Below are 57,671 nucleotides of genomic sequence, written 5' to 3' on the forward strand. Positions count from 1 at the left end.
CAAATACTGTCATTGAAAATTACACCATAGAACTTTTTTAAATGGAATCCTCCATGAAAACTGCTATCATTCAATTACCTGGATTAAATCGCGATCGGGACATGGTTGCGGCATTACAGCACATCACGGGAGTTGAGCCACTGAAAATTTGGCAAACAGAATCAACAATTCCAGATGTAGATGTCATTGTTATTCCTGGTGGTTTTTCTTATGGAGATTATTTAAGATGTGGTGCTATTGCCGCAAGAACCCCCGTTTTTCGAGCTATTCGTGAAAAAGCACAAAAAGGTGTTACGATAATAGGCATATGTAATGGATTCCAAATTTTATTGGAAGCAGGATTACTACCTGGTGCCTTAATGCGTAATGCTTCATTAAAGTTTGTTTGTCGTGAAATAAAACTTGAAATAGTGAACGCCAACACGAAATTTTCTCGATATTATTCCAAAGGACAAATCATTCGTTGTCCTGTTGCTCATCACGATGGAAACTATTTTGTTGATAATGAAACATTAAAACAAATGGAAGATAATGAACAAATTATTTTCCGCTATGCAGAAAATACAAATCCTAATGGTTCGATCAGTGATATTGCTGGTATTATCAATAAAACTGGTAATGTTCTTGGTATGATGCCTCATCCTGAGAACTTTATTGAAACCGCACATGGTGGTACTGATGGTCGTTTACTTTTCCAAAGTGCTTTAGAATTGGCAAATTAATGATCATAAACAAAAGCTATTCTGGTATCCTTAGCGACTTTTATATTAACTGCCGATTCTAAATGGTTTAGAATATATGTAATGAATAATTTTATTAAGAAAATTTCTTTAGCTAAAAAACACATTACTCTAAAGACCGAAAACAAATTTTTTTCTTCAAGCTTAAAGGACAAGCGAATAGAGTTGGGGCTTATAATTCATTAATGGTCTCATCATGAAACAAAAAAATAACTGAACTTAAAAACTGCATCAGAAGCAACAAAAAGCTAAATTTTGATTACTTTAATGGAATGAAAAACGCATGAGTCTCTGCAATAACGTTGCCATAACACCAGAATTAGTTGCGCGTCATGGTCTAAAAGCTGACGAGTATCAACATATTTTGAAGCTGATTGGTAGAACACCAACATTTACCGAACTTGGAATTTTCTCTGCAATGTGGAATGAACATTGTTCTTATAAATCATCTAAAAAATGGCTAAAAACTCTCCCAACACAAAGCAAATATGTCATTCAAGGTCCTGGTGAAAACGCTGGTGTTGTTGATATCGGTGGAGGTCAATGCGTAGTTTTCAAAATGGAAAGCCATAACCACCCCTCTTACATTGAGCCTTATCAAGGTGCAGCAACAGGTGTTGGTGGCATTTTGCGGGATGTTTTTACAATGGGCGCTCGTCCCGTGGCAGCCATGAATGCATTGCGATTTGGTTCTCCTGATCATCCTCGAACACGCCATCTTGTTTCTGGTGTCGTTGCCGGAATTGGTGGCTATGGAAATTCTTTTGGTGTCCCCACTGTTGGAGGAGAAATCAATTTTGATAAGCGTTATAATGGCAATATCCTTGTCAACGCTTTTGCCGCAGGGATAGCAAAAACAGACTCTCTTTTTTACTCTAAAGCACAAGGAGTAGGACTTCCTGTTGTCTATTTAGGAGCAAAAACAGGGCGTGATGGCGTTGGTGGAGCAACAATGGCTTCTGCTGAATTTGATGATTCAATCAATGAAAAACGTCCAACCGTTCAAGTGGGTGATCCTTTTACTGAAAAGTGTCTTCTTGAAGCTTGTTTGGAACTCATGGAACTAGGAGCTGTCATTGCTATTCAAGATATGGGAGCTGCGGGGTTAACATCCTCTGCGGTTGAAATGGGGGCAAAAGGAAATCTAGGTATAGAACTTAATCTCGATAAAGTTCCTGTTCGTGAAGAAAATATGACAGCTTACGAAATGATGCTCTCTGAAAGCCAAGAGCGTATGCTGATGATTCTTAAACCAGAAATGGAACAACAAGCAGCTGAAATTTTTTACAAATGGGGACTTCATTTTTCTATTATTGGAAAAACAACAGATGATTTACGTTTCCGTGTATTGCATCAAGGAGAAGAAGTCGTCAACCTTCCCATCAAAGAGCTTGGTGATGAAGCACCGGTTTATGATCGCCCGTGGAGTGAGCCTACCCTAAAACCTATTCTTAAAGTAGAAGAAGTAAAAAAAGTTGAAAATCTTTCTGATGCACTCCTGACATTATTGAGCTCTGCTAATCAAAGCTCACGGCGATGGATTTATGAGCAATATGACACACTTATTCAAGGAAATACGCTTGTTCGCCCAGGAGGGGACGCAGGAGTTATTCGTGTAAGTAATAACGATAAACGTGCCCTTGCTTTTTCTTCTGATGTGACACCTCGCTATTGTGAAGCTGACCCTTACGAGGGAGGAAAACAGGCCGTTGCAGAATGCTGGCGCAACATTAGCACGACAGGTGCAATACCACTGGCAGCTACAGATAATCTCAATTTTGGTAATCCTGAAAAACCTGAAATTATGGGGCAATTGGTGTTCGCCATTAAAGGCATAGGTGAAGCTTGTAGAGCCCTCGACTTCCCTATCGTTTCAGGCAATGTTTCCCTTTATAATGAAACCAATGGAGAAGCAATCCCTCCTACCCCCACGATTGCTGGGGTTGGTCTTCTTGACGATTGGTCTAAAATGATAACAATCAGTGGTATGCAAAATGGGGACAGTATTGTTTTGGTTGGACCTTGCGGCTCACATTTAGGACAATCGATCTATGTACGGGATATTTTAAATATTGATGCCGGTAGCCCACCTCATATAGACTTACAGCTTGAAAAAAAGCATGGGCAATTTGTTCGAGATGTTATACACTGCGGCTTTGTTCACGCTGCCCATGACCTTTCTGATGGAGGATTAGCCATTGCACTTGCAGAAATGGTTATTAAAGCAGGTAAAGGGGTCAAAGTAAAATTAAGCAACAAATCACCAGAGCATGCAGAACTTTTTGGAGAAGACCAAGGGCGTTATCTTTTAGCAGTCAAACCTGAAGCACTCAATAACCTTAAAGAACGCGCACAAACGAATGCAGTTTCTTTAACAGAGCTTGGTATAGTTACAGGCACTTCACTTGATATAGATGGCATATTAAAGCTTTCCATAGATGAACTCACACAAGCCTATGAAAATTGGTTTCCAAAATTTATGGGCGAAGAATGAAGATTTTTTCGTTTTTCTTGACTATATGCTACTCTTATAAAAAATTAACAAACAGAGGAGAATAATCATGGCAATGAGTGCCCGTGCAATTGAAACACTTATTCGCGAAGGTATTCCCGATGCAACTGTGATAATCCGTGATCTCGCTGGCGATGGAGAACACTACGCTGCAGAAGTTATTTCTGAAAGCTTTCGCGGTAAAAGCCGTGTTCAGCAGCACAAAATGGTTTATGATGCTCTCAAAGGCAATATGGGAAACGATCTGCATGCTTTAGCATTACAAACAAGTACTCCCAAATAATTTTAAAATTTCTTCTTGCATTCATTCACTCAATACGATTAGAAAATAATACGAGCACAAATGCACACTTCCAAAAATTTGCACTATGAAGGATTATCAATGACTACTGTTCATGATTTTATTGACAACGAAATTAAAACAAATGATGTCGTTTTATTCATGAAAGGAACGCCTGACGCTCCACAATGTGGCTTTTCTGGGCAGGTCGTTCAAATTCTTGACTATTTAGGGTTAAATTATAAAGGAATTAATATCTTAACTTCTAACGAATTGCGCCAAGGGATCAAAGACTATTCAAATTGGCCAACAATTCCGCAGCTCTATATCAAAGGTGAATTTGTAGGCGGCTGTGATATTGTTAAAGAAATGTTTCAAAATAATGAATTGCAAGAGCTGCTAAAGGAAAAAGACGTTCCTTGCAATAAATCGTAGATATCTCTCATTTTATTCGCTTCTTATAGAACCGTGTTCAGTCGAAACTTTTATTTAAAGGATGCATATGTCATATTCAGTCGACGAACAAAAGCATAGTGATGCGATTAGAAAAAAAATTGGCTATAAAGAATTTGTTATCCTCATTGCCTCACTCATGGCTGTTAATTCTATAGCTGTTGATATTATGCTGCCAGCCATGCCTAACATTTTAAACAGTTTAAATGTTACCAATGAAAATGATCAACATTATATCATTTCTAGTTATCTTATCAGCTATGGCGTCACACAGATATTTTTTGGTCCTATAAGCGATCGTTATGGGCGACGTAAACTTATTCTTATTGGTCTTGCTTTTTATTCATTTACAGCGATTGGCTGTGCATTTGTATCTAATTTTTCTCTTTTGCTTATTTTGCGTATCTTGCAAGGTATGGGAGGAGCTGCTATGCGCGTGCTCACAGTTTCCGTTGTACGTGATCTCTATAGTGGTCGGAAAATGGCAGAAGTGATGTCTATCGTGATGATGGTTTTCCTTATTGCACCAATGATTGGACCAGCAACAGGACAGATCATTTTACTGTTTGGAAACTGGCAATTTATTTTTATATTCATGGCAATTATTGGTTTAGGACTGATGATTTGGATTCAACTGCGCTTACCTGAAACTCTTTATGCACAACGCTCTCTTTCCTTTTCTTCGGTCAAACATAATTTATGGATTGTGATAACCAATCGTACAACACTTTGCTATACACTAGCAACTTCCATTATTTTAGGCTGTATCTTTACCGCCGTTAATACATCGCAACAAACATATGAAGGCATCTATAATCTAGGACTTTGGTTCCCTATTGCCTTTGCAGTCGGTGCTGCATTTCAAGCTCTATCATCATTCTTTAACTCTCAACTTGTTGGACACCTTGGAATGCGGCGTATTGCTCACGCGATGCTTTTACTCTTTTGTATCACTTCATGTGTATGGTTTGTTGGCTCCATCTTAACAGATGGTATTCTTCCTTTTCCTTTTTACATGCTGTTATTCTGTATACTGATGTTTGCCTGCGGTGGTATTATGGCAAACTTCAATACACTCGCTCTTGAACCGGTAGGAGAAATAGCTGGAACGGCGTCATCTATATCTGGTTTTCTACAAACATCTATTGGTACAGGTCTTAGTTTTTTTATTGCTCAACAGTTTAATGAAACGACCATCCCTAATTCAGCAGGATTTTTCTTTCTTAGTCTCATTGCCATACTCCTCGTCTTATGGGCTGAACGTGGACATCTTTTTAAGCAATACAATAATCCTGAATAAACGCCGTTATTAAAAAGGTTGAAATATCCTCAATAGGGGCTATAGCAAAACCAAATCATATAGCGTTCTTTTTTACGCCTTTATAAATTTAAGCTTTGTATAGCACGCTTCCTAATCTAGAAGGCCACTAAAGCATAGACCAGCAATCCCATAAAAGTAGAAGCTTTGTATTCAACCGCTAGAAGCCATATCTGAAATGGTTTGTTATTAAAGAACCCTTCGATAAGATAGCATTCTTTGTAAAGGTATTCAGTATCATTCTACGATGTTTTCTTGTCTAAGTGAAAAAGGAGAACCGAAATATAATTTTGCGTCCACTCACCTTTTCTTCGTACATCTAAAAATAATTATTATCAGAAAAACTTGTGTATTCTAATCGCCTTTAACACACTGAAATACTTGAGTTATCTCACCCCAAGCTCCCTAAAGCGAAAACAAAACGTAAAGATCCGCCCCTAAGGAATCCACCACAGCATGCCTCTTGGTGGTAAATTTTCTTTGTTTCTCCCCAAAACTTCCTTTTTATGCTGGTTTTATCTCTAAGCTTGGTCAAAGGATGAACCCAGATAAATGAGTATCAATCTTCACCAATGTCTCCATCATAATCCATAGTCCTTGGTAAGTGCTTGCGAAAACGGAGGAGAAATCCTTTTTTGATACTAGGATATAAGCTTTAGGAATTAAGTGTCATTTACCTTTGGATAAGGAGAAGTTCTCACGACATCACCACCTTCTACAAAATAACAGAGAAAGTTTTTAGTCCTCACACACATCCCAAAAACTCATCTTCAATGAAGATCAAATATTTTGCCAATTGCTAACGCTTGATGTCATATTTTTTGTTGGATAACATGCCTATTCTTTAACAAATGGAACATTCTCACTCCTCCACCTTTGATCTCAAATCTCGTGAAGCATAGAACTTAAGAGTTAAATATATTACATAATTTAATTTTAATTGGTAAATTTTCCTGATTTCGGAAATCCTTTCGGAACAACACGTCCACCTCCAGCACGTGTTCCCATCCACTCAATGAGATCACTAGCTTGACGATTAAAACACCGTTCAGCTGTATCTTGCCAGGTTAATCCCTCTGATAAATTAAAGGTTTTGGCATCAACAACACCACCCTCTTTGTAACGTTGTAAACGAACACCTTTACCGCGACTCATTTCTGGTATTTGTTCAATAGCAAAAACAAGCATTTTGCGATTTTCACCAACCACTGCAACATGATCACCGTTTACCGGAACGCAAAGCTTTACTTTATCAGGAAACTTTACATTCATAACCTGCTTCCCTTTTCGTGTATTGGCAATCACTTGCGCCGCAGGAACAATAAAACCATTTCCATAGGATGAAACTAAAAGCAGTTTTTCCTGCGCATTATGCACGAAAGCTGTAAGAATATCATGCTCATCATCCATATCGACCAAAATACGAATTGGTTCACCATGCCCCCGTCCTCCAGGCAAACTATTTGCACTAATAGAAAAAAACTTTCCACCCGTACTTATCACTGTAATCTTATCTGTAGTGAAGGCTGGAAATGCTAGCTTTAAGCAATCGCCTTCTTTGAAAGAAAGTGCTTTGTAATCACTCAAATGTCCCTTCAAAGCGCGCATCCATCCCTTTTCAGAAATAACAATAGTGACCGGTTCTTTTTCAATCATTGCCTGATAAATATCGTCAATATCATGTCTTGGCGCTTCTTCAAATGTTGTACGCCTTTTCCCTAAGAGGGTTTCAGGACTAAAAATTTTACGAACTTTTATTATTTCTTCGGAAATCATTTTCCATTGCTTTGTGCTAGAATCTAATAAATTTTGCAGTTTTTCCTTTTCCAACTTCAGAGCTTCAAATTCTTTGCGAATTTCAAATTCTTCAAGCTTACGAAGAGAACGCAACCGCATATTAAGAATAGCTTCAGCTTGATTTTCTGTTAATTTAAAACGGTCAATTAATTCCTTTTTCGGTTCATCCTCTTCACGAATAATCCGAATGACCTCATCAAGATTCAAATATGCGATAAGATATCCATGGAGAATTTCTAACCGACGATCAATTTCATCAAGACGGTAATGAGAGCGACGAACAAGCACTTCTTGACGATGTTCAAGCCACTGTTGCAAGCTTTGGCGCAAAGAAAGAACATTTGGCACTTTTCCCAAAGACAAAACGTTCAAATTTAGAGGAAATCTTACTTCAAAATCCGTTAATTTAAAAAGGGACTCCATAAGGAGTTCAGGATCAACGGTACGATTTTTAGGAACCAGCACAATGCGGATATCTTCTGCTGATTCATCGCGAATATCCTCAAGCATTGGTAATCGCCGTGCAAGCAGTAATTCTGCTGTTTTCTCAATAAGACGTGACTTTTGAACTTGATAGGGAATTTCAGTAACGATAATTACATAAGAACCACGGCTACCAGTTTCTTGATGCCAACGCGAACGCAACCGAAAGAATCCACGCCCTGTACGATAAGATTCCTCAATACTCTTTTTAGGCTCAACCAAAATACCACCTGTGGGGAAATCAGGCCCAAGCACGAACTGATTTAATTCCTCATCATTCGCATCAGGATGAGCAATCAAATGCAACGCAGCATCACATAATTCAGCAGCATTATGCGGTGGAATAGACGTTGCCATACCAACAGCAATACCGGATGAACCATTCGCTAAAAGATTAGGAAAAGCTCCCGGTAAAACAACAGGCTCTTCATCTTCTTCATTATAGGTTAAACGAAAATCAATGGCGTTTTCATTAATCCCCTCAAGCAGCAACGCCGCCACTTCAGTCATGCGTGCTTCCGTATAACGCATAGCAGCAGCATTATCACCATCAATATTACCAAAATTACCTTGTCCATCAACCAATGGATAACGAACCGCAAAATTTTGAGCCAAGCGCACTAATGCATCATAAATAGAGGCATCACCATGAGGATGAAACTTTCCCATTACATCACCCACAATCCGTGCGCACTTAGCATAGGATTGTTCGGGATTAAGTTTAAGCAAACGCATCGCATGAACAATACGCCGATGCACTGGTTTCAACCCATCACGCACATCAGGTAATGCACGGTGCGTAATAGTAGAAAGAGCATACGCCAAATAGCGCTCTTGCAAAGCAGAACGTAATTCTATTGACTCAATGTGTTCTTTATCAAAAGGTAAAATCATTTTATCAGACATAATATTAGGATAAACATTCCCCAAATAACGAGCAATTATTCTATAAGATTTATTAAATGCAATATTTTATAAGTCGAATATTTTTATTAAAAATAGACCATATAAAAACAAACATTACGATTTAAACATGAATGAAAAATTATAGCAATTTGAAAAGTTTATGTGCGTGCTTTACACTCTATCTTAGCAAAATATAGGAATCTATGCGTTAAAAGAAAAGACTTTTTTAAAGAACAATAAAACACCATTTTTAAGAAAATAATATAAAAGACATCTCTATCCTTAAAGCTATCAATTAGTAATTTTAGGACATAAATAATATTTTTCTAATTTAAAATTGATAAATATATAATATAATTAAAAGTATTATGCGATTCATCTAAAAAAATATAAGTAAAATAATAGTTTACACTCTATTAAATTACAAACTATAATTAATATTATAAAATCAGATATATATTAATAACAAAATATATCCATAACTTCTTTTACAGTGTTAAAGGGATTTAAAAAACATATATCTGAGTTTATTATACATAATATAGACATCATGTCATTTAAAAGCATGAAATTTTAATACACGCAGAAAAAATGCCCCCCCATCCACAATCAATATTTATTAACTATCTTTAGGCAAATTTACGAATTGTTTTTGGTGGCAGGAGAAACTCGGATCCCTAAATCACGCAATTGCGCAGCAGAAACATCAGATGGAGCACTCATCAAAAGATCAAGCGCTTGCTGATTCATAGGAAATAAAGCAACCTCACGTAAATTTTTTACGCCTTGCAAAAGCATAATAATACGGTCAACACCAGCCGCCATACCGCCATGCGGTGGAGCCCCATAATGAAACGCACGATAAAGGCCACCGAAACGATCTTCGACCACTTCTTTAGAAAGACCAGCAAGCTCAAAGACCTTAAGCATCATTTCTGGAGAGTGATTACGGATTCCACCTGATGCAATTTCATAACCATTGCAAACAAGATCATACTGAAAAGCTTTAAGAGTAAGAGGCTCTTGGCAATCGAAGGCACTTTTTCCACCCTGAGGCATTGAAAAAGGATTATGTGCGAAATCCAGCTTTTTTTCATCTTCATTCCATTCAAAAAATGGAAAATCAACAATCCATGCTAAAGAAAAGCAATCCCGATCGACAAGGTCTAATGCTTCCCCTACACTTGTACGCGCAGCTCCGGCAAAAGATGAAAACTTTTTTGGGTCTCCTGCAACAAAAAAACAGGCATCACCACTTTCAAGTCCAAGCTGAGTACGGATCGCTTCAGTCCTCTGTTCACCAATGTTTTTAGCGATAGGTCCTGCTCCTTCAAGCTTTCCTTTCTCTTCACGCCAGAAAATATAACCAAGCCCTGGTTGTCCCTCACCTTGTGCCCATACATTCATACGATCACAAAAAGCACGGCTTCCACCCGTTTTAGCCGGAATAGCCCACACCTGTGCATTTTTATCATTCGCTAAAATCTGAGAAAAAACTTTAAAACCAGAATCACAAAAATGTTGAGAAACATCTTCCATAATGATTGGATTGCGTAAATCAGGTTTATCAGAGCCATATTTTCGCACTGCTTCATCGTATGAAATACGAGGGAAGCTTTGTGTCACAGGCTTTCCATTGGCAAATTCTTCAAACAGAGAACGCATAATGGGTTCCATCGTTGCCAAAACATCTTCCTGCTCAACGAAACTCATTTCAACATCTAATTGATAAAATTCACCTGGAAGACGATCTGCCCGCGGATCTTCATCTCTAAAACAGGGAGCAATTTGAAAATAACGATCAAAACCTGACATCATCAACAACTGTTTGTACTGTTGAGGTGCTTGCGGCAATGCGTAAAATTTTCCCTGATGAATACGACTTGGAACCAAAAAATCACGTGCACCTTCAGGGGATGATGCAGTTAAAAGTGGCGTTGTAAATTCTGTGAAACCATTATCCTGCATGTACCTCCTGATAGCAGCAATAATTTCGGTGCGCCGCATGATATTTTTGTGCATAGTTTCGCGACGTAAATCAAGAAAACGATACTTCAATCGAATATCTTCTGGATAATCAGGTTCACCAAAAACAGGGAGAGGAAGTTCATCAGACTTCGAAAGAATTTCTACCTCTTTTGCAAAAATTTCAATTTCGCCCGTTGGAAGGTTTGTATTAATCACCTCATCAGAACGTGCACATACTTCTCCATCCACACGAATGACCCATTCAGACCGTACATTTTCGATCATTTCAAAAGCTGGCGAATCAGGATCAGCAACAATTTGTGTGATTCCAAAATGATCACGTAAATCTACAAAAAGGATTCCGCCATGATCACGAACACGATGAACCCATCCCGAAAGACGAACTTGTGTTCCTACATCACATTTACGAAGAGCCGCGCAATGATGACTGCGATAACGGTGCATAGTTTTTGCCTTTGATTATAACATTTAACATGCGCTACAAACCCTTTTTAGCAACCATTTGTCAAGATATGAGGATTAAAGACTCGAAAAAAAAGTCAATAAAAGACAAATTTAATTTATCTGGTTATAATAAAACGATGAATCTTATTACACAAACAAAAGATCTTGAAATTACACTTGCCGCTTTACGCGCATCTGATTTTGTAACAGTAGACACTGAATTTATCCGTGAAACAACTTTTTGGCCTCAGCTATGTTTGATCCAGATTGCATCACCAGATCTTACAGTGCTCATTGATCCAATGGCACCCAATATTGATCTACAACCATTTTTTGACCTCATGGCAGATAGAAATATTGTTAAAGTTTTTCACGCCGCACGCCAAGATATCGAAACGATTTATCATCTTGGAGGTATCATTCCTTATCCCCTCTTCGACACCCAAATAGCAGGATCAATCTGCGGATTTGGTGATTCTATTTCCTATGATCAAATTGTAGAACGCTGCACAGGTCATCACATTGATAAATCATCTCGTTTTACAGACTGGAGCTACCGTCCTCTTTCCGAAAAACAACTACTCTATGCTCTTGCCGATGTAACCTATCTAAGGGACGTTTATCTCCTATTGAAAAAACAGCTAGAAAAAAACAAACGCACACACTGGATGGACGACGAAATAGCTATCCTGTTAACACCCAAAACCTACGATATGCCCGAAAATGAGGCATGGAAAAAGGTGAAAGGAAAAGTTAAAAAGAAACGTGAGCTTGCCGTATTACAAAAAATAGCAGCTTGGCGTGAACGTGAAGCACGAAGATATAATGTTCCGCGTCGTCATATTATGAAAGATGAATCCCTAATCGAAATCGCAATCCAACAACCAAAAGATGAATCTGCATTGAAACGTTTGCGCAGTCTTAACAAAAACTGGGATAAACTCTCAATCACGCAGACTTTAATCGCAGCTATCCATGAAGGCTTCGAGGTAGATCTTTCTACTTTACCTGCCCTTCCTAAACATAATCCACACAATGATACAACAACTGCTGTAATCGATCTTCTTAAAGTACTCTTAAAACTCGTTGCAAACGAAAACGGCATTGCACCGAAAATTATTGCGTCTTCCAATGATTTAGAAAAAATCGCCAATGGGTGTATGAAGAAAAATATCCCTGCTATGAATGGTTGGCGCTATGAAATATTTGGTCAAAAAGCCGAAGAAATGCTAAAGGGTGAAATAGGATTTTATTTTAGCAAGGGAAGAATAAATACCAAAAAGCTTTAATTTATAAAAAAATTTAAACTATTTGTATTCTGAGATTAAGACAACAAAATATTATAAAGAATATTCCCTATCTTTGTTTAGTATAAAATTGCGCAAAATTCAAAACAAGCAAAATTTTGTAACTTCATCTGCAAACTAAAGCGATTTTATTTAAAAGAATGTAGAAGAGTTTTAGAAAATTTTGAGCACTCTCTTCGCAGAAAAATTGTTAAACTACTCGTTTTTATATTAATATTTTTATATTAATAACTTTGAGAAAATGCGCTCCATAGCCAATATAAATATGGTAAAGAAAACCTGCTGAAATTTTAAAACTTAATATTTGATCAATATTTGTTGGAGAACAGTTACTGAATTTTAGTTAAAGCCAATCAGATACCAATCCGAGTATAGAAAAAAATCTAGAAAAACAGAAAGCTTTCAATTCCCAAATATGGTTTTCATAACAATAGCTTTCAAAAATAGCAGCTTGCTTTGCATGCAAGCGAGGAAGGTGTAAACCTCACATTGTCATATCATGAAAGATGCATACCTGATCAAAATCGCAACTCCATAAAAAAATGAATTTGCATAGCAACAAAATAGGCAAAGAAGCATACCATAAGCTAGGAATGAACTCCTACAACTTAATAGGAAAAAAATCAGAAAGTCTCAAAAGCAAGAGGTAGCTTTATTATTTTTGACAATTTCTTCAAACGCCCGAGGGGGCGTTCCCCTAATAAATCAGCATAACGTCTTGGGATGTGTAATACAATATGATCTGTTTTTTTATGCCACGATAAGTGAGGTAGAATTCCTGCGGTCGAAGCGCTAAAAAGATTAGCAATACGCATAGTTTCACCGAGAATGCGTGCTTTTTCAATGATATTTTTGGTTGCTAATTGAAAAATGGAGGGAGATTCTTCTTCAATAAGCGAACCCGTATTGCGAAAAAAAACAGCGAGTGCAGCATAAAGGCGCCCCTCATGAGAAATTCCCGAATAAGATCCGAGTGCTATCTGATTAGCGGCTTCATTACCTCGATAATCTGGATGTATACGCCAACCAATATCTGCCAGAAGACAGGCAGCTTTACGGTAACGGCATTCATTTTCCGTTTCTGAAATTCCAAAAACTTCAAAGGCATTAGACGTGAAATCAATGAGTTCTTCTGCCTGCTTTGGTGAACGCGCCCGTAGAATAGCTATTTCCGTACATGCCGCAATGAGAGGATCTGAACTACGAATCTCCTGCGGCAATCGTGAATAAAGAAATCCCTCACGGACTCCAGCACCAGAAAAGATTATCTTTTCAACCCCCATACACTGAATAAGTTCAATAAGAACGATCGCCCCATAAGACAAAAGTTGACGACGATTCTGTGAAACAGCTGAAATTCCTTTCATATTATCAATACTGCCACTTGCTACAAGACGCAAGAAATCCTCCATCTCAACTGCATCAATTTCATAGCCATGCATAACAGGAAGCCGATAATGTTTGGTTGCCATATGAAGTTTTGCCAAATTACGCCACGTCCCTCCTACTGCGTAAAAATAGCGTGCCATACCTTTATAAACGTCAGCAGATTTACAAAACTGCTCACGTGCAATTTTTGCAGCCTCAGCAATATCATTATTTGACATATGCTGTAACCGTAAACCACCTAACGGCAGAGTTATTCCTTTACCTACATCAGAATTATCAATATCAATAAGTTCAAGACTTCCGCCCCCAAGATCACCAGAAAGACCCTTTGGCTGATAAAAAGTAGAAATAACCCCATAGGCTGAATAAACAGCCTCTTCACTCCCTGAAAGGAGGTATATTTTATTTTGTAAGATATTTTCAGCATTTTGAATAAATGCTAACCCATTTTTTGCTTCACGCGCTGCTGCTGTTGCTAAAGTGTAGACCTCATCTGCACCAATCTGTTGACAAAGCGCACGAAACCGTTTCAGTGTTCGCAATGCCATTTCTATCGATTTTTCTTCTAAAAATCCATTTTTTGCAACACCTTGACCAAGACCACAGAGAATCTTTTCATTAAATAAAACTGTTGGTGAACGAACAAGACCTTCATAAACAACAAGTCGAACAGAATTTGAGCCAATATCAATAACGGCGATAGGTTTACGCCCTTTTAGCCGACCCTGAGCATTGATATATGTCATAAGATTTCAGTCTTTACGCATTTCAGCCCGCTGCCGATGCAACGCAATCAAATGTGAAGCGGAAGACCCAAAAGATTTTTTACAGCCCAAAAGACCTGCATTGCTCATAAAATACTCCTGCGCATTAAATGGACTCTCACCTTTTTGCGGTGTTATATGTCTCGATGTTCCGTTATTTAGTATATCAAAGCTTTGTTGATTATCAATAATATTAGCCAACATAATTTGTAAAAGAATCTGCTGACGAACAATTTTATTAAAAACTGGAACCAATATTTCAACACGATGGTCAAGGTTACGAGGCATCATATCAGCGGATCCCAAATAAACAAGCGCATCTTCACTAGGTAAATCTCTACCATTACCAAAACAAAAAATCCGGCTATGTTCAAGAAAACGCCCTACGATTGATTTTACACGAATATTATCCGAAATTCCTAAAATACCAGGGCGTAAACAACATATGCCACGCACGACCAGATCAATCTGCACTCCTGCTTGACTGGCACGATACAAAGCATCAATAATTTCAGGATCAACTAATGCATTGACTTTCATCCAAATAGCAGCAGATCGCCCTTGTTGCGCATTGGTAATTTCTTCCTCAATATGCTTCAAAATACGACTGCGTAATGTTAAAGGCGAAAAAGCAATCTTCATTGCTTCATTTGGACGCACATATTGAGCGATATAATTGAACAGTAATGCAACATCATGGCCAATATCATCGTCAGTAGTAAAGAACGAAAGATCAGTGTAAATTTTAGCATTAATTGGATGATAATTGCCAGTTCCAAGATGAACATAAGAACGATGACGTTTTCCTTCACGCCTCACAACGAGTGACATCTTAGCGTGTGTTTTTAATTCAATAAAACCAAAAACAACTTGAACACCCGCACGTTCAAGATCACGTGCCCAACGAATATTCGCTTCCTCATCAAAACGCGCTTTAAGTTCTACCAAAGCGGTCACCGATTTTCCCTGTTTGGCAGCATCAATCAAAGCGCTAACAATTGGGCTATCATTCGACGTGCGATAAAGTGTTTGTTTGATTTCAATAACATCAGGGTCATGAGCTGCCTGACGTAAAAATTGTACAACAACATCAAATGATTCATAAGGATGATGAACCACGATATCATTTTCACGAATAGCCGCAAAACAATCACCATTATGCTCACGAATACATTCAGGGAAACGAGGAGTATAAGGTGCAAATTTTAGGTCATCGCGTGAAATAGAAACAATCTCTGATACCATATTAAGCGCTAAGAACCCATCGAGAACATTTATACAATCATCAGGAACTGCAAGACTATTCGTTATAAACTGACGTAGGTTCTCTGGCATTTTTTCATCAAATTCAATTCGAATAACCTGTCCGCGACGACGCCTTTTAAGCGCAGTTTCAAAAAAATGAACAAGATCTTCAGCCTCTTCTTCTACTTCAATATCACTATCACGAATCACCCTAAATGTACCAATTCCATCGACTTGATATTCAGGAAACACATGGCTCATAAAAAGGCTCATAACATCTTCAGACGCAATAAAACGAAAACTCTTGCCCTCTCGAGGAAGGGAGATAAAACGTCTCAAAACAGTTGGAAGAGGCAACAACACTATGAGTGCGTGTTGACCAGCACATTGAGACAATTGCAGAGCAAATGAAAGCCCTAAATTAGGAATAAATGGAAAAGGACCAGCAGGATCAACCGGAAAAGGTTTTAAAACAGGAAAAATCGTATCAAGAAAATATTTTTCAAGCCATGACTTTTCAAGTTCTGAAAGCCCAGTAGGACAAATAATTTCAATATTATTCTGTTTTAATTCATGACGTAACACACTCAATTCTCGCAACTGATTAGCCTGCAAATGCGAAGCATCAGCTAAAACAACATCAAGTTGCTCTTGCGGTGTGTGCCCATCTGCACTGCACGCTGTAACTTTAGCACGAATTTGAGCAACAAGACCAGCAACACGAACCATAAAAAACTCATCAAGATTTGTTGCTGAAATTGAAAGAAATCGCACCCGTTCTAATAAAGGATACTTCGGATTAGCGGCTTGCATCAACACGCGATTATTAAATTGTAGCCATGAAAATTCTCGGTTAATAAATCGCGCCGGATTTTTCATTGTTATATCCGACATAAAAATCTGATCTGTCACCTTTTGTTCCATATATTCTAGCTAATCTTCCTTTATATTCTCCAAAATCCTTATGGTTAAATATCCCACATAACGCTTTACGATAGGTTACCGTCATCACAACCTATCCATGAAAAGTATTTCTCACAAAATTTACATTTTAATATCTTAAAACACTTGGAAATATTCCCACTCGTAAATTATCTTTAAAATCATCTTGCATTATAATAATCTTTATTACAAACTGATGAATATAGGTCAAAATCATGCCTTATCAGGCAATTTATCCGGAGTTTTTACACCATGGCTGATCACAACATTCCCCATTTTCAAAATGACCTAGGATATAAAACAATCGAAATTGGTGCAAAAGAATTCATGTGTGTAGGTGCCACACAACCCTTTGATCACCCCCATATTTTTATCGATATGGGATCAATGGATGAAAAAATTTGTCCTTATTGTTCAACGCTTTATCGCTATAATCCTTCACTGCAATACAATCAAACAAACCCACCAGGCTGTCTCTATCACCCAAGCAATCCACTATAATGCATTCTCTGCTTTTTCCATATGAAATAACCAATGAACCAATCACCAATCATCGTCGGAGCAGGGATTGCGGGATTAAGCTCTGCTTTAGCACTCGCCCATAAAGGAATAGCAAGCACCATTGTCGAAAAATGTCCACAGCTTGAGAGTGTGGGCGCTGGTATTCAACTCACTCCAAATGCGACATGTATTCTTGATCGCTGGGGAATTCTCAGCAAACTCATCGAAGTAAGTATAACACCACATTTTCTTCAGTTAAGAGATGGGATATCTTTAAAAACGCGTCTGCACGTTGATCTGATTAATTTATCAGAAAAAAATTGGAAGGCCCCTTATATTACAATTCACCGAGCTAACTTACAAAAAGTTTTACAAAATGCTGTTACTGAAAATCCTCTTATCAAATACAAAACAGGTGAGGATGTTGTTTCGTTTACCCAAACAAAAACCAGCAGCATTAACATAAAAACAATAAAGACTGATGTAGCAACTGAAACACAACAACACCAGCTTTATTCAACATCTCTCCTTATCGGATGCGATGGAGTTTGGTCGACATTACGGAAATTAGCTCCTTTTCATGAAGAAGCAGATTTTAGCGGATTTATTGCTTGGCGCGCAACAACAGAACTCAAAAATCTTCCTAAAAGTTTTTGTTTTTTATTACAAAATATAAAAACAATTACTGCTTGGATGGGGCCTAAAAATCATCTTGTTGTCTATCCCATTCACTCATCAGAAAACGTTTTGAATTTTGTAGCTATTACGCACGGAAAAAATTCAGAAAAAGGATGGGCTCAAAAAGGCAACAAAGAAAAGCTTAAATCTCTTTTTAGAGATTGGAATCTGCAAATCTTGCAGATCTTTGACCATATTGATGAATGGACCTATTGGCCGCTTTTTGAAATGAAACACGATCGTTTTTTAGGCTTAGAGCGGCAAGTGCTTGTGGGTGATTGTGCTCACGCAGCCTTACCTTTTGCAGCACAAGGTGCTGCCATGGCAATAGAAGATGCTGCCACATTAGCTGAAACGCTTTCTGCTAAAGATCTTTCATTGACAAAAGCTCTTTCGCTTTACGAAACAATACGAAAACCCCGCATTGCAGCGGTGAAAAAACGTGGAAACCTCAACAGAGTTGCCTATCATGCAACTGGTCCCATTGCAATTGCACGGAATCTTATCATGAAAATTCGTACTCCAGAAAGTATTATGTCTAGCCTTAACTGGCTTTATACGTATGACGCTGTGAACGTAACAAAAAACGAAATAAAAAATGTACGGTAAAAACTTATAAAATTTAAAAACTTCAGATTATTTTGATTCTCATAGATAAAGTGAGCTGAAATTTCTTGAATCTCTACATCAGGAAACTATCGTAACGCATCTAAAACAAAAGCAATTTTTAAGTCTAAAACCTTATTTAACACCCAAACTTTTAAGTTGCCAATAAAAAACGATGTAGCTCAAAACAAGCAGAAATCTCACAATTGTTGGTTTAAATCAATTCCACATCGACAATACCCTGTATCGATTTCATAGCACTCACCACACGTGAATTTATTTTATATCGCTTTGGAAGCGTAATTTCCACTTCCCGCAATCCCTCCTCTTGGATCAGAATCAGCCCTACCTCTCCGTTACCATTAGGGTTTAAATTCTGTTCAATTTGTGGAAGCGTATCAACAGTTTTTATAAAGAGACGCATCATTTTATGATTTTGTAAGGCTTCCTTTTCTAAAGATTGGAGCGTCTCAAGTCGCAAACTAACTCCTTCAGAACGATTTTCTGCACTCACCGTAATAATAAAAGATTTTCCTGGCTCTAACATCTCCTCATAACTCAAAAGTCCCTCGGAAAATAGAACTGCTTCATACTGTCCGCTCGTATCAGAAAACTGAATAATTCCCATTTTCTTACCAGATTTTGTTTTGCGCACTTGTTTTGCGACAACGGTTCCAGCAAGCCTAGCAGCAGTCGCTCCTCCCTTAACTGCATTGGAGAAATTAGCCCAAGTCTGAATGCGTTTTTTAGCAAGAACAGTTTGATACTCATCTAACGGGTGAGCAGAAAAATAAAAACCTATTACTTGAAATTCCCGATAGAGTTTTTCAGCCGGTAACCAAGGAGAGGTTTGCGATAAAATCAAAGGCTCTTTTAGTCCACCTGTCATCCCAAATATATCAGTCTGTCCGCTAGAATTGTTATCAAGAATACGAAGTGCACGCGCTTGAAGAGTTCCAAGACTTGCCAATAAAACCTCCCGTGCAATATTAAAACAATCAAAAGCACCAGCACAAATTAAACTTTCCATCGCACGCTTATTAACAATACGAGGATCAACACGTTCACAAAAATCTTCCAGATCCTTAAAAAATTTATTGCCGCGACAAGATACGATATGGTCAACGACTGCTTCCCCCACACCTTTTATGGCAGAAAGAGAATAATAAATGCAATTTTCACCAACCTCAAAAACGCGGTGTGATGTTTGTACAGAAGGTGCAATAACCTTAATACCGAGCCTTAAAGCTTCACGCCGAAAATCATTTAATTTATCCGTATTCGTCATATCATATGTCATGGAAGCGGCTAAAAACTCAACGGGATGATGTGCTTTCATATAAGCTGTTTGATAAGAAACAATTGCATAAGCAGCAGCGTGCGATTTATTAAAACCGTAATCTGCAAATTTTGCTAAAAGATCAAAAATAATATCAGCTTGATCTTTATCAATACCACCCGCAACAGCCCCACTTACAAAACGCGTACGCTGTTGTTGCATTTCTTTATGAATCTTTTTGCCCATAGCCCTACGCAATAAATCCGCTTCCCCAAGCGAATAACCAGCAAGTTCTTGCGCAATTTGCATTACCTGTTCTTGATAAACGATAACACCTTGTGTTTCTTTAACCAGATGATCTATTTTAGGATGAATAGAAGAGATTTCTTCTTCCCCATGTTTGCGTGCATTATACGTTGGGATATTCTCCATTGGACCAGGACGATAAAGCGCAACAAGTGCAATAATATCTTCAATGCGATCTGGCTTCATCCCGATCAGTGCTTTACGCATACCAGAGCTTTCAACTTGAAATACACCGACCGTTTCACCACGCGCCATCATGGCATAAGTCATTTCATCATCAAGAGGAATATGTGATAAATCTATTTTTATCCCCTTCCGTACAACAAAATCCGCAGCCATTTTCAAAATAGTAAGCGTTTTTAATCCAAGAAAATCAAATTTTACCAACCCAGCTTGTTCAACACATTTCATGTTAAATTGCGTTACTGGCATATCAGAACGCGGATCACGATACATTGGAACAAGTTCTGATAACGGCCGATCACCAATAACAATCCCTGCGGCGTGGGTCGATGCATGGCGGTAAAGCCCCTCAAGTTGAAGTGCGATATCCAACATGCGTCCAACAACGGGATCCTTTTTCTTTTCTTCCTTAAATTTTGGTTCATCCCTGATAGCATCTGCCAATTCAACCTGACTACCAGGCGTAGCAGGAATTAATTTTGTAAGATAATCAACTTGACGATAAGGCACTTCTAAAACACGCCCAACATCACGCAACACTGCACGCGCTTGCAATTTACCAAACGTAATAATCTGAGCCACTTGATCACGTCCATATTTTTTCTGAACATAACGAATGACCTCCTCGCGCCGCTCTTGACAAAAATCAATATCAAAATCTGGCATAGAAACACGATCTGGATTGAGAAAACGTTCAAAGAGAAGAGAAAAACGCAATGGATCAACGTCGGTAATAGTCAACGCATAAGCAACAAGTGAACCAGCACCAGAACCACGTCCCGGTCCAACAGGAATACCGTGCATTTTTGCCCATTTTATAAAATCTGAAACGATAAGAAAATAGCCAGAAAAATGCATACGGGTAATGACTGAAATTTCATAATCAAGACGCTGCTCATAATCTGCTATAGAATAGCCTGTCGCTAAACCGATTGTTTCAAGACGCATTTTCAAACCAGATTTAGCCTGATTTAACAATTCATTGTCTTCTTCTAGAGTAGAAGTTGAATCCACAGATTGCTCTATAAAACGAGGCAAAATCGGTTTTCGAATTGGTGTAGCCACATGACAGCGTAGTGCTATTTCAACGCTATTTTCTAAAGCTTCTGGAAGATCAGAAAATAAAGCAACCATTTCATCTTGTGATTTCAAATAATGATCTGGCGTCACACGTTTACGCTCTGGATTAGATACGATTTGTCCTTCTGCAACCGCCATCAGCGCATCATGAGCTTCATATCCTTGCCTACCCAGAAAAAAAGCTTCATTTGTCGCAACAAGAGGGATATCATGTGTATAAGCCAATTCAACAAGTGCAGCTTCCACTTTCCGATCGTAAGAACCATGTCGTTGTAATTCAATATAAAGACGATCACCAAAAACTGTTTTCAAATAACTTAAACGTTCAACAGCGCGTGCTTTTTTATCTTCTGCCAAAGCCAAATTAAGAGGACCACCTCTTCCACCGGTCAAAGCGATCAATCCTTCACTGTGCGACAATAACCAACTCGCTTTAATATGAGGAGGATCAGTATCACGCTTATCAAGATAAGCGCGACTAACCAATCGCACTAAATGCGCATAACCTCTTTCACTAGCAGCCAACAATACAATAGAGCAAAAATCAGAAGGATGATGCCCTTTGGCTAAACGCGGGTGATGATTGTCATCATCAAAATCAATTGCAAGCTGGCAACCAATAATAGGTTGAATACCATGAGAAAAACAATATTGAGAAAATTCTAAAGCACCAAACAAATTATTCGTGTCTGTAATAGCTACCGCAGGCATACCATCAGAAATGGCATGTTGAATAATTTGTTGAATTTTTAAAGCTCCCTCAAGCAATGAATAAGCTGAATGTACTCTTAAATGAATAAAGCGAGGAAAGGGATTTTTACCGTCTCGTGTTTTGCTTTTATCTTTTGACACTCTCACAATTTCCCATCACAAAATAAATATCAAATCACACCTATTATCTGTCTCGAAATAGATAGCATTGTAGTCCATCATGCTAAAAATTTATAACTTTAAAACTCTTGCATATCCAGAAAATATTCTAATTTTATTTATACTTCATCTTTTAAATGCCATCAGAAAAATGCCTATAGAATAAGAAAACAAACACACAAAAAGAAAAGACAGCGTATCATATTGATATGATTTTTTTGCGTTTATGATTTATCCCCAAAAACTCCTTTAAAGCACTAGAAAAAACAAAGAGAGCGAGCTAAAAATCTTTCTTATGCGTCCCAGCCTTATTAATCCTCTTTTTAGCTCTATTCGTACCATTTCGGGAATCAGCCCCAAAGTATGTATTTTACTATCCAAAGTCTTAAACGTTCATTCTATACAACGTGACCCCACCCTTATTGACCTTCTCCGACTAATGCCTCTCTCCGTTATAGATCGCAGAATGCGACCTAATATTGCTTTTGCACAGGAAGGAGTTACCCTTACTCTTGAAATTATCATCGATCAACACCAACCACCCCCGACTGGCCGTAGCCGCCTCCCTTATCGCGTTATCGCTCATGATCAAACAGGAATAATAAATTTAGTCTTTTTTCATGCCCAACCTTCTTGGTTAAAAAAACAACTCCCAGAAGGAAAAAAAGTCATTGTATCAGGTAAAGCGGAACGATTTAATGGTCAACTTTCGATGATTCATCCAGACCATATTGCGCCAAGCGAACAACGCAATCAGATTCCATTAATCGAACCTATCTACCCCTCTACTGCTGGATTATCAGCAAAGACGTTGAGACGTGCAATACAAAATTCTCTTGAATATATTCCTTTATTGCCAGAATGGATAGAGGAAAGCGTCAAAAAGCAGCAAAGCTTTTCTTCTTTCTCTGTTGCTTTACGCCGCATCCATTCCCCCGTAGATCCTGATGATTTATCCTTACAAAGTACAGCACGCAGACGTCTTGCTTATGATGAATTACTCGCCTGTCAATTGGCTCTTGGTCTCGTGCGTTTAAAAACCAAATCTCTTGCCGGAACCTCTCGCCCCTCAAATGGCACCTATACTAAAAAACTAATGAAAGCCCTGCCCTTCCAGCTGACAAATGGACAAAGTGAAGCAATAAAAGATATTGAAAAAGATTTAGCATCACCTGAACCCATGTTAAGGCTTCTCCAAGGCGATGTGGGAGCAGGCAAAACCGTTGTTGCACTGATGGCAAGTGCGCAGATTGCTGAAAATTCTGGACAGTCAGCTTTAATGGCGCCAACAGAAGTTCTGGCTCGACAACATTTTGCGACAATTGCTCCTCTTGCTGAAAAAATCGGATTACAAGCAGCTCTTTTAACTGGGCGAGAAAAAGGAAAATTGCGCACAAATATCTTGAATGATATTTCATCAGGAAAAACCTCTATCATCATCGGTACACACGCTCTCATACAACAAAGCGTTACATACAATAACCTTGCATTAGCCATTATTGATGAGCAGCATCGTTTTGGGGTACGCCAACGTCTTGCCCTTACAGCAAAAGGCCATAAACCTGACATGCTCGTAATGACCGCTACCCCGATTCCACGCACGCTAGTATTAACAGCTTTTGGTGATATGGATGTATCCAGAATTACAGAAAAACCAATTGGACGACAACCAATTACTACAGCAACAATTCCTTTAAAACGGATCAATGAACTAATAGAACGAATTGCATCTGCATTAGAAAAAGGAGAAAAACTTTATTGGATTTGTCCTCTTGTCGAAGAATCAATAACTCTTGAACTCACTTCAATTGAGAGCCGCTTTGCTATTCTCCATCAACGGTTTGGCTCTTGTGTTGGTATGGTGCATGGAAAAATGTCTACGGAGGAAAAAGGGGCAGCAATGGCAGCTTTTAAATGTGGAGATATACGCATTTTAGTTGCAACCACGGTTGTTGAAGTGGGAGTGGATATTCCTGATGCTTCAATCATTGTTATAGAACATGCAGAATATTTTGGTCTTTCACAGTTACACCAATTGCGTGGACGCGTTGGACGGGGAGAGAAAAAATCTTCCTGTATTTTACTATACAAAGATCCACTTACAAAAATGGCCGCAGAACGTCTTAATATTATACGCAATACAGAAGATGGCTTTAAAATTGCTGAAGAAGACTGGCGTTTACGAGGAGAAGGGGAACTTTTAGGAACACGACAATCAGGTATGCCTGAATTCCATATAGCAAATCTTGCAGCACATAGCGATCTTTTGTTAATAGCAAGAAAAGATGCCCGTTTATTTTTGCAACATGATGCCAATCTTTCCTCAGAACGAGGACGAGCTCTACGCTTGCTCCTTCATCTTTTCGAGCGTGACGATGCTACGCGGCTCTTACGCGCAGGCTAATTGTTAAAAAAAATCTTTATACAATTGATTGCAAATGCTTTTTTACAATCCGCACTTTTAAATCATCTTTTATAAACTCAAAAGATAAAAAATTATTTTTTACTCAACCGTCACCGATTTTGCCAAATTACGTGGCTGATCAACATCTGTTCCCAATAAAACAGCTGTATGGTACGCGATTAATTGAATGGGTAAAGCATAAATAAGAGGTGCAATGAATTCTGGAACATCTGGCAAAATAATAGTTGAAAACGTATTAAGACAAGTTGCTTCTGCTCCTCTTCTATCCGTTATCAAAATAATCCGGCCATTGCGCGCCGCTACTTCTTGCATATTAGAAGAAGTTTTTTCAAACCACCTATCATAAGGAGCAACAACAATAATTGGTAGTGTCTCATCAACCAGCGCAATTGGTCCATGTTTTAACTCACCTGCTGCATAACCTTCAGCATGGATATAAGAAAGCTCTTTCAATTTCAGTGCTCCTTCCAAAGCAATTGGGTAAGAAGTGCCACGTCCAAGATAGAGAACCCCTTTTACATTCATCAAATCACGACAAATAGTCTCAATTTTACCTTCTAGCTTTAAAACCTCATTTAAAATCCGCGGCACCTCTGCCAATTGTCGAACCAACTGCTGTTCTCTCTTTTCTGACAAACATCCGCGTTGTTTAGCAGCACTAAGCGCCATTGAAGCAAGAGTTGCTAATTGACATGTAAAAGCTTTTGTTGAGGCAACACCGATTTCTGGACCAGCGAGTGTTGGTAAAACAAAATCAGCGTCCCGCGCCATTGTTGATTGCTCGACATTCACAATTGTCGCCGTTTTCACACCACGTTCCCGACAATAACGTAAAGATGCCAATGTATCAGCCGTTTCGCCAGATTGAGAAACGAATATCGGCAATACATCAGGTGTTATAGGTGGCTCACGATAACGGAATTCAGAAGCTACATCATTATCAACACTTAAACCAGCCAAACTCTCAAACCAATAGCGTGCAACTAAAGTTGAATAATAAGCCGTTCCACAGCTTGCAAAGAGTAATCGGTTAATATTTTTCCAATCAATAAAATCTTCAAAAGAGCGAATTTTATAATTTCCAAGATCAAGATAACGTGCCAAATTATGAGAGATAACATCAGGTTGTTCAAACATTTCCTTGTGCATAAAATGGCGATGATTTCCTTTAGAAACTAACAAGTTTCCATCAAATAATGTTGTAATGGGACGTACTACTAACTGATTATCTACATTATAAATTTTTACTCCCTCACGCGTGAGAACTGCCAAATCACCATCTTCCATATAACCAATACGATCTGTAAATGAAGCTAAAGCAATCGCATCTGATCCTACAAAAAATTCATCCTTTCCATAACCAATCACCAAAGGTGGACCAGAACGAACAGCAATCATAAGGTTATCTTCACCTTCAAAAATAAGAGCAAGAGCAAAAGCTCCCTGCAATCTTTTCCAAATCGTGCGAGTCGCATCTTGCGGAGAAAGACCGCTTTTTAATGCACGCGTAATTAAATGTGCAACAACCTCCGTATCAGTCTCTGTTTCAAAAACATAACCATCCTCAATGAGTTCTTTTCGTAATTCTACAAAATTTTCGATAATGCCATTATGAACAACAGCAATCCGTTCAGTTAAATGAGGATGAGCATTCCGCTCTACAGCAACTCCATGTGTAGCCCAGCGCGTATGACCAATCCCTAGATTACCTTTCAAAGGTGTTATCTTTAACTTTTCTTCTAGATGAATGAGCTTACCCTCAGCTCGAATACGGTGAAGGCGTCCCTTATGCACCGTTGCTAAACCAGATGAATCATATCCCCTATACTCAAGGCGTTTCAAACCATCAATCAAAGAGGATGCAACAGGTCTATTTCCAAGAATTCCGATAATTCCGCACATTAAAAAGCTCCAATTCACACCCAAGATTTATAATGATCCGACAAAATAATCCAACGATCTTATTAAAGAGACTTTAAAAAATCATATACACCGAATATGGTATGGCAATAGCTAAGAACAAGTCTCTGCACAATTACCAGATCCTCATAAAGCCAAAAGTTAAAGTGAAAAGGTCACTTCTTTTGTTTATTTATCGACAAACGCGCACGCAATTTTTCTGCAAGGTCCTCTTTTATCACCTGTCGTGCTCGCCCAAAAGCTATACTATTCATAGGCACATTTTCAGTGATAACACTTCCTGAAGCCACATAAGAACTTTTTCCAATAATCAATGGAGCAATAAGTGCTGAATTAGAACCAATAAAGGCATAATCATCAATCACTGTTTTATATTTGTGAAACCCATCATAATTGCAAGTAATCGTACCAGCTCCAATATTGGCATGTGCACCAATTTCTGCATCACCAATATAACTTAAATGATTAATCTTGGAGGATTCTCCTACTTTTGCTTGTTTAATTTCACAAAAGTTTCCAACCTTCACTGATCGCGCCAACTCTGTTCCAGGACGCAAACGTGCATAAGGCCCAATCTGCGCATCCGTACCAATAATAGCACCTTCCAAATAACTAAATGCATGAATAACTGCACCAGATTGTACTTTTACCCTCGGTCCAAAATAAACATTTGGCTCAATTACGACATCGGGTTCAATTTCTGTATCATAAGAAAAATAAACACTTTCCGGTTTCAGTATTGTAACACCAGACAACATGAAATCACGTGCTTTGTGTTTTTGCCACAAAGCATCAGTTTCATAAAGCTCAAAACGATTATTAACGCCTCTCACAGTATCAAAAGGCACTTCAACAACTCGAATATCTAATCCTTCACGCGATGCAAGTGAAACAATATCTGTGAGATAATATTCTTTCTTCAAATTGTCATTACTGACCTTTTCTAAAAGAGAAAGTGCATGCTTCCCATTCATGGCCATTATTCCGCCATTACAAAAAGAGAGCTTTCTCTCTTCATGACTTGCATCTTTTTCTTCTACAATCGCAATAAGTTTACCATTCTTTTTGACAAGACGTCCATAACCTGTTGGATCAGAGGCATAAAAACCAGTCACAACAACATCTGCCCCCTCAGCAAGCTGAGCACGAACACGCACCAATAAATCTCGCTCAATCAAAGGCGTATCACCAAAAACGATGAGAACATCATCAAAATTTTCTTGCAAAGCTAAGCGCGCAGATAAAACAGCATGTGCGGTTCCTAAACGCTCTTTTTGTTCAAAAATCATCACATTTTTTACAAATGATTCAACAACTTTAGCAACTTCTTTAGCACCTGACCCCACAACCACCGCTAATTGTGAAGAGTCTAGCAATTGCATTTGTTTTACCACATGACATATAAGCGGTAATCCAGCTATTTTATGAAGTACCTTGGGAAGAGACGATTTCATACGTGTCCCTTCACCTGCTGCGAGAACAATAGAAAGACAATTTCTAACCATAAAAGCACACAAAATTAACGAGAAAAACCAAAAAAATTTGTAACATCATACCAACGTAGAGCTTCAACATCACTCAATAAAGGAAAATTTTCTAAAAGCCAAAATGAAAGATCCTGCATAGAGCCCGTTAAAAACAAAATACCTGTAATAATGAGGAAAATACCAATAATCTTTTCAATTTTTCCCAAGTGAACACGAAAAGCTCCTAAAAATCTCATAAAACTGCTTGAGAATAAAGCTGCTAACACAAAGGGCACCCCAAGACCTAACGCGTAGATCGCTAAAAGAAGAGCTCCTTCACCGACCGTTTCTTTTGTTCCGGCAAGTGTTATAATGGGGCCTAAAATTGGGCCGATACATGGCGTCCAACCGAATGCAAAAGCTAAACCAATGACATAAGCCCCTAAAGGTCCACTAGGGATTTTTCGTGTCTGAAACCGCACTTCACGAAATAAAAAACCAATTTTTAAAACGCCTAAAAAGTTTAAACCAAAAACGATAATGATAATTCCAGCAACAATCGCAAACCAATCACGATAATAACCGATAAACTTGCCAAGTGTGCTGGCACTGGCACCTAAAGCAACAAAAACAGTTGTAAAACCAAATACAAAAGAAAGGACAGAACATAAGAGCGCTAAGCGCAGAGGCGCTTTTCCATCCCATTTTTCTGAACGAAAATCATCAATACCAACACCTGCCATATAGCATAAATAGGGAGGAACCAACGGCAAAACACAGGGTGATAAAAAAGACAACGCACCAGCAAAAAACACACTAAATGCGGAAAACCCTAAAACCAAAACCTTATATCCACTTTCAATTACAGTTTATATTCATAAATGACAGCTAATCCATAGAATCATCGACTCTCTGTATATTTTTTACATCTGCTATCACACTTACATCTTCATCATGACCAGAAACGACGGAAAAGAGCTTTTGGTAAATCTGATCTTTATTTTTAGCAATTGCAATATAATCCCCCTCACCTAATACCAGTGAAACATAAGCGCCAACTGTTTCATAAATGATATCACCAGAATCATTGGTAATAGACCAACTCGTATCTGCCAACGCTTCCCCCCCTTCCTGACGTACCAACTTTAAGACAATTTGAGCCGCTTGATGTTCAAGGCTTACTTCAGTAATTTTACCTGCATCCACTTGAATATCCGAACGAACAATCGCATTAATGGAACCATATTGGGAAGCAACATGATAGTTGCCAGCTTTCAAACGTACAATTGACCGAGGTTTAACATTTGATAAAATCACACCCGTTTCATCGTTTTCTTTTGCATCCTCATAGATAGTAAAACGGAGTTCCTTCTCGTTGATTGTACCATTAAGCAGTGTAGCATTAAAAATAACACCGCCAGCATCAAGATTAAAATTTTTGATAAGACGCTGTCCATTTTCTAAGTTTATACGCTGCACCGCACTTGCATGACCAAATGAAACATGAACAAGATAGCTCCCTGGTTTTAAATCAAAACGCGCACTCCCTCCCTCAAAAGTGGCAATCAATGGTAATTTATTATCGGTCCCTAGTATGGGTGCATAAACCCGCCATACAAGTCCTTTCGTAATCTCTTCACTACTTTTTGTTAGTTGAGCATGCAATATGAGCTGAGTCTGAGAAATCAAATTTTCTTTTTCAGGATCTTGAGATTTTAAAATAAAACTTGTTGGTTGTTTTTGTTGATAATCTCTCCCCTCTCCTTCCTCAGAAAAGGCATATCCGCCATAAATCAGAAGGATAAGCGTCACGCATAACCATAAAGATCGATACAATATTTTTTTAAAAATGCCCATTTTTGCATTGTTGACTAAAGTAATAATCTTTTCAAGAAGCAATATTACAAAGTTACCACCCTAAATTGAAAAACTCACACCACAACCGCACGATGAGACGGCATTTGGATTACGAATCTGGAAAGATTGCCCCATAAGATCGTCAATAAAATCAATTTCAGCCCCCTCCATAAAGGGAAGAGATACTGAATCAATTAACACAATTGCCCCATCTTTTTTGAGTATAAAATCATCTTCTTTGCTTTCAGAAACCAAATCATATTTGTAAGAAAAACCAGAGCATCCACCGCCTTCAACAGAAATGCGTAAACCTATTTTATCGGGTTTATTCAAAAGTATCTGTGCAATTTGCTTTACAGCAACATCTGAAATATTCACACTCATTTTTCATATATCCTTGCATTAAGCTGTCAAGAAAGAGTATCCCAAATAAATAGAAATTTATTAACAATGAACCAATCTAAATTTACGATGAGAATAGACAGCTTGCAATGGATATAAGCAATATCAATTACAATTACCAATCTCGAGCAGCATATAGCGCTGACCCACAGAAAAGCCGTGGCAGATTATTTCATGAAACTATGAGCACTTTCCGCTCTCCTTTTCAACGAGATAGAGATCGTATTATTCATTCTAATGCATTTCGACGTCTTAAACATAAAACTCAAGTGTTTATTGCTGATGAAAGTGATCATTATCGTACGCGTCTGACGCATACGATAGAGGTTTCTCAAATTGCACGGACATTAGCCCGTGCGCTGCATCTTGATGAAGATCTTGCCGAAGCCATTGCCCTTGTTCACGACTTTGGGCACACACCTTTTGGCCACGCAGGAGAAGATGCACTTAATGAAGCCATGGCACATTATGGCGGTTTTGATCATAATGCACAAGCGCTACGCATTGTTACAAAACTGGAGCAGCGCTATGCAAATTTTGATGGACTTAATCTTACTTGGGAAACACTCGAAGGACTTGTGAAGCATAACGGCCCCCTTTTAGGTTCTTATGCTAATAATAAAGATGTTCCTATCGATATTCTACAATACAATACAAAGCAGAATCTTGAGCTCGATTGTTTTGCTGGGCTAGAAGCGCAATGTGCCGCTATTGCTGATGATATTGCTTATAATGCGCATGATATTGATGATGGTTTACGTTCGCATTTTTTAACAATTGATCAATTCAAACAAGTTGCACTGACTGCTTCACTATTAAAAGATATAAAAGAAAAGCATCCTCAACTCGATCCAACTCGGCGTGGCTATGAACTTGTGCGTAGACAGATAACGACCATGGTTGAAGATGTTATTAAACAATCACAAGAAAACTTGACACACATCAAACCAACGAGCATAGAAGATGTTCACCATGCAGGACAGAGCATTGTTACCTTTTCGCCAACAATGGCCGTTCATGAAAAAGAGTTGAAGGGGTTCTTATTTAAGAATCTTTATTATCATGATCAAGTTCTCAGTCGCCGTAATAAAGCGAAATATATTGTACAAAAATTATTCGACTATTATTATAAAAATCCCAATGTAATGCCTGAAAACTGGCATAGCAAAACAGCGCACTTAACAGATCAAGAATTAGCACGTCTTATTGCTGACTTTCTGTCAGGTATGACTGATCATTATGCTTTACGTGAATATCAACGCTTATTTGACGATGCAAATAATTTCGTTTAACTGATTTCGAATACAGTATGGAAGTTGAATATGAATGTCTTTAAAAATTTCGAGAAAAAAATTAAAAAATCACTCGAACTATCTGATATAAAAGAGAAATATGGGAAAGATTTAGATTTATCAAAAATCACTGTTGATCCCCCTCGCGATCCCTCACATGGGCATTTATCAACCAATGCTGCTATGGTGCTGGCAAAATCTGTAGCGCTTAATCCACGCGCACTAGCAGAAAAAATCATAGAACTTCTCAAAAACGATCCCTCTATCGAGAGTATTGATGTTGCCGGTCCTGGATTTATTAACTTCAAACTTACAACATCATTTTGGCAAGACGCAATAAAATCCATGCTTGAAAAAGGCAGAGCTTATGGTCGTATTCCAATGGGACAAGGAAGACGCATTAATGTTGAATATGTATCAGCAAATCCGACGGGTCCAATGCATGTAGGACACTGCCGTGGTGCTGTTGTTGGAGATGTTCTCTCCAATTTACTGCAATTTGTTGGCTATAACATTACAAAAGAATATTACATCAATGATGCTGGGCAACAAATCGAAGTACTCGCCCACTCCGTACTGTTGCGTTATCGCGAAGCTCTTGGAGAAAAAATTAATGAAATTCCAGAAGGGTTATATCCTGGTGAATACTTAATACCATTGGGTCAAACGCTTGCTCAAGAATTTGGTGATCAACTACTCACTATGGATAAAGAAGAAGCTTTATCTCTCGTGAAGGAGCGTGCAATTCACGAAATGATGTCAATGATTCGCAGAGATTTGGCTGCCCTTAATATTTATCATGATATCTTTTTCTCAGAGCGAATGCTTTATGCTGATAACGCGCGCGCTATTCGCAGCACAATTAATGACCTTACTTTAAGCGGTTATATCTACAAAGGTAAGCTCCCACCACCAAAAGGACAAAACACAGAAGACTGGGAACCAAGCGAGCAAACTTTATTCCGTTCAACGGATGTTGGAGATGATCAAGATCGCGTTTTAGTTAAACCAGACGGTTCTTACACTTATTTTGCTGCTGATGTTGCTTATTTTCGTGATAAATTCAATCGTGACTTTGATGAAATGATCTACATTCTAGGCGCTGATCACGCTGGTTATGTAAAGCGGCTGGAAGCGATGGCAAAAGCAATTTCTGGCGATAAAGCCAAATTAAGCGTTTTTTTATGTCAATTGGTCAAACTCTTTCGTAACGGTCAACCTGTACGCATGTCGAAGAGAGCAGGGTCATTTGTCACGCTACGTGATGTTGTAGAAGAAGTTGGCCGTGATCCGGTGCGTTTTATGATGCTATACCGTAAATGTGAAGCACCTCTTGATTTTGATTTTGCAAAAGTGACAGAACAATCAAAAGATAATCCCATCTTTTACGTACAATATGCAAGTGCACGTTGTCACTCAGTCTTTCGTCAAGCGCAAGAGACTCTTCATATTGAAAATATATCAAATCATACATTGATTCCACATCTTAACCGATTAACAGACGGCAATGAGATATCCTTAATACGCAAACTTTCTGAATATCCACGTGTCATTGAACAGGCGGTAACACATAAAGAACCACATCGATTGGCGTTTTATCTCTACGACCTTGCTTCTAACTTTCACGCACATTGGAATAAAGGGAGTGATAATCCCGATTTACGCTTTATCCAACCTGATGATCAGGAACTATCATTTGCCAGATTAGGGTTGATACAAGCTATCATGAATACTTTATCATCAGGACTTGCAATTGTAGGAATAGAAGCAGCAACAGAAATGCGTTGAAAAAGTTCTCCAAATACATAAAATGAGTACTTTATTGATAAAGTTTTTCGTGTATCCTTATATCAGAGGGGGGATTTATAATTTAAGGATATAACAAATCAAAATTAACCATTTATTGCACGCAGATGCAGATCATCATGTGAGAAAAGCTATGAGCGATAACGATCGCAAAAATCCGCACGAAATGAAACAGGATCACGAACATCATGATCCCTTAGAAAGACTTACGCGAATTTTTAATCCAAACAAACAAAGCGAAAATCAAGCAAATCCGTCTTCTTTGCAGCCTGATCAATCAATGTCTCAGCCCCCTAAGACTTCTTTCCACGATGATGATTTTGATTTGTCCTTTCTAGAAGCGGAGCTTGAAAATAATTTAACGAATAACTTACCGTTTGATGATCAAAAGAAGCAATGGAACTTACAGGAAACCAATAATGAACGAACTTCAAGTATTGCACCAACTGCTGCTTTTAACCGTTCAGAACAAAATAGTTTTTTGTCTGAAGAGATACATTCTTCGCCTATCAATAACGACGAAGAACAAATTTTAGATGCGCTCTCTCCCTTACCTATTCAAAAGAATCAATCACCTCAAAATAAAACAGCCCACACTAGTGCTAATCCCTTTTTTGAAAAGGGTAATTCTAGTGCACAATCAGAAAATTTCTTTTTTGATGAATCTGATAGACACAATAATAATAGAGTTGCTTCAGAAACCGCTCACCAAGCCAACCGTTTTTCACAAACAACTGCGCAACAATCAAATAACACAAAGATAAAAGAAAATTATGATGACAATCAAAGCCTCAAAGATATTGCCATAAGCCATCCATATAAAGCTTCAGCTCATCAAGAAAATTGGGGCAATGAACATCATACCAATGTTTCAAATCCTTCCATGGTTGCAAACACTGGTTTTTCATCTGCTACCCCTACTTCAGAGAGAGTGAGTACTGCAAAAAATGAATCAAAAAGTGACTTCTCTTCACATTTGGATTCAACACAAATCGATAACCCCTCTGATTTAAAAAGTTTTCTACAAGAAGACCATACGACCGATTATCCTCAATTTTACGCAGAGGAATTCTCAGAAAAAGAAGTTTATGCTGCAAAAACTCCAGAATATGGTGAAACTCAAACCAAATACCAATACATAAATGATGCTGAAAATATTTCTGAACAAAACAGTCAACAAGAGATCCCGTATAGCCAAAACAATTTAAATGATATGCACTCCTCATCGGAAATCCTTAATGCGACACAAACGGGTAGCTTTTTTGCGCATAACACTACGCACCATAGGGGCACTCCCCCTCCAAATGTTGATACTTATAAATTTGCAGAGGAAATCGTAGAAAAAACTGGGCCAATTATGGTTCCAGAAGTCCCGTATGAAGTTCCAGAATATGACGTACCTACTGATGGTTTAAAAAAAGAATTTGCTGATGTGCTCAATGTAGGAAATGTTCCACTAGAGGATTCTTCGCGGCAACAACAGCAAAGTAATGAAATCTTCAATGAAATTTTTCATCAAACCATGCAAAATCCAAGAGAAGATGCGTATATCAATTCCCAAGAACAGAATGCCGCCTACTTCTCCACTGACAATATGGGATACAATTCCTCTCCGTTTACCGAGGATTCATCATATAAAAGCGTAGATGAAATCCCCAAGCATGCATCACCCACTTCACCCTTAAAGAGTTTGATTTTTGGAAAAATGCTTACCAGAAGTGTTATTCTTCTCATTTTGATAGGAATTGGATTGGTCGGTTATTTTCGTTTTTTTATGCCATCACAAAAAAATGAAAGCACACCAATTATCCGCGCTGACAATACGCCTTTTAAATTCAAAGAAGAAACAACAGAAACGAAAAATGATGCTGCACATAATTTAGATATTTATAAACAAACAACTGGACAAAATGAAAAGCAAGAAAACACGCAACAATTCCTTATTGATAATTCTGAACCACCCGAAGACTTAGTGGCATTGGATCAGCAAGAATCCACAAGTAATTCCCCCTCTTCTCCTGATGATTCTGATGTTGAAGACGCAGTAACAGAAGCTATCAATCACACCATTCCAACGCAAGAAGTACAGACTGTCATTGTAAAACCAGATGGCTCAGTTGTACTAAGTTCAACACATCAATCAGATAAACAAACTACCGATGAACCTGAAGAAACGATTGATCACGCTGCTGGTGATCAACTTCAAGATGACTCCTCTACCCCTTCACAGTTTTCCGATACAAATAGCAAAGAAACAGAAGATAGACTCACTACTGATATTGGTAAAATAATCTCAGATAATGCTTCTATCCCTGCTATTAAGACAAAAGCTAAAAATTTATCTATACCAATTCCTTCGCATGGGAAGTTTAGTTCAGATTTACAAACAAATATTGCTCCTCACCCAAATCCACCAACTCAAGCAATAACACAAAATTATTACGTACAACTTGCATCCCAACCAACGCATGCGCTAGCTAGGGATTCTTTGAAAAAAATGAAATCTAGATTTGGATCCCTTATTGGCACTCGTCCTTTAAATATTCAGTCTGCTCTTATACCAGGAAAAGGAACATATTACCGTGTTCGCATTCAAACACAAAACCAGAATGAAGCTCTAACCCTTTGTGAGAACATAAAAAATTCTGGAGGTAGTTGCTTCATCACACGCTAAGAAAATAATGCAGCGATTGTTAAAATCGTTGCATTATTTATTTTTCTCCCAATTGATTAACTGTAGAAGTTAAAATCATATCAGATTTTTCTTGGCTCATACTTTTTAGATCATTTTACTTCTTAGTTTATGGTGGGTTAGATTTTTTCTTTGAAGATTTTTTCATTCAATTAAGGTGAAGTTGTGTTTTTATAGGTATAAGGTGCCTGAGGTGCCGGATTTAAATCTTTTCTCGGAGTTGTTATGGTTTGACTCGATTCTGTAGTATTATAGTGAGATATACGTTCAGGAGATTTTTCAAAAAAAGACCCAAAGAATCCGAAAACAAACCAGATAATAACCAGCCCAAGAAGAATAGCAAAGATACCTTTACCAATCGAATTAAGCTGTTCACGCTCTTTTTTTTCTGTAGCTATACGTTCCTCGTATGTTTGGTAATTTCTATCAATCATAATGGATTCCTTTTCTCAATTCCCCTATTTTTAAGTTAGAAGATATGCATGTACGAAATTATTCAGACACTTATTCGGGAAAACGATAACCAGGTATAAAAGTTCCAGATTATTGGATAAAATAGAAGAAGAATCATGAAAACAGAAAAAAGTCTATCAGTAGTCTTTTCTTCTCATTCTATAATAAAGCATTGACACGAAGTATTTTATAATAATAGACTTATAATGAAAGCATCTCATTATTTTTTTATAATAAAGAATACCTAGAAATAAATCATATCCCCAAAGGTTTTACTTATGAAATCTCCTTCGTCATCGATTCCATTTAAAATAGAAAAACACCCCTCACCTCTTTCAGACGAGAACCGTGAAGAAATTCTTAGAAATCCCGGTTTTGGTCAAATTTTTACAGATCACATGTGTACCATCCAATGGACTAAAGCCAAAGGTTGGCACAACGCTTTTATCTCTCCACACAAACCTTTAGAGATTAGCCCAGCAAGTGCCGTTTTGCATTATGCGCAAGAAATTTTTGAGGGTTTAAAAGCGTATCGCGCAAAAGATGGCCGCATTTTGTTATTTCGCCCTGACGCCAATGCACAACGTCTTATAGAATCGGCACAACGACTTGCCATGCCGGAATTGCCAAAGGATATCTTTTTGTATGCTGTTCATCAATTGGTAAGAATTGATCAGAACTGGGTTTCTGGAAATCCTAATGCTAGCCTCTACATACGTCCATTCATGTTTGGCAATGAAAAATTTTTGGGAGTTCGCCCTTCTGAAGAATATATTTTCTGTATCATAGCATCTCCTGTTGAATCATATTTCAAAGGAGAAGAAAAACCTGTCAACGTATGGATCGAAACAGATTATAGTCGCGCCGGTCCAGGTGGCACAGGCGCTGCAAAATGTGGCGGTAACTATGCAGCAAGCTTACTTGCACAAAACAGTGCGACAGAAAATGATTGTAGCCAAGTGCTCTTTCTTGATATGGTTGAACATAAGTGGATTGAAGAACTCGGTGGTATGAATGTTTGCTTTATTATGGCAAATAATACACTTGTGACTCCTGCGCTTAACGGCACTATTCTTCCAGGAATAACCCGTGATTCAATCTTAAAGTTAGCGCAACAAATGGGGTTAACGATAGAAGAGCGTCCTTATTCTTTTGAAAAGCTTAAAGAAGACGCACGAAGTGGTCAGCTTAAAGAAGTCTTTGCTTGTGGTACAGCGGCGGTTATTACATCGATCGGTCGTTTCAAATACAAAGGTGGTGAGTTTGTCATCGGAAATGAAATGATTGGTGATGTCACGAAACAACTTCGCACACAGCTTGTTGGCCTTCAAAAAGGCAATATCGAAGATAAAAATGGCTGGGTACATTCTGTCCAGCTCTCATAACAATAAAAGATAGCCTCAAATACATCATCAATGCTTCCATGAAATATCTCCATAAAGTTTTTATGGAAGCAGGTGTATTTTTTCAAAATGATACTCTTTTATTTTGAATAGCTAAAGCCAAAAAAGGCATTAATCAAATTTTGAATAGTCCCTATGCTGTGCTTTAATATGACGGATTGTACCAGTACATGAGCGCATCACAAGAGTTTCTGTTTGAATATATCGAGGCGTAAATTTAACACCAGAAAGCATATTGCCATCCGTTACGCCTGTTGCAGAAAACAACACATCACCCTTTGCCATTTCTTGCATTGTATAAACTTTATTGGGATTATCGATTCCCATTTTAGCTGCGCGTGCGATTTTTTCTTCTGTATCAAGCTGTAAACGTCCTTGCATTTGCCCACCAATACAACGCAAAGCCGCAGCTGCTAATACGCCCTCTGGTGCTCCTCCCACACCCATATAGATATCAATGCCCGTTTCATCTGGATCGGTTGTATCAATAACAGCAGCGACATCCCCATCACCAATTAAACGAATTGATGCCCCCGTTGCACGCACTTCATCAATCAGTTTTGCATGACGAGGTCGATCCATAATACAAACAGTAACTTGATTAACCGCCACTCCCTTAGCTTTTGCAAGGGCGTGAATGTTATCAGCAGGAGAAACATCTATATCAACAATTCCATTGGGGTAACCGGGACCAATAGCAATTTTTTTCATATAAACGTCAGGAGCATAAAGGAGGTTGCCCTTTTCAGCAATTGCAACCACAGCTAGGGAATTAGCAAGATTCTTAGCACAAATTGTCGTTCCCTCAAGTGGATCAAGTGCAATATCAATTGCCAATCCATTTTGAAGCCCCACTTTTTCTCCAATATAAAGCATAGGAGCTTCATCACGTTCACCTTCACCAATCACCACTGTACCATCAATAGGTAAACGATTAAGTTCCTGACGCATTGCATCTACGGCAGCTTGATCAGCAGCCTTTTCATCACCACGTCCACGCCAGCGTGCAGCTGCAACAGCAGCGCGTTCCGTTACACGTACCAATTCAAGCGTTAGAATACGATCAAGTCCATTTAAAATTTTCTGAGTTGAAGGCATATGAAAAATCCTACCGAATAAGTACTAGCAAAAAATATTAGTATTCATTGCCAAAAGAATAAAGCTTTTCGCAAAGATGAGAGCTTTCCGCAAGAGAAAAAACACCGCTCTTCTCTTGTAATCACACAACAAATCATCGACTCTACGCCGTACGTTCAATCCGAATGAACTGAGATTTTGCTGTAAGATAACCATCTTTTTCAATTGCTGCAAGTGCCTGCCGTACATTCACTTCCGTTGTTTCATGCGTTATTAAAATGATTGTTTTTATTTTTACAAGCTGATCTTCTATAAAAGGCTTTTGAACAATCGACTCTAATGAAATATGATTCTCAGCCATGTGCCTTGCAACTGCTGCAAAAACACCAGCACGATCATGAACGCTTAAACGAATAAAATAACCACCAGCATGATGAGAAATACGTGCTTTTTTATGCGGAGCAAGCTCCAATGCTGGACGTCCTAAAACGGGTGCATACTGAAAACCAGGGCTAGCTTTCGCTATATCAGCCAAATCACCGATAACCGCTGATGCCGTTGCTGTTCCTCCAGCACCAGGACCAGAAAACAATAGTTCACCTAATAAATCACTTTGAATAGAAAGAGCATTCGTCACGCCATGAATCTGTGCAATCATCGATGATGTTGGTACCATTGTTGGATGAACACGTTGCTCGATTCCGGAATCAGTTTTTAATGCAACCCCTAAAAGCTTAATCCGATATCCCAATTCATCAGCTGCACGGATATCAATCTGCGAAATATTGCTAATTCCTTCAACATAAACATCATCTAACGAGATTTTTGTTCCAAACGCCAAACTTGTCAATAAAGCCAACTTATGAGCGGTATCATTTCCTCCAATATCAAAAGCTGGATCAGCTTCAGCATAACCAAGTCTCTGTGCATCTGCCAAACAATCTTCAAATGAAAGACCTTCAGCAAACATGCGTGTCAATATATAGTTACAGGTTCCATTGAGAATACCATAAATCCGCGATATATGATTACCGCAAAGTGATTCCCTCATCGCTTTGATGACAGGAATTCCTCCCGCAATAGCAGCTTCAAAATTAAGAAAAACGCCTTTTTTTTCTGCAGTTACAGCAAGTGTTACCCCATGTCGAGCGAGAAGCGCTTTATTGGCAGTAACAACATGATGTCCCACCTCAAGCGCCTTTTTAACAGCTGCATACACGACATCCAATTCGCCACCAATCAACTCAACAAAAACGTCGATCTCATCAGAAGCAGCCATCTCCACAGGTGAATCGAACCATTTTACATCACTTAGATCAATTCCACGATTACGGTCTTTATCACGCGCACTGACAGCAACAATTTTAATTGATCGTCCACATTGGCAAGCCAAACTATTGGCTTTTTCACGCAGAATTCGAATAACTGAAGTACCAACCGTACCAAGACCCGCAATACCAATTCTTAAAGCTTCTGCCATTATCTAACTGCTTATCTATCTTTACTGAAAAACCTTTACATGACGTGTAAAACAACACAAATAATGTTTACAACCAATAATAATCTAAAGAAGTCCCCCTCTCTATTCAACCCAATTTTTCCCTAATATCCCCCAACTTATCTAGTCAAAATTCCGAAAGAACGCAAATATTCATATTTTTAAAGATTAAAAGCCTCTACAAAAAGTTGATTTAGATGCTGAAAATTGCCAATCATTAACGGTGCATCTCTTTTATACCTCTTCCAAACGGGAGAAATATTAAAGAAACACTATTAAAAAGTATTAGTAACGATAATTTATATGAAAATATAAAAGCCCTATAATCTTCACAGGATTTTATACGCATAAAAAATATAAACCATCCGTCTCCAATAGAAAAATCTCTCTGTTATTGTAACATTGAAAAATTTTTACATATAGACTTAACTCTCAATAGGAACTTTCAAAATCTACAGATACAGATTATCATTAAAAAATTATATAAAAAGATAACTTTATTTTTTTAACAAAAATAAAAATACTTTTTATAAAGACTAAGCTCAATAAATCGAAATATAGAAGTAAAAAATTACAAAAAAACAAAACAGGATAAAGTATATTAAATACTTAGTGAAGAACATATAAAAATACCTTATCCAATTTAACAAGTGTTGAATAAACAACATTCTCTCATATGATAAATTAAAAGGCAGAATAAAACAACCTGAATAATAAGATAAGTCCACATCTCTCTCTACCGTTATACAACTTAAACTATATTATAAACATATTTTATTTAATATAAAAACTGAATTTTATATTACATCTAAATGGAACTTTACATCAAGTCAGAAATCACAAGACTTGTATACAACACAATCCTGAAGTATTCTGCAATATAGGATAATGCTAACATTTTCTGCCCAAAATATTTCATATAAACTTATCGGTAGCACCTAGAAATATTGATGAAATGCAATCACGCATACCTAAGTCAACTTTCCACATGCATAACAACTTTCAAACAAGATTGTTTTAGATATACAGAAGAATACGCAGTGAACTTTATTTTTCCAAAGTTCTCTTATTCAGCCACATAGAAATGAACATGAAGAAAAATGATTGTTAAGTTCCATCTCTGCTGCTTTGGATCTAGTTCAATTTTTTTGATTTTTACAACACGCATTCTCTTCCATTTTATTAAATGAAATGAAGCTACAACTCATGTTACACATGAAAAGAAGAGGCTCTGGTTTCTACTGTAGAGGCTTTTTTCATATAGTTAGCATCATTTTTTAGCTTATCAATGCGTATTTGTCTTTCTATTCCAATAAACTGCTCTGTAACAGCTTATGATTTCATCAAAATCCTAGATAATTATTCTCTTTCATAGAAGGTCTTTAAGAGAGTAAAGCACCGAGCATAGATCCTACAAAAACAAATAAAATAACACAAAAACACCCAACACCTTAAAATGCTGATTTTATCATTTTAGCTCTTCCTAAAAACAGTAGGTACAGAAAATATCATTCGATTATATGGTGCTAACATCAAAACTTTCTATCAACCATTATAATTATTCCCCATATTTTTTCACGCACAACTCTAGAAAATGAAATAATCCGGATAGAAGTGGCATAAACATACTCAAAAAATAATTCAATAAAACACGTTTTTTTCAAAAAAATTACGCAGAGGGCTTGCGAAGTAAAAAGATCCTCTCTATAAGCCTCATCATTGGTTTGCGCCCATCGTCTAGCGGTTAGGACGCCGCCCTTTCACGGCGGAAACAGGGGTTCGATTCCCCTTGGGCGTACCATGTTACTTTTTATCTTGCGTAAGTTATTGATTTTATATATCTTTTTTACGGTTCGGGATACCAAAATAAAAGTTTAGGAATAGAATTTTCCAACATGCCTTTACAAAACGCATGCTTTTTTGCCAATTTTCTCTATTGATTCTTTGAATTCTGCTAAATCCTATTATGAAATAACTCTGCAAGCTTCTCACAAACATACCATTGATTGTACGACTCAACGGATCAGAAAGCTTTATAGTGGAACTTTTGCGAGAAGATCCGCTTCTTGTCTTAAAAGAGAAGCATCCTCTTTATCTATAGCCTGTTATTCAATGATTATTGCGCTAACAAGCATATTTTGTCTTTTCAGAAATGAAATTCCTCAATAAAATTTTATAGCTTATTTATTATATATTCTAACAATAGTATATTTAACTGCCCTCTCTATCACCCCTGTTTTTAATTTTCATTATAGTCCGAAAGTGCTATAAAAAAGTATCAATTAAACGAAAAAGGACTTCTAATGATAAAGATAAAAGTGGAAAATCCCGTTGTTGAAATCGATGGGGACGAAATGACTCGTATCATTTGGAAATATATCAAAGACAAACTGATCCACCCCTATCTCGACATTGATCTCAAATATTATGATCTTTCCGTCGAAAATAGAGATGCAACTGATGATCAAGTAACTATCGATTCTGCCAATGCTATCAGAAAATATGGGGTTGGCATAAAATGTGCGACCATCACGCCTGACGAAGCACGTGTTAAAGAATTTAACCTAAAAGAAATGTGGAAATCACCCAATGGCACGATCCGCAATATTTTAGGGGGTGTCATTTTTCGCGAACCTATTATCTGCAAAAACGTCCCCCGCCTCGTTCCTAACTGGACAAAACCAATTATTATCGGACGCCATGCTTTTGGCGATCAATATAAGGCAACTGATTTCAAATTTCCCGGCAAAGGAAAGTTAACTATTAAATTTGTTGGCGATAACAATCAAATTATCGAACATGATGTTTTTGATGCCCCAAGTGCAGGGGTCGCTATGGCTATGTATAACCTTGATGAATCAATTCGTGACTTTGCACGAGCATCTTTTAATTATGGACTACAGCGGAATGTTCCAGTCTATCTTTCAACGAAAAACACCATACTGAAAACTTATGATGGTCGTTTTAAAGACATCTTCCAAGAAATATTTGATGCAGAATTTAAAGCTGAATTTGAAAATCGTAAATTATATTATGAACATCGCCTCATTGATGATATGGTCGCTTCTGCACTTAAATGGTCAGGTGGCTACGTATGGGCCTGTAAAAACTATGATGGTGATGTTCAATCAGATATCGTTGCGCAAGGTTTTGGTTCACTTGGTCTCATGACTTCTGTTCTTATGACTCCCGATGGTAAAATTGTTGAAGCAGAAGCTGCACATGGTACAGTAACACGCCATTATCGTCAGCATCAAAAAGGTGAAGAAACATCAACAAATTCCATTGCCTCTATTTTTGCATGGACACGTGGATTAGCGCATCGTGCCAAACTGGATAACAATGAAAAATTAAAAAACTTTGCCACAACATTGGAAGAAGTTTGTATTAAAACTGTTGAAGAAGGTTTTATGACCAAGGATCTTGCACTCCTGATTGGTCCTAAACAAAAATGGCTTTCTACAACAGGATTTCTTGATAAAATTGATGAAAACCTTAAAAAAGCAATGCTTAATTGAATCATAATTTATTTTAACTTCAAAGCTCTACGAAAGGAGAGCTTTGAATCTTTTCTTGGCAAATTCAAGCAACTGCTTTATAAATAAAAAAGGTCATTTTTTACTAAATAGCAAAAACAGTGAAAAAACAAAGCTGGTCTACACTTTTATTGGGTGGAAATGGTGTTCGCTTTTTAACGTTTACAGGCGGTGTTATGTTACACGCTACCAACGTTTACATTGTTGTTACTATTTTGCCCTCTCTGATGAACGATATTGGCAGTGAGTTGTATTATTCTTGGGTGGCTACTGTTTTTATTACAGCATCACTCCTAGGCACTTCACTTGCAACAAAAATATTAGGCAAAATAGGTCCTCGCAAAGCTTATGTTATCTCTGGGCTCATCTTTACCATTGGCACTTTCATATGCAGCATTGCATCTACTATGCCACTATTTTTAATAGGACGCTTTGTTCAAGGATTCGGAAGCGGTTCTTTGCTATCCCTATCTTACTCTATGGTACGTATTGTTTTTAGTCCGCCTTTATGGTCACATGCATTAAGTGTTATTTCTCTAATGTGGGGAGTATCGACCTTTTTAGGACCCGCTATTGGCGGTATCTCTATACATTATGGTATATGGAGAGCATCTTTTTGGCTCATCGGCTTATTAGCAATAATTTTCTCACTCATAGCCCTTAAAGTTTTACCAAAAGAAAATGAAAATTATATCCCTAAATCCCATCTACCCTTCCCTCAACTTCTCATACTTATCTTATTGATTATCATCATTTCTGCGGGAGGGACTATGAATACTGCAATTGCGCAAATCAGCGGACTAGTTATCGGATTTAGTCTTCTCTTTGTTCTAGCGAAGATTGAATCATATACGCGTCATCCTATGTTGCCCTGTAAAACCTTTTCGCTCTCTTCTGAATTTTTTTCTCTTTATTCACTGATACTCATCATAACGACAGTAGTGTATGGCACAGAACTTTATTTTCCGCTATTTCTTCAAAAGCTTCATGGACACGATCCACTTATTGCTGGCTATATGGCAGCATTAATGAGTATTGGTTGGACATGTGGCTCTGTATCAAGTGCCGGTGCATCTGCAAAAAAAATTCCTAGTCTTATTTTATATTCCCCCATATTCAGCCTTATAGGCATGAGCATCCTTTTATGGTTTATTCCAACAGAAACTCCTAAACTAGAATATACTTTTATCATTTGCTTAGCATTGTTTGCTATCGGGCTTAGTTCTGGCATAGCGTGGCCGCACCTGCTAACAAGAATACTACAATGCGCTAGCGATAGAGATGCTCTGCGTGCCGGTGAATCCCTCACCTCCGTACAGTTATTCTCAATAGCTCTTAGTGCAACATTAGCAGGAACAATTACTAATATCGCTGGACTTTCTAATCCTGGAGGAATAGCAGGAATGATTTTCGCAGCAAAAGCTCTTCTTGCAACATTTATCAGTCTTTTATTCTGTCTTGGTATTCCATTTGCTTTGCGCGTTTCCTACAGCATACAAAAAAATCAACCGACCAATCAAATAATGAGATAAATGAAAAAATACCCCTTCTTTTCAAGAAACCTTCATAACGAAGAGAGATGTTGATCACGTTTTTCCATGTACCATGAAAAACAAAAAATCAATAATCCCAACAGAGTTAAAATACCACCCAAAATAGCAGTATATTCATAACTATATCCCAGTTTTAAAACCCATGCTCCTGCTTCTGCTCCAAGGGCATTAGCAATATTAAAAGCAGATTGCATTAACGCTCCCGCCAAAATCTGTCCATGAAGAGAAACATCCATAATTTTTGTTTGTATAGAAGGCATAGCAGCAAAAGAAGTACCAACAAGAAAACATCCTAATGCTGCCATAAACGGAGCAGTGGATAAGAAGAAAAAAAGAAAAAAGACAAATGTACTCCAAAGCATAGCAAAAAATATCATTGGCGAAGTACCAATTTTAGCCGCCAATTTAGGCCCCAAAAGATTGCCTACAACCATTCCTAATCCAACTAACGGCATAATAAAGGGTACCCAATCAAGCGAAACACCAGAAATATGCATTAATGTTGACTTAATATAAGTGAAAACAGAAAATAATCCTGAAGAACCAACCGAAACCATGGCCAAAAGAAACCACACCTGTTTTTGCTTTAGTGCCCCCAGTTCACGCAGAGGGCTTGTTTTTGAAACATTTAAAACAGAAGGTAAAAACTCCCAAATAAGCAAACAACACAATAAAGCAACAGCTCCTACAAGGATAAAAGCAATCTGCCAACCAACAAGCTGCCCAATCCAAGTGGCAGCCGGTGCTCCAAAAACCGTCGCAATTGTTAAACCAAGCATAACACAACCAACAGCTTTAGAACGTTCATTCGTTTCCACCATTGAAGCCGCAACCATAGTCGCAAGACCGAAATAGATTCCATGTGGAAGTCCACTGATAAACCGTAATGCTACTAATATGCTAAAATCAGCAAAAAAGGCACTCGCAATATTTGCCAGTGCATAAAAACACATCAACCCTATCAAAACAGTCTTGCGTGGTAACTTAGCTGTTGCAATAGCTAAAAGAGGTGCTCCAATTACAACCCCCAGCGCATAAGCAGAAATGTATTGACCAGCTGTAGGAATATCAACAGATGAACTCCGTGCCATCTCCGGCTGTAATCCCATTGCAACAAATTCAGCGGTGCCAATAGCAAAACTTCCAACCGCAAGAGCTAAAATTGCCAAACGCCGTGTTCTAGAATCAATCCCTGATGCAAAAATATTTTTTTTATGAGAATTTCTCATTGTCATCATTTCTGTATAGTGACACTTTAATTGTAAATATCTGTAATATGCACAAATGAACTCAAATTCTTCTTATACTGATGGCTAAAACTTTCCAACGAAGCATTCAAATCATCTCCACAACAAAAGAACAACAGCTTTAATTCTCCTTCGTAATGGCACATTATAAGGTGCATATATAAACAGAATTTGTTTTTAACGACATGGTCGCTGCAATATTCCGTAACTTAAATAGAACTTCGTTACGAGAATATTGTTACCCAAAAAAATAAGCCCAGAACTTTAAAATATTAACCGTTTACATTTTTTAGCTTTCAATTTAAACTAAATCATCTCTCCTCCTAAAGAAAATACCTTTTATAAAACTTTAGTTTTTAATGAAAAAAAAACACAAAGAATCCTATAAAAACGCAATTTTTATACTTCTTTAAGGGTTCGCTAACTCCTCATTAACATTGTTGATCTAAACAGTCAGCAGAAACAGAAACAAACTGTTTTTCTCCGGATCAGGTAACGCGTACCGGAGTAACAGTTTCTGTTTAGTATTACAGTTGTAAAGAAAATATGGCCCCGATAAAACTGCGCATTCATCTTTTAGGGAAGCGTAATTTTATGCTTTTAAAAAGCATGTCTAACTTCATTTTTAGCAACAACACTTAACACAAATAAACTGAGCAACATGAAAAGGGTAGATGCCATACATTATGGTCATTGCTTTAGCGTCCTTGCATCCATAAAGCGCGTGTTTCAGCACAAAAATCAGCATAACATCCTGCATCAATCGCATCACGAATTCCTTGCATAAGCTGTTGATAATAAAAGAGATTATTCCATGTCAACAACATACCACCAAGAGATTCACCAGATTTAATCAAATGATGTAAATAAGCACAACTATAATCAGAAGCAGCAGGACAAAGCGACTCAGCATCAAGAGGGAGTCGATCCTCTGCATAACGTGCATTACGCAAATTAATTCTTCCAAAGCGTGTAAAAGCTAAACCATGACGTCCTGCACGCGTCGGCATAACACAGTCAAACATATCAATACCACGAGCAACACTTTGCAAAATGTCATCAGGTGTTCCCACTCCCATGAGATAGCGCGGCTTATCCTCTGGCAAAATCGGGCAAGTAGCATCCAATACAGCAGTCATAACACTCTGTGGTTCACCAACAGCAAGCCCTCCAATAGCATAGCCTTTTAAATCCATCTCTTTTAATGCTTGGGCAGAGCGTTCACGCAATTTCATATTATCACCGCCTTGAACAATACCAAACAGTGCTTTGCTCGGTTGATCACCAAAAGCTGTTTTACAACGCTGCGCCCACCGCAATGAAAGTTCCATAGCAGCTTCTATTTCTTTTTCACTTGCAGGTAATGCAATACATTGATCCAACTGCATCTGGATATCCGCATTAAGAAGCCATTGAATTTCGATAGAACGCTCTGGACTCATTTCATAGTACGCTCCATTAATGTAAGAGCGGAAAATCACGCCTTGTTCGGTAATTTTACGGATTCCCGCCAGTGACATAACCTGAAATCCACCAGAGTCCGTCAAAATAGGTCCAGACCAGCGTGAAAATTCATGGAGCCCTCCTAAGCGTGCAACACGCTCAGCTCCTGGACGCAACATTAAATGATAAGTATTGCCCAAAATGATATCTGCCCCAAGAGCACGTATCTGATCCATATACATAGCTTTGACGGTTCCTGCCGTCCCAACTGGCATAAATGCCGGTGTGCGAATACACCCACGTCCTGTTATAATTTCGCCACGACGCGCACATCCATCTTGAGCAATTTTTTTATAGTGAAATGTCTTTATCATCACTTTCGTCTTTTTGCTTTCATAAATCCATATTGCTATAGAAAGAAAAGGGATATCTTTCTCTTGATAGCATCGTCGTAAGCTTTACGGATTGATTTTTGATTCGCTAAATACTTGTAGTCAGCATAAAAATTAAATAGGGTAAATGCAATTATGCCACCAAGAAATCACAATAACGAAAGTAATAATTTCGTTTTATCAAAATACCGAAAACACCTGACAACATAACACCACAAAATACCTGCATCCATCCATCACAATTTAAAATAATCGTAGGACTTTTATTTCAAAACCAATGATCTTATTTCCATACATTCTGGCTCAATAATGCCTAGAAGGCTTAACCATGGAAAAAGAAACTCCCGAATACATTTGTATCACCTCAAGTACCTTTTACTTTCACAAACAAAAAATTTTCGTGTTTATATAAAATGTAAACAATTTCTGAATCTGTCTAGCAATTTCTTGGTAAAATGCAAAGCATTAGCTCTCGTAGCTTTGCTGTTTTTTTACAAGTACAAAGAGCTTTATATTTTTTATATTCAATATCTTATCCGCAGTTTGACCAATATAGCAGTAAAAATATATGTGCTAAAATTCTCAGTAACAGTTAACATCAATAAAACACTTATGACTCTAATCATATAATTTTCATAGTGTTTAAATACCGCCTCCATGCATTGAGAATTTTCAGAAAAAATCGACATAAAAAAACTCTTCATATCTGCTTTTGAAAAAAGCAAAATTATTCTCTCATCTAAGCAAGCAAACTTCAGTACAAGCTGTTATACTCAATAATTCGGACCTTAAAAATTCTGTTTACATAAAAATAGTGAATGCAGACAAACTTTCATCAAGTACAAAACAACTGTAAGAAGCAATTAACCCTCGAATAGTTAGCACTATCGAACTGTCTAGCCGTACTCAGTACAAACAAGCCGCACAGTCATGTAAGCTTCCAAGCTCCAGAATAAGCTCCTATTGGAAAGCAACATTGGTAAGAATAGCAAACAGCGCCCCCCACCATTCCACTGAACCTAAAAGCGAAAAAACTTGATATGAAGAGCAAGCATATAGAAGCCAGAACCTCTCATAGAGACCAAAATCACAACAACTGATCTCCACCGCACCCAAACACAGACGGAAATACCTTTATTTAGTGATCTCACGGTTGAAATCGATACAGCTTATACTATTTCACATCCGCAGCGATTGTGGCTTTAAGAATTGCATCGGGTTCCACAACAGGTTCACCACGCTTAATTTGATCGATATTTTCCATACCTTCAACAACCTGCCCCCATATGGAATATTGACGATCAAGCCAAGGAGCATCCGCAAAGCAGATAAAAAACTGAGAATTAGCGGAATTGGGGCTCTGACTACGTGCCATAGAAACCGTACCACGCTTATGAGCAAGATTCGAAAACTCTGCTGTTAAATCGGGTTTCTCTGAACCACCCGTCCCCACACGTGATAAATTGAATTTTTTACTGTCTTTTTTCCCAAATTGCACATCACCAGTTTGAGCCATAAAACCATCAATAACACGATGAAAAACAACATTATCATAAGCACCTTCACGCACGAGTTCTTTAACACGTGCAACATGACTAGGAGCTAAATCAGCAAAGAGCGCAATAACAACCCTACCTTTCGTCGTTTCAAGAATTAAGGTATTTTCTAAATCTTTGACCTCAGTCATATGGCTAAACTCCTTTGCTTCACTTATCAGTTTGTAAAGTGGCAGCATAAATAACATCAGGATCTTTTACAGATCCATTATTACTTGTGGCCCCTTTTTTAATTTGATCAACAACCTCCATTCCCTTTATGACTTCTCCGACAACAGTATACTGACCATTTAAAAAAGTAGCGTCATCAAAACAAATGAAGAATTGAGAATTAGCGGAATTTGGATCTTGTGCACGTGCCATCCCAACAGTGCCACGTTTAAAGGGCTGTTTTGAAAATTCCGCTGGTATATTAGGATAATCGGAACCACCCATACCAACGCGTTTAGGGTCAAAATCTGCACTGCCCTTTTTCCCAAACTTTACATCACCAGTCTGTGCCATAAAACCTGGAATAACACGGTGAAATACAACATTGTTGTAAGCACCTTCTTTTGTTAACTTCTTGATTTGTGCAACATGCTTTGGTGCGAGATCAGGACGAAGACGAACAACCACATCTCCATTCTTAAGAGATAAAACAAGAAGGTTAGAATCACCAACTATGTTAGAATCATCAGCCACAGCACTCAATGAAAAAAAACAAAAAAGACATGCTAAAACAGCAAGAATTTTAAGATACACAATCATTCTCCCTTGAAAGATTAAAATTTTAAGCGCAAAGCTCTGACAACATTTGGAGGCACAAAAGGTGTCACATCACCTCCCATAGAGGCAATCTGACGCACCAATGTAGAAGTTATTGCACGTCCTGAAACACTCGCTGGTAAAAAAATAGTCTGCAATTCAGGAGCCATGACGCCATTCATTCCCGCCATTTGCATTTCATAATCGAGATCAGTACCATCACGCAATCCACGAATAAGAAATGAAGCACCAATTTCACGAGCCTTATCAATTAAAAGAGTATTAAACGAAATAATCTGCAACCGATCAGGGCCTATATTTAACAAATCTTTCCCGACCTGCGTAATTAAATCAACACGTTCTTCAAAACTAAAAAGTGGTTTTTTTTTAGCCTGTATACCTATAGCCATAACCACCTTGTCGGCCACAAAGAGACTGCCACGCAAAACATCAAGATGACCATTTGTAAGAGGATCGAAGGAACCTGCATAAAGAGCAATTTTCATCATTTTACTCGATACCCTTCAAAATTATGTCTCTTCACTTATATCAACTGTATCAGAATGCTTTTCAGCTTCATCATCTAATTGGTTATCATCATCTTCAGCTTCAGAAATACGCTCAACCGATACAACTTTTTCACCCTCAGCTGTATTAAAAATTGTCACCCCTTTAGTTGAACGACCAGCTATACGAATACCCTCAACAGGGACGCGAATAAGCTGCCCTCCATCTGATACCAACATAATTTGATCTTGCGCCTTCACTGGAAAAGCTGCCACTAATTGACCAATTTCAGCCGTCTTAGAGGGATCTGTCGCACGAATTCCTTTTCCACCACGTCCCGAAATCCGGAATTCATATGATGAAGAACGTTTTCCATAACCAAATTCACTCACCGTCAAAAGCATTTGCTCACGAGCATTAAGTTCTGCATAGCGTTCATCTGTTAACTCTGTCTCAGTTCCTTCATCCTCTTCATCAAGAGCTAAGATATCTTCAGCATCTGCACCCGCTGCACGTCGTTCATTAATCGCACGCTTGATATAAGCAGCACGCTCAACCGACGTTGCCTCGACATGCTCTAAAATTGTCATTGAAATAACTTTATCACCGTTCGCCAAATTGATACCACGCACTCCTACCGAATTACGCCCAGCAAAAACACGAACCTCAAGAACTGGAAAACGAATACATTGTCCATTAGCCGTTGTTAGAACAACATCATCGTGTTCTGTGCAAGTTTCTACAGAAAGAATTTCATCTTCTTCATCAAGTTTCATTGCAATTTTGCCATTGCGATTAACCTGAACAAAATCTGATAATTTATTACGGCGCACAGTTCCACGCGTCGTTGCAAACATCACATCCAGTGCACTCCAATTCGCTTCGTCTTCTGGTAGGGGCATAATCGTTGTTATTCGCTCACCTTGCTGTAAAGGAAGCATGTTGATCAGCGCTCGCCCGCGCGATTGCGGTGTACCAAGTGGCAAACGCCAAACTTTTTCCTTATAAACAATCCCACGTGAAGAAAAGAAAAGAACCGGTGTATGTGTATTAACGACAAACAAACGCGTTACAAAATCCGCATCCTTCGTGGACATACCAGAACGCCCTTTACCACCGCGCCGCTGCGCACGGTATGTATTGAGAGGCACACGCTTAATATAACCACTATGACTAACCGTTACCACCATATCTTCAGGCGCAATCAGATCTTCACTATCCATCTCAGCGCTACCAAAACCAAATACGGTGCGTCGAGGCGTTGCGAAGGACTCACGAAGAGCACTGAGCTCATCTTTAACAATACCCATGATGCGTGAACGCGATGCCAAGATATGAAGATAATCGGTAATATCTACGCCAATTTTATTCAATTCATCAGCAATTTCATCACGCCCAAGAGCTGTCAATCTTTGCAAGCGCAATTCCAAAATAGCACGCGCCTGTTCTTCGGATAAATTATAAGTATGATCCTCATGAATAATATGACGGGGATCATCAATAAGTTTAATCAAAGACGCCACATCAGCAGCCGGCCAGCGCCGTTCCATTAATTGTGCACGCGCTGTCTGTGGATCTGGTGCTTTGCGAATGAGCGCTATAATTTCATCAATATTAGCAACAGCAAGTGCAAGGCCAACCAAAACATGCGCACGCTCACGTGCTTTACGCAAAAGATATTTTGTGCGCCGACTTACCACCTCTTCTCGAAAAGAAACAAATGCACGAAGCATATCAAGCAACGTCATCTGTTCAGGTTTTCCGCCGTTCAACGCAACCATATTACAACCAAAAGAAGTTTGCAGCGGTGTATAACGATACAATTGGTTCAAAACAACTTCCGCAACAACATCTTTCTTCAGCTCAATAACAACGCGATATCCATCACGGTCAGATTCGTCACGCAAGTCAGAGATTCCTTCGATGCGTTTATCACGCACCAATTCGGCCATTTTCTCAATCATCGTTGCTTTATTAACTTGATAAGGTATCTCGCTCACAATGATTGCCTGTCGACCATTGCGAATTTCTTCAATATCAACCTTACCACGCATAATAATTGAACCGCGCCCTGTTTCATAAGCCAAACGGACACCAGAATGTCCAAGGATAATGCCACCGGTAGGAAAATCAGGACCAGGAATAATTTTAATGATCTCATCAAGCGTTATATCGGGATTATCAATCAAGGCAATACAACCATCAACGATTTCACCAAGGTTATGGGGAGGAATATTGGTTGCCATTCCCACGGCAATCCCCCCTGACCCATTAACCAAAAGATTAGGAAAACGCGCCGGTAAAACTATAGGCTCACGTTCACGCCCATCATAATTATCCTGAAAATCAACTGTATCTTTATCAATATCAGCTAAAAGCTCTTCCGAAACTTTTTCTAAACGACACTCTGTATAGCGCATCGCGGCAGGCGGATCCCCATCAACAGAACCAAAATTTCCTTGACCATCAATTAATGGATTTCGCAAAGAGAAATCCTGCGCCATACGGACCAACGCATCATAAATTGAAGCATCACCATGAGGATGGAATTTCCCCATAACCTCACCGACAACACCCGCAGACTTACGATAAGATTTATTAAAAGCAAGCCCCATCTCATTCATAGCGTGAAGAATACGCCTATGAACAGGTTTAAGACCATCACGCACATCAGGAAGTGCACGCGAAACAATCACACTCATCGCATAATCGAGATAGGAGCGTTGCATTTCATCAATAATACTGACTGGTTCAATACCGGTCAGCACATCACGTTCTGGGTGTGGAGTAAGATCGGTCACAGCTTCAAGACTTTCAAAAAAGAATCATTTGACTCTTTATATACCGAAAAACATGCGAAAACACCACTTTCTCCCCTGAAACAGAGAAGAAATTTAACAATAATTTTCAACATGTTATTTATTTATGTTAAAAATCACAGATAAAATAAACGGAACCACCTTTCCTAAACTTTTAAGATCTGAAACAAATCATCAAAAAGGCACATCATCATCTAATTTGTGCGAAAAACTCTCTTCCGACTGGTTATTATTCTGAGCAAAAACATCTCTCTGATTTAAGCTACTGTCCCCAAAATCACCACTGCCATAACGGCTGCTCGACTGAGTTGCCCCTTGCATTTGTTCTCCACCACTCATGTTTCGTCCATCAAGCATTTGTAATTCACCACGATATTTTTGCAAAACAACTTCCGTCGTATAACGGTCATTACCATTTTGATCTTGCCATTTGCGCGTCTGCAACTGGCCTTCAATATAAATTTTGCTTCCCTTTTTTAAGTATTGTTCAACAACTTTGATAAGATTTTCATTAAAAATAACGATACTATGCCACTCCGTGCGCTCTTTACGCTCATTCGTATTACGATCACGCCAACTTTCTGAAGTAGCAATACGCAAATTTGCCACTTGATCGCCAGAATTCAAACGACGAATTTCAGGATCAGCACCGAGATTACCAATCAAAATAACTTTATTAAGGCTACCAGCCATCGCATAAACTCCAAAATCATAAATCGGGCGATTATAACAAAAGATGACAACAAGGTATAGTTTATTCCATTCCTAAAAATAAAAAGCTGCTCTCTTTTCTCTCTTTCCACAGAACTTGCCGTCTCTTTCCGCGTTAAAATATAATGAAACACATTGTAATTCTAACGAAACAGTTTTATTTCACTTAGGAGTGTTCAATTTTTGTCGCATATGCCAAGGATAGACATGACCTATCAGAAATACATCTCCATTCGCGGCGCACGTGAACATAACCTTAAAAATATTGATTTAGATCTCCCTCGTGACAAATTGATCGTCATAACAGGGCTTTCTGGATCAGGTAAATCATCCTTAGCTTTTGATACAATTTACGCTGAAGGCCAACGTCGCTATGTTGAAAGCCTTTCTGCTTATGCACGTCAATTTCTGGAAGTGATGCAAAAACCAGATGTCGATCAAATAGATGGTCTTTCCCCTGCTATTTCCATTGAACAAAAAACAACCAGCCGCAATCCTCGTTCGACGGTAGGAACTGTTACTGAAATTCACGACTATATGCGCCTTCTCTTTGCACGTATTGGTGTTCCTCATTCTCCAGCTACAGGACTTCCTATTGAAAGTCAGACCGTAAGTCAAATGGTTGATCAAATTATGGACCTACCAGAAGGAACACGAATTTTTATTATGGCACCCTTGGTACGTGGACGAAAAGGAGAATATAAGAAAGAGTTAACAGAACTTTTAAAAAAAGGATTTCAGCGTGCTAAAGTTGATGGAAATTTTTATGAAATTCCTGATATTCCTCCTCTTGATAAAAAGTATAAACATGACATCGATGTAGTAGTGGACCGTATTGTTGTCCGTAATGACATTGCTCCTCGCTTAGCTGATAGTATAGAAACCTGTTTACAGCTAGCAAATGGGCTTGCCGTTGCTGAAATGGCAGACCAACCTTTGGGACAGAAAGAAACCACGAAGGAATCTGCCAATAAATCAAAAAATGAAACACACAAGCGGCTTATTTTCTCAGAAAAATTTTCTTGCCCGATCTCTGGATTTTCTATCCCTGAAATTGAACCACGGCTATTTTCATTCAATAGCCCTTTTGGCGCTTGCCCTCTTTGCGATGGACTTGGCACGAAAAAAGCAATCGATCCTACAAGCATCATACCAAATGAAAATCTCACATTAGAAGCCGGAGCAATTGCCCCTTCGTCTAAATCATCCTCACTCTCCTATAACAAAATCTTAGAATCACTGGGTAAAATTTATGGATTTAAACTTACAGATAAATGGTCCACACTCTCAGAAGAAGCGCAGCATGCTATTCTCTATGGCACCAAAAGAAAAGCAAGCTCCTTTGTCTATAAAAATGATTTGAGCACGCATACACCGTCTCAATACTTTGAAGGTGTTATCCCGAACTTGGAGCGACGCTGGAAAGAAACCGATTCTACGTGGTTACGTGAAGAAATAGAGCGTTATATGTCTTCTTCACCCTGTCCTGAGTGTCATGGTTATCGTTTAAAACCAGAGGCGCTTGCTGTCAAAATCAACGGCATGCATATTGGACAAATATCAGAGCTTTCCATCTCAAAAGCAGATAATTGGTTTGCGAACATTCATCAACATCTGACTGAAAAACAGCAGAATATCGCGGTCCGTATTTTAAAAGAAATTCGTGAACGTCTAGCGTTTTTAAACCATGTAGGTCTTGAATATCTTACCTTATCTCGGAGTTCTGGCACACTTTCAGGTGGAGAAAGCCAACGTATTCGATTAGCATCTCAAATTGGCTCTGGTCTCACGGGCGTCCTTTATATTTTGGATGAACCATCGATCGGTTTACACCAACGCGATAATGAACGTCTCTTGGAAATGCTGCGTCATCTGCGTGATCTTGGCAATACAGTTATCGTTGTTGAACATGATGAAGATGCTATTCTGAGTGCAGACCATGTGGTTGATATTGGTCCAGCCGCAGGCGTTCATGGTGGCGAAATCATAGCTCAAGGTACTCCTCAGGAAATTATGGAAAATCCCTCCTCTCTCACAGGTCAATATCTCTCGGGAAAAATGGCTGTGGACATTCCTCCTCAACGACGCAAAATATCGAAATCAAAAACACTCAAAATAATTGGTGCTCGAGGCAATAATCTTAAAAATATCAGCGCTAATATCCCTCTTGGGACCTTCACCTGCGTAACGGGCGTTTCAGGAGGAGGAAAATCAACATTCCTCATTGAAACCCTTTTCAAAGCTGCATCACGCCATATCATGGGAAGTCATCAAAATCCAGCAAGCTACGACAAAATTGAAGGATTAGAATTTCTTGATAAAGTTATCGATATAAACCAATCTCCCATTGGACGCACCCCACGCTCGAATCCAGCGACCTATACAGGCGCCTTTACTCCAATTCGCGAGTGGTTTGCCGAACTTCCAGAATCAAAAGCCCGCGGTTATCACGCAGGGCGTTTTTCATTTAATGTTAAAGGAGGTCGCTGCGAAGCGTGTCAGGGTGATGGAGTTATCAAAATTGAAATGCACTTTTTACCAGATGTCTATGTTACCTGCGATGTCTGTCAAGGAAAACGTTATAATCGAGAAACACTAGAAATAAAATTCAAAGAAAAATCCATAGCCGATGTCCTCGATATGACAATCGAAAAAGCAGAGGAATTTTTTCAAGCTGTGCCTGCTATTCACAACAAAATGAAGACCCTCGTAAAAGTTGGACTTGGCTATATCAAAGTAGGACAGCAAGCTACAACACTTTCTGGGGGAGAAGCCCAACGTGTAAAACTTGCAAAAG

At 38.4% G+C, this 57,671-nt stretch carries 36 protein-coding genes, 1 tRNA gene and 1 pseudogene (2 of these 38 cut by a window edge); 18 read left to right on the top strand and 20 right to left on the bottom strand.

Annotated elements, in window-relative coordinates; all coding sequences use genetic code 11:
- The 6 genes from purS to ABD915_RS02280 all read left to right on the top strand — a co-directional run.
- Positions 1-41, top strand: partial view of a phosphoribosylformylglycinamidine synthase subunit PurS gene (gene purS, locus ABD915_RS02255; RefSeq protein WP_345114576.1) — the end only. 199 nt of this gene lie to the left of the window's left edge; 41 of the gene's 240 nt are visible here — the last part of the coding sequence; the start codon falls outside the window, past its left edge; it ends in the stop codon at positions 39-41.
- 12 nt (positions 42-53) lie between these two features.
- Positions 54-722 (top strand): phosphoribosylformylglycinamidine synthase subunit PurQ, encoded by a 669-nt coding sequence (gene purQ / locus ABD915_RS02260; RefSeq protein ID WP_345114578.1) that lies wholly within the window; start codon positions 54-56, stop codon positions 720-722.
- Between the two features lie 301 nt (positions 723-1,023).
- On the top strand, positions 1,024-3,234 hold the full coding sequence (gene purL, locus ABD915_RS02265; protein ID WP_345114581.1) for a phosphoribosylformylglycinamidine synthase subunit PurL: 2,211 nt from the start codon (positions 1,024-1,026) through the stop codon (positions 3,232-3,234).
- Between the two features lie 67 nt (positions 3,235-3,301).
- Positions 3,302-3,535 carry a BolA/IbaG family iron-sulfur metabolism protein gene (locus ABD915_RS02270; protein WP_345114584.1) on the top strand — a complete coding sequence of 78 codons (234 nt, stop codon included), beginning with the start codon at positions 3,302-3,304 and terminating at the stop codon, positions 3,533-3,535.
- Between the two features lie 99 nt (positions 3,536-3,634).
- Positions 3,635-3,967, top strand: coding sequence for a Grx4 family monothiol glutaredoxin (gene grxD, locus ABD915_RS02275; RefSeq protein WP_345114587.1), 333 nt, complete (start codon positions 3,635-3,637; stop codon positions 3,965-3,967).
- A 67-nt stretch (positions 3,968-4,034) separates the two neighbouring features.
- The gene (locus tag ABD915_RS02280; RefSeq protein WP_345114590.1) at positions 4,035-5,285 is read left to right on the top strand and encodes a multidrug effflux MFS transporter; all 1,251 of its coding nucleotides are present in this window, start codon (positions 4,035-4,037) and stop codon (positions 5,283-5,285) included.
- Positions 5,286-6,239: 954 nt separating this feature from the next.
- Here the strand turns inward: ABD915_RS02280 and parC are convergent.
- Both parC and aspS read right to left on the bottom strand, forming a co-directional pair.
- A complete protein-coding gene (gene parC, locus ABD915_RS02285; RefSeq protein ID WP_345114593.1) occupies positions 6,240-8,489 on the bottom strand; it encodes a DNA topoisomerase IV subunit A in 2,250 nt (749 codons plus the stop codon).
- A gap of 639 nt (positions 8,490-9,128) precedes the next feature.
- Positions 9,129-10,922 carry an aspartate--tRNA ligase gene (aspS, locus tag ABD915_RS02290; RefSeq protein WP_345114596.1) on the bottom strand — a complete coding sequence of 598 codons (1,794 nt, stop codon included), beginning with the start codon at positions 10,920-10,922 and terminating at the stop codon, positions 9,129-9,131.
- Positions 10,923-11,059: 137 nt separating this feature from the next.
- Here aspS and rnd point away from each other — a divergent pair, with 137 nt between their 5' ends.
- Positions 11,060-12,211 carry a ribonuclease D gene (rnd, locus tag ABD915_RS02295; protein WP_345114599.1) on the top strand — a complete coding sequence of 384 codons (1,152 nt, stop codon included), beginning with the start codon at positions 11,060-11,062 and terminating at the stop codon, positions 12,209-12,211.
- A gap of 641 nt (positions 12,212-12,852) precedes the next feature.
- On the opposite strand, the gene ppx is transcribed toward rnd, so the two are convergent.
- Together ppx and ABD915_RS02305 are read right to left on the bottom strand one after the other, a co-directional pair.
- Positions 12,853-14,364: an exopolyphosphatase gene (ppx, locus tag ABD915_RS02300; RefSeq protein WP_345114602.1), complete on the bottom strand. Its 1,512-nt coding sequence runs from the start codon at positions 14,362-14,364 to the stop codon at positions 12,853-12,855.
- A gap of 6 nt (positions 14,365-14,370) precedes the next feature.
- Positions 14,371-16,551, bottom strand: a complete 2,181-nt coding sequence (locus ABD915_RS02305) for an RNA degradosome polyphosphate kinase (RefSeq protein WP_345114605.1) — start codon at positions 16,549-16,551, stop codon at positions 14,371-14,373.
- Positions 16,552-16,821: 270 nt separating this feature from the next.
- On the opposite strand from ABD915_RS02305, the gene ABD915_RS02310 reads away from it, so the two are divergent.
- Positions 16,822-17,070 carry a zinc-finger domain-containing protein gene (locus ABD915_RS02310; RefSeq protein ID WP_345114608.1) on the top strand — a complete coding sequence of 83 codons (249 nt, stop codon included), beginning with the start codon at positions 16,822-16,824 and terminating at the stop codon, positions 17,068-17,070.
- A gap of 33 nt (positions 17,071-17,103) precedes the next feature.
- Positions 17,104-18,357, top strand: a complete 1,254-nt coding sequence (locus tag ABD915_RS02315) for an FAD-binding protein (protein WP_345114611.1) — start codon at positions 17,104-17,106, stop codon at positions 18,355-18,357.
- A gap of 211 nt (positions 18,358-18,568) precedes the next feature.
- On the opposite strand, the gene dnaE is transcribed toward ABD915_RS02315, so the two are convergent.
- A complete protein-coding gene (gene dnaE, locus ABD915_RS02320) occupies positions 18,569-22,054 on the bottom strand; it encodes a DNA polymerase III subunit alpha (RefSeq protein WP_345114614.1) in 3,486 nt (1,161 codons plus the stop codon).
- A gap of 313 nt (positions 22,055-22,367) precedes the next feature.
- Between dnaE and recG the strand changes: the two genes are divergently transcribed.
- Positions 22,368-24,476, top strand: coding sequence for an ATP-dependent DNA helicase RecG (gene recG / locus ABD915_RS02325; RefSeq protein ID WP_345114617.1), 2,109 nt, complete (start codon positions 22,368-22,370; stop codon positions 24,474-24,476).
- Positions 24,477-24,575: 99 nt separating this feature from the next.
- Here the strand turns inward: recG and glmS are convergent, their stop codons facing one another.
- From glmS to ABD915_RS02350, 5 genes are all read right to left on the bottom strand, one after another.
- Positions 24,576-26,399 carry a glutamine--fructose-6-phosphate transaminase (isomerizing) gene (gene glmS, locus ABD915_RS02330; protein WP_345114620.1) on the bottom strand — a complete coding sequence of 608 codons (1,824 nt, stop codon included), beginning with the start codon at positions 26,397-26,399 and terminating at the stop codon, positions 24,576-24,578.
- Between the two features lie 173 nt (positions 26,400-26,572).
- Positions 26,573-27,922: a bifunctional UDP-N-acetylglucosamine diphosphorylase/glucosamine-1-phosphate N-acetyltransferase GlmU gene (gene glmU, locus ABD915_RS02335; protein ID WP_345114623.1), complete on the bottom strand. Its 1,350-nt coding sequence runs from the start codon at positions 27,920-27,922 to the stop codon at positions 26,573-26,575.
- Between the two features lie 14 nt (positions 27,923-27,936).
- Positions 27,937-28,725, bottom strand: coding sequence for a cytochrome c biogenesis CcdA family protein (locus tag ABD915_RS02340; protein ID WP_345114626.1), 789 nt, complete (start codon positions 28,723-28,725; stop codon positions 27,937-27,939).
- 46 nt (positions 28,726-28,771) lie between these two features.
- Complete coding sequence (locus ABD915_RS02345) at positions 28,772-29,740, bottom strand: carboxypeptidase regulatory-like domain-containing protein (RefSeq protein WP_345114629.1); 969 nt, start codon at positions 29,738-29,740, stop codon at positions 28,772-28,774.
- A gap of 60 nt (positions 29,741-29,800) precedes the next feature.
- Positions 29,801-30,124, bottom strand: a complete 324-nt coding sequence (locus ABD915_RS02350) for a HesB/IscA family protein (RefSeq protein ID WP_345114632.1) — start codon at positions 30,122-30,124, stop codon at positions 29,801-29,803.
- Positions 30,125-30,231: 107 nt separating this feature from the next.
- Here ABD915_RS02350 and ABD915_RS02355 point away from each other — a divergent pair, with 107 nt between their 5' ends.
- The 3 genes from ABD915_RS02355 to ABD915_RS02365 all read left to right on the top strand — a co-directional run bounded on the left by ABD915_RS02355 (position 30,232) and on the right by ABD915_RS02365 (position 35,914).
- Positions 30,232-31,434 (top strand): deoxyguanosinetriphosphate triphosphohydrolase, encoded by a 1,203-nt coding sequence (locus ABD915_RS02355; protein WP_345114634.1) that lies wholly within the window; start codon positions 30,232-30,234, stop codon positions 31,432-31,434.
- A 30-nt stretch (positions 31,435-31,464) separates the two neighbouring features.
- A complete protein-coding gene (gene argS / locus ABD915_RS02360; RefSeq protein WP_345114637.1) occupies positions 31,465-33,222 on the top strand; it encodes an arginine--tRNA ligase in 1,758 nt (585 codons plus the stop codon).
- A gap of 151 nt (positions 33,223-33,373) precedes the next feature.
- Positions 33,374-35,914 carry an SPOR domain-containing protein gene (locus ABD915_RS02365; RefSeq protein ID WP_345114640.1) on the top strand — a complete coding sequence of 847 codons (2,541 nt, stop codon included), beginning with the start codon at positions 33,374-33,376 and terminating at the stop codon, positions 35,912-35,914.
- 170 nt (positions 35,915-36,084) lie between these two features.
- On the opposite strand, the gene ABD915_RS02370 is transcribed toward ABD915_RS02365, so the two are convergent.
- Positions 36,085-36,366, bottom strand: a complete 282-nt coding sequence (locus tag ABD915_RS02370) for a hypothetical protein (protein ID WP_345114642.1) — start codon at positions 36,364-36,366, stop codon at positions 36,085-36,087.
- A 297-nt stretch (positions 36,367-36,663) separates the two neighbouring features.
- Between ABD915_RS02370 and ABD915_RS02375 the strand changes: the two genes are divergently transcribed.
- Positions 36,664-37,770 (top strand): branched-chain amino acid aminotransferase, encoded by a 1,107-nt coding sequence (locus ABD915_RS02375; protein WP_345114644.1) that lies wholly within the window; start codon positions 36,664-36,666, stop codon positions 37,768-37,770.
- A gap of 129 nt (positions 37,771-37,899) precedes the next feature.
- On the opposite strand, the gene glpX is transcribed toward ABD915_RS02375, so the two are convergent.
- Both glpX and ABD915_RS02385 read right to left on the bottom strand, forming a co-directional pair.
- Complete coding sequence (gene glpX, locus ABD915_RS02380; RefSeq protein ID WP_345114646.1) at positions 37,900-38,886, bottom strand: class II fructose-bisphosphatase; 987 nt, start codon at positions 38,884-38,886, stop codon at positions 37,900-37,902.
- Between the two features lie 142 nt (positions 38,887-39,028).
- Positions 39,029-40,345, bottom strand: coding sequence for a homoserine dehydrogenase (locus ABD915_RS02385; protein ID WP_345114649.1), 1,317 nt, complete (start codon positions 40,343-40,345; stop codon positions 39,029-39,031).
- 1,744 nt (positions 40,346-42,089) lie between these two features.
- Here ABD915_RS02385 and ABD915_RS02390 point away from each other — a divergent pair.
- The 3 genes from ABD915_RS02390 (at position 42,090) to ABD915_RS02400 (ending at position 45,431) form a co-directional block, all read left to right on the top strand.
- Positions 42,090-42,164, top strand: a tRNA-Glu gene (locus ABD915_RS02390).
- Positions 42,165-42,666: 502 nt separating this feature from the next.
- Positions 42,667-43,881, top strand: coding sequence for an NADP-dependent isocitrate dehydrogenase (locus ABD915_RS02395; protein ID WP_345114652.1), 1,215 nt, complete (start codon positions 42,667-42,669; stop codon positions 43,879-43,881).
- Positions 43,882-44,000: 119 nt separating this feature from the next.
- Entirely contained in the window at positions 44,001-45,431 is a 1,431-nt protein-coding gene (locus ABD915_RS02400; RefSeq protein ID WP_345114654.1) for an MFS transporter, read from the top strand.
- 32 nt (positions 45,432-45,463) lie between these two features.
- On the opposite strand, the gene ABD915_RS02405 is transcribed toward ABD915_RS02400, so the two are convergent.
- The 7 genes and pseudogenes from ABD915_RS02405 to ssb all read right to left on the bottom strand — a co-directional run bounded on the left by ABD915_RS02405 (position 45,464) and on the right by ssb (position 54,856).
- Positions 45,464-46,690 (bottom strand): MFS transporter, encoded by a 1,227-nt coding sequence (locus ABD915_RS02405; protein WP_345114657.1) that lies wholly within the window; start codon positions 46,688-46,690, stop codon positions 45,464-45,466.
- Between the two features lie 707 nt (positions 46,691-47,397).
- Positions 47,398-48,516, bottom strand: coding sequence for a tRNA guanosine(34) transglycosylase Tgt (gene tgt, locus ABD915_RS02410; RefSeq protein ID WP_345114660.1), 1,119 nt, complete (start codon positions 48,514-48,516; stop codon positions 47,398-47,400).
- 1,192 nt (positions 48,517-49,708) lie between these two features.
- Positions 49,709-50,221 carry a peptidylprolyl isomerase gene (locus ABD915_RS02415; RefSeq protein WP_345114662.1) on the bottom strand — a complete coding sequence of 171 codons (513 nt, stop codon included), beginning with the start codon at positions 50,219-50,221 and terminating at the stop codon, positions 49,709-49,711.
- Positions 50,222-50,240: 19 nt separating this feature from the next.
- A complete protein-coding gene (locus ABD915_RS02420) occupies positions 50,241-50,834 on the bottom strand; it encodes a peptidylprolyl isomerase (protein ID WP_345114665.1) in 594 nt (197 codons plus the stop codon).
- Positions 50,824-51,343 (bottom strand): annotated as a pseudogene (coaD, locus tag ABD915_RS02425) (pantetheine-phosphate adenylyltransferase). Before coaD ends, ABD915_RS02420 begins: the two are co-directional and overlap by 11 nt.
- A 24-nt stretch (positions 51,344-51,367) precedes the next feature.
- Positions 51,368-54,145: a DNA gyrase subunit A gene (gene gyrA, locus ABD915_RS02430; RefSeq protein WP_345114667.1), complete on the bottom strand. Its 2,778-nt coding sequence runs from the start codon at positions 54,143-54,145 to the stop codon at positions 51,368-51,370.
- A gap of 192 nt (positions 54,146-54,337) precedes the next feature.
- Positions 54,338-54,856 (bottom strand): single-stranded DNA-binding protein, encoded by a 519-nt coding sequence (ssb, locus tag ABD915_RS02435; RefSeq protein ID WP_345114670.1) that lies wholly within the window; start codon positions 54,854-54,856, stop codon positions 54,338-54,340.
- A gap of 225 nt (positions 54,857-55,081) precedes the next feature.
- On the opposite strand from ssb, the gene uvrA reads away from it, so the two are divergent.
- Positions 55,082-57,671, top strand: partial view of an excinuclease ABC subunit UvrA gene (uvrA, locus tag ABD915_RS02440; RefSeq protein ID WP_345114785.1) — the 5' portion only. It continues 326 nt past the right edge of the window; only the first 2,590 of its 2,916 coding nucleotides appear in the window; its start codon is at positions 55,082-55,084; its stop codon lies off the right edge, out of view.

Origin of the sequence: Bartonella jaculi, from assembly GCF_039543045.1 — a bacterium.
GTDB lineage: Bacteria > Pseudomonadota > Alphaproteobacteria > Rhizobiales > Rhizobiaceae > Bartonella > Bartonella jaculi.

What these genes read in the sequence shown, in the direction of transcription:
- ABD915_RS02280 (WP_345114590.1), top strand. Translation starts at nt 4,035, where the DNA reads ATGTCATATTCAGTCGACGAACAAAAGCATAGTGATGCGATTAGAAAA.
- ABD915_RS02345 (WP_345114629.1), bottom strand. Translation starts at nt 29,740, where the DNA reads ATGGGCATTTTTAAAAAAATATTGTATCGATCTTTATGGTTATGCGTG.
- purL (WP_345114581.1), top strand. Translation starts at nt 1,024, where the DNA reads ATGAGTCTCTGCAATAACGTTGCCATAACACCAGAATTAGTTGCGCGT.
- ppx (WP_345114602.1), bottom strand. Translation starts at nt 14,364, where the DNA reads ATGACATATATCAATGCTCAGGGTCGGCTAAAAGGGCGTAAACCTATC.
- recG (WP_345114617.1), top strand. Translation starts at nt 22,368, where the DNA reads ATGCGTCCCAGCCTTATTAATCCTCTTTTTAGCTCTATTCGTACCATT.
- ABD915_RS02350 (WP_345114632.1), bottom strand. Translation starts at nt 30,124, where the DNA reads ATGAGTGTGAATATTTCAGATGTTGCTGTAAAGCAAATTGCACAGATA.
- glmU (WP_345114623.1), bottom strand. Translation starts at nt 27,922, where the DNA reads ATGGTTAGAAATTGTCTTTCTATTGTTCTCGCAGCAGGTGAAGGGACA.
- glmS (WP_345114620.1), bottom strand. Translation starts at nt 26,399, where the DNA reads ATGTGCGGAATTATCGGAATTCTTGGAAATAGACCTGTTGCATCCTCT.
- ABD915_RS02365 (WP_345114640.1), top strand. Translation starts at nt 33,374, where the DNA reads ATGAGCGATAACGATCGCAAAAATCCGCACGAAATGAAACAGGATCAC.
- ssb (WP_345114670.1), bottom strand. Translation starts at nt 54,856, where the DNA reads ATGGCTGGTAGCCTTAATAAAGTTATTTTGATTGGTAATCTCGGTGCT.
- ABD915_RS02395 (WP_345114652.1), top strand. Translation starts at nt 42,667, where the DNA reads ATGATAAAGATAAAAGTGGAAAATCCCGTTGTTGAAATCGATGGGGAC.
- ABD915_RS02355 (WP_345114634.1), top strand. Translation starts at nt 30,232, where the DNA reads ATGGATATAAGCAATATCAATTACAATTACCAATCTCGAGCAGCATAT.
- purQ (WP_345114578.1), top strand. Translation starts at nt 54, where the DNA reads ATGAAAACTGCTATCATTCAATTACCTGGATTAAATCGCGATCGGGAC.
- ABD915_RS02270 (WP_345114584.1), top strand. Translation starts at nt 3,302, where the DNA reads ATGGCAATGAGTGCCCGTGCAATTGAAACACTTATTCGCGAAGGTATT.
- glpX (WP_345114646.1), bottom strand. Translation starts at nt 38,886, where the DNA reads ATGCCTTCAACTCAGAAAATTTTAAATGGACTTGATCGTATTCTAACG.
- grxD (WP_345114587.1), top strand. Translation starts at nt 3,635, where the DNA reads ATGACTACTGTTCATGATTTTATTGACAACGAAATTAAAACAAATGAT.
- ABD915_RS02315 (WP_345114611.1), top strand. Translation starts at nt 17,104, where the DNA reads ATGAACCAATCACCAATCATCGTCGGAGCAGGGATTGCGGGATTAAGC.
- ABD915_RS02370 (WP_345114642.1), bottom strand. Translation starts at nt 36,366, where the DNA reads ATGATTGATAGAAATTACCAAACATACGAGGAACGTATAGCTACAGAA.
- tgt (WP_345114660.1), bottom strand. Translation starts at nt 48,516, where the DNA reads ATGATAAAGACATTTCACTATAAAAAAATTGCTCAAGATGGATGTGCG.
- argS (WP_345114637.1), top strand. Translation starts at nt 31,465, where the DNA reads ATGAATGTCTTTAAAAATTTCGAGAAAAAAATTAAAAAATCACTCGAA.
- ABD915_RS02385 (WP_345114649.1), bottom strand. Translation starts at nt 40,345, where the DNA reads ATGGCAGAAGCTTTAAGAATTGGTATTGCGGGTCTTGGTACGGTTGGT.
- ABD915_RS02415 (WP_345114662.1), bottom strand. Translation starts at nt 50,221, where the DNA reads ATGACTGAGGTCAAAGATTTAGAAAATACCTTAATTCTTGAAACGACG.
- rnd (WP_345114599.1), top strand. Translation starts at nt 11,060, where the DNA reads ATGAATCTTATTACACAAACAAAAGATCTTGAAATTACACTTGCCGCT.
- ABD915_RS02405 (WP_345114657.1), bottom strand. Translation starts at nt 46,690, where the DNA reads ATGATGACAATGAGAAATTCTCATAAAAAAAATATTTTTGCATCAGGG.
- aspS (WP_345114596.1), bottom strand. Translation starts at nt 10,922, where the DNA reads ATGCACCGTTATCGCAGTCATCATTGCGCGGCTCTTCGTAAATGTGAT.
- ABD915_RS02310 (WP_345114608.1), top strand. Translation starts at nt 16,822, where the DNA reads ATGGCTGATCACAACATTCCCCATTTTCAAAATGACCTAGGATATAAA.
- ABD915_RS02305 (WP_345114605.1), bottom strand. Translation starts at nt 16,551, where the DNA reads ATGGAACAAAAGGTGACAGATCAGATTTTTATGTCGGATATAACAATG.
- parC (WP_345114593.1), bottom strand. Translation starts at nt 8,489, where the DNA reads ATGTCTGATAAAATGATTTTACCTTTTGATAAAGAACACATTGAGTCA.
- ABD915_RS02375 (WP_345114644.1), top strand. Translation starts at nt 36,664, where the DNA reads ATGAAATCTCCTTCGTCATCGATTCCATTTAAAATAGAAAAACACCCC.